This is a genomic window from Sulfurospirillum sp. E15m, from assembly GCF_059415145.1.
In genome coordinates this window covers 172,244-229,914 of record NZ_JCAHZS010000002.1, presented here as the reverse complement: position 1 = coordinate 229,914, position 57,671 = coordinate 172,244, and the positions used below count along the sequence as shown (strand labels likewise).

The following is a 57,671-nucleotide window of genomic DNA, read 5'->3' as shown; positions in this document are numbered from 1 at the left end:
TCCTTATGTCAATCGCTTTAATGAAGAACGCTCGTTAAACGTCTTAGTCATCTTTTTGGTCAGCGGAAGTATCTATTTTGGTACGCAAAAGCTTAAACAAGAGAGTATGGCTGAAGTATTGTCTTCTCTTTCGTTTGCCACATTACAACAAAATGATTATCTGAGCACGCTTTTTTTTAGCTCAAAAGAGGAGTTTTTTCACGCGCCCACAAAACAAATGGGCGCGTTGGAGCGACTGCTAGATGTTGCGTTATCTCTTAATCCTCTCTCAAAAGAGGTGGATTATACCGAGCTCAATCACTATGTCAAAAACCGTATCAAACGTAAATCGCTTATTTTTGTTATTGGAGATTTTTACGGCGACGTCAATTTGAGTGCGTTGGTGGGACGCAATGAAGTGTATGCCATTATGGTACGAGACCACTTTGAAGAATGTCCTAAATTACAAGGCGAGCATACGCTCATTGACCCCAATACAATGCGCCAAACGTCTTTCTCACTGAGTGGCACACAACTCAAAGCGTATGTAAAGCGTCTGGAAGAACACGATTCCAAGACCATCGCACATTTTAAAAAACATAAAATCAAACACACCAAACTTTATACGGACGAAGAGCCGTACGAGAAGCTGTTTGAGCTTTTTAGGGGCTAAGATGGAACAATTACGCGATATAAAAGGCTTAGTTGATATTACACTTTCACCGCTCTGGTTGATTGTCGGTGGTGTCATTTTGGTCTTACTTCTTGGCTTAACCCTCTATAAACTCTACCAATACTTCCAGCGTAAAAAGGCACACAGTATTCGAGAAAAAGCGCTGCTATCTTTAACACAAATGGAGTTTCATGATGCGAAAAAAGCGGCTTATCTTTTTACCCAAAATGGCTATCTTGCGTTGAAAGAGAATGCTTTACATGTAAAAACGTATGAAGCCATTGTGCATGATTTAGAAGCATACAAATACAAAAAAGAGGTTCCCGCATTAAGCGAGGCGATGATAGAGAGGATGAAAGCGTTTATCAGCGAGGTAAACCATGGCTAATTTTAGTTTTGAATACCCTTATGCCTTTGCACTTTTACTGGTTTTCTTTGCCTGTTTTCGCTGGTGCAAGATACGAAGTTCCATTTTAATTTTTCCCAATTTGCCTCTATTGGAGCAAGTAAAGCATAAAGGCGGTTATGTGCGCCCTATCAGCAAGTACATCGCTGTTTTTGCCCTTGTTACGGCACTGGCTTCTCCTATCATCAAAGATGAAACGATCATTCAGCACGGTAAAGGCTACGAACTGTCCTTGGTCTTAGACGTGAGCGGATCCATGCGAGAAAATCATAAAATGGATGTGGTCAAATCCATTGTACAAGAGTTTATAGAGGCACGCAAAGACGATAAATTAGCACTCAGTGTTTTTGGTGATTTTGCCTATGTCGCGGTTCCGCTCACTTTTGATAAACACAGTTTATTAGACCTGTTAAGCCGTTTGGATGCAGGAGTAGCAGGGATGCATCAAACCGCGTTGTATGAAGCATTGTATTTAAGCAGCAATATCTTTAAAACTTCCACGTCTAAAAATAAAATCGCCATTTTATTGACCGATGGTATGGATAACGCCAGCACTATTCCATTAGACGTTGCAATTCGTACGGCGCAAAAATACCATATCAAAGTCTATACGATAGGCGTTGGAGGTACAAACGATTATAATCCTGCCGTCTTACAAACCATCGCCAAAGAGACAGGTGGTATTTTCTTTGAAGCCAATTCGAAACAGCGTTTGGAGGAGATTTACCATCAAATCGATAGCTTGGAAAAAAGTGAAATTACCGCAGATAAATATATTAAAAAAGAGTACTTTTTTCAGTATTTTCTTCTCATAGCCCTTGTGTTCATGGGACTTTACATGATACTTTCGAACAAGGAGTAAGGTGTGGAATTTTTAACGCCAGAAGCACTTTGGGCATTGTGTGCATTACTGCCTTTAAGCTACTTTCTCACCCGTAAAAGCAGTAGCCTAGAATCGCTCTTTGCACCCGAGGTATTTTCAAAAATTAGTTTTTCACGCACCAGTCTTTCAAGGCGTTCTCGCAATGCACTGATGCTTTTAGCAATCAGTTGTGTTATCTTCGCTTTGGCGCGCCCTGTGCTCAAAGAAGGTGAAATCACCGTGGATAGCTCTTCGGTTGATATCGTCGTTGGGTTTGATCTCTCCTCTTCGATGTTCAGTGATGATGTCTATCCTAGCCGCTTCGCGCTCGCACAACAAAAATTCGATGACCTTTTAAACGTCTTTCCTGAAGCCAATGTTGCGGTGATTGGTTTTAGTTCACAAGGTTTTTTAGTCGCTCCCTTAAGTCGTGATTTTCACACCTTACGCTTTTTAGTGGAACACATGAATGCACATTCTATTTCACAAAAAGGAACCAACCTTCTCTCAGCACTTCAAAGCGCTGAAAATCTTATGAAAGAGAGCACGCACAAAGCATTGATTTTATTCACCGACGGTGGCGATAATGACACATTTGACCAAGAGATAGCCTACGCAAAAACGCATGGCATTAAAGTCTATGTTTATGCGATTGCCACGGAAAAAGGCGGGGCAATCAAAACCGATACAGGCATGCAGACCGATGAGAAAGGTAATGTCGTGATTACGCGTTTAAATGAACACATCAGGCAGCTAGCACTTCAAAGTGATGGAGCCTATCTTCGCTACTCGTTGCATCACGATGATATCAAAGCGATTGTAGAGGATATTCGCTCTAAATTTAAAAGTCGCTCACGTAAAGATGAGACGATTCATGCCTATCAAGAGCTTTTTTACTACCCATTAATACTTGGTATTCTTCTCTTTTTACTCAGCCTCATCTCGTTGCCACAAAGGAGAGCGCATGTTTAAGAGTATCATCATGCTTGTTTGTAGCATGGGCATTATGCATGCAGGATTGCTCGATTTTTGGAATGCCCATAAAGCCAAAGAAGCTTATACGCAAGGCGATTATGCTAAGGCAACCTCGCTGTATCAAAACTTAGATCAAACGCAAGATGCCGCTTCATACAATTTAGGCAACGCCTATTACAAAGAAAAAGCGTATGAAAAAGCTTTAGAGGCGTATCAACACGTCAAAGAGCCTTCGTTATTGCCTCAAACTCTTCACAACATTGGCAACGCTTATGCGCAGTTACACCAAAACGATAAAGCTATCGCGGCGTACGAATCAGCGCTCAAACTCAAAGAGGACAAAGATACGAGGTTTAATTTAGAGCTCTTAAAAAAACAGCAAAAAAACAAAGAGCAAAAACAGAATAATCCATCTAATAAAAATCAAAAAAACGACAGCGCACAAAAATCTTCGCTCAAAGACCAACCCAAAGATAATAACGCGTCGAATAACTCAAGTAACTCTGAGCCTCAACAAAATAAACCATCTCCCAATGAGCCAAAAAATAATGCTCAAGATGCCAATGCTTCGGCGCAACAACAGACACCGCAAAAGCCTGAAGAGAAGCCTTCTTCTGACAAAAAAAAGGCACAAAATGAAGCAGACAAAAAAGGCGGAGAAGTGCAAGCAGATGAACAAAATGCACCCATCAGTACCCATGAAGAGCGACAATGGGATAAAATGCTGAATCAAAGAGGGGTTAATACATTGATGTTACCGTTGAGCAATAAAGGAAAGAATGATGAAAATACAAAACCTTGGTAAAATAGCCCTTGTTATCGTATGTTTCTGCACAACTCTCTTAGCCGATGTTTCCATTCGCGTTGATAAGATGGCATTGTATCCTGGTGATACGGTGACATTTACACTCAGTGCACAAGGAAGCGATATTGTCTTACCAACCGTTAGCTCTATCGAAGGATTTCCTATTTTAGGAACATCCGATGCGAGTAGTATTCAAATCATCAATGGTGATACCACCAGACGTCTCTCACGCAGTTATGCATTTTCTCCGACCCATGATGTTACCATTCCATCCTTTACCATTAAAATAGCAGGTAAACCTTATACGACGGAACCTCAAAAGATTAGCGTTTTAACGCCAAAAGCAAGTAAAACAGGTGAGCCTTTTGTGTTGGAGCTTAAAACAGACAAAAAGAGTGCCTATGTGGGCGAGCCTGTTACATTGAGTATGATTTTCAAACAACACGTTGGAGCAAAAGCCGATAAAGTTGAAGTCAGCGAACTCTCTTTAAAAGATTTCTGGGTCAAAAAAGATGAGACCCTCCACCAAAGTGTTGAAGGTGAGTATATCACCAAACAATACGACTATGTTCTCTTTCCTAAAAAAGCAGGTTCCATAGACATTCCCGCCATCTTTTCACGTGTGGGGACCTCTGTAAAAGACCCTATGAGTTCTCAAATGGGCTTGGATAGCTTTTTCAATAATTCACTGTTAATGCAAGCTCAATTTACATGGCAGAAGATTTTTTCAAATTCAGTGCAATTAGAGGTGAAAGCGTTACCTGCAAATACCTACCTTTATGGTGATTTTTCCATCAAAGCCGATGTCGATAAAACAACTATTGAAGCCAATAAGCCCATTAATCTCATCCTTCATATTCAAGGACACGGTAATATTGATGATATCGCTTCTTTTAAACCCACCATCAACGATGTTGCGCTGTATGCCGATGCTCCAAAAGTAGAAGCTTCTTTAAGTAAAGGGGTGTATCAAGGAGAATTCAGCGAACACATCGCTCTAGTGTCCGATAAAGATTTTACGATTCCTCCTTTTGAGCTCTCGTATTTTGATGCTAAAACACACACTGTGGTGACAAAAAAGACCCAAGCAATACCCATTCATATCATCGGTTCAGTTGCTACGAGTGCACCAAAGTTGGAAAAGAATAAAAGCAATGAACCGGTGATGGAATCAGCCCCTTCTTCCAAAGAAAACACCTCTGTTTCATGGAAGTCTTATGCCAATATCATCTATGCAGTTGCAGGCATGATTGTGCTAGTCCTTTTGGGCAGATGGTTTATCATGAGACAAAAAATGCGTCCTGTTTCGCAAACGCAAGCTTTCATTGCAGCAATTGATAGCGCCAAGAGCGATAAAGCCTTGTTCGATGCCCTGCTTCCATATGCCAAAAAAGACCCCTTTATCGCTGAGTGTTTGGTCAAACTTGAAGCCAATCTTTACGGTGGAGCGCATCATATTATTGATAAAAAAGAACTCAAACGTTTTGTCGAAGAAAAGACCATTGCATAATAATGCTTTGGTCTTTTTAGAATGAAATTTTTTTACATGTAAAACCTTTTGATTCTAAAAAAGCTGGCTCATAGCTTCCTTTTGCTACACTTTTTCTCAATTTTTCTTAAGTGAATTCTATGAAAAAACAGCTCAATACGTTCACCCTCTCAGGTCTGATGATAGGCCCCATTTTAGGTTCTGGCATCATTCTTTTACCACCTATTGTTTATGACCTCACGGGTAATCTCTCCATCTTTGTTTGGCTTGTCGTTTTAGCGTTGGGATTTGCCTTTGCTTTGGTGCTTGGCAATTTAAGTATCAAATTTCCAGGGGATGAAGGGGTGATTAATGCCGTACAAGATGCCTTCAATACCAAACTTAAATACCTTACGTCTTACTATCTGATTAGCGCTGTTTGCTTTGGTCCAGTTGCAGTTTACTATGTAGGGGCGCACTTCATTCAACCACTTCTTAGTATAGACGTCAATGTCATTGCCTTAGGGATGTTGCTGTTTACTTTTTTTGCACTTCTGCGTCCCATTCATTTTCTAGGTACGCTCTCCCTAATCGTCACAACGCTCATTGGAATTATTTTAAGCCTTGGAAGCATCGCAATTTTATTGGGTCATGAGACCAGTATTTCGTTTCATACGCCTTTTGATGGCGTAATTATTGCAAGAGCTTTATTACTATCGTTTTGGGCGATTGTTGGTTGGGAAGTCGTTGGTAACTACTCGAAAGAAGTCAAAGACCCAACGCTTACAATACCCAAAGCCGTCAAAATAAGTGCCGTTATAATTTCGATTATCTATCTTCTAGTGATTTGTGCTATCCAATTTGCAGCGCTTGAGCCTTCCACAGCTATTACGGCACTTATCGCTCCTCTTTTTGGCTCTTCCAGTCCTTTGGTTATGGGAGTCTTGGCAACACTTTTGTGTCTTAGTACGGTTTTACTCTTTGTGGGTGGCGTATCAAGACTTATTGCAGGATTAACATCGAAATCTAAAGGAGTGCTCTTTCTTTTACAGAAACGACTTGGCAATGGTGCACCTATTTATGCGACGCTTTTTTTATGTACCATTAACGCTATTGTTTTAGGGCTGGTGTATGCGCATCTGTTTACCACAGAAGATTTAGTCGCACTTGCCGATGGCTTTTTTATCGCCAATGCAACGATAGCGCTTCTAGCAGCGTATAAACTTGCGACTACAAAAATCATCCGTTATACGGCACTTTTTTTGTCCATTATCTTTATTGGTATTCTTCTTACAACGCATTGGATTGTACTTGGTATTCTTATACTTTTAGCATGGAAAGTCTTGCGATAAATCCTTTACATGTAAAAGGATAAATATGAGGGTATGCACAATGCTAACCTCGCTCTAAATTAATTCGTCTTTAGTGTATAATAAGAAATGGGTAACTTAAAACAACGCGACCAATTGAGATGGTTTCAGCACATTTATAACAATGCGCACACAGGGATTTTTGTTGTCAATAAAGAACGCATTATCCTTGATGTCAGTCGTCATTTTTGTACGCTTTTTGGTTATTCAAAAGATGAATTATGCGGTCAATCAGAAGCGATGCTCCATATTAGTTTTCAATCCTTTCAAAATTTTTTTGATGTAGCCTTTAAACCTGCCCTTAGTGGTACACCCACTCGAATAGATTATCAATTTAAGCGAAAAGATGGAACTTTTTTTTGGTGTCACATCTCGGGCACTTTAGTTGAAAATCATGATGAAGTACTTTGGGGAATTAATGACATTACCGATAAAGTGATTCTGACCCAGCAGTTGCAAGAAAAAAGCCAATTACTTGTTGCCACACAAACATTACTCCATGTTGGCACTTGGGAGCTCGATTTGCAGACCAAAATTATTCGTGCATCCGATGAGTTTTATCACATTATGGGAATTCCCACTAAGAGTAAAATCACACTTGAAACATACTTAACATCATTACATCCAGAAGACCGACACATCATTTATGACTCTATTGACTATCTGCCTAAAGGCGTAAAAACAAAAGGAATCACGCTACGTGCTATTTTGCAAAGAGATGATTACTGTGAAATGCGTTATCTGTTTCAAAAAGGTGAAACAATCTTTGATGAGTATGGGAAAGCTATCAAACTCACAGGTGCAACTATTGACGTTACGGATCAAAAAGAGACAGAGATACTTTTAAAAAGCCAGAAAAAACGCTTAGAGCATCAAGCTTTTCATGACCCTTTAACAGGATTGCCTAACCGTTTTTTATTGCTTGATAGATTAGAGAAGATGATAGAAGTTGCCGAACGTAAAAAACAGAAAATAGCCATTTTATTTATTGATTTAGATGATTTTAAATTTATTAATGACTCATTAGGACACCATATCGGCGATAAATACTTAATTGAAATTGCCAATAAAATTAAATCTAAACTTCGTACAAGCGATACGATAGCACGCCTTGGCGGTGATGAATTTGTCATTTTGCTGGATGATATACAAAATGAAAATGATATTATTCATATCATACACAAAGATATTAGCCTCGAAAATCAAACATTAATATTGGCAGATAAAACTGTTTTTCCTCAAATGAGTATTGGTATTGCCCTCTTTCCCAATGATGGTCTTGATGCACAAACATTACTTAAAAATGCAGATGCAGCTATGTATAAAGCCAAACGAGATCAAAAACATTCTTACAGCTTTTATGATGCATCTTTAACCAAGCTCGCTTTTGAGAGAATGAATTTTGTCAAAGAGTTACGAGATGCCATTGAAAAAGATGAGTTGTTACTCTACTATCAACCACAAATAAATGCCAAAACAGAAACGTTAATAGGATTGGAAGCGCTTATACGATGGCAACATCCAACCAAAGGTTTTTTAACACCATATCAATTTTTACCGATGGTTGAAGAGTTGGGTCTTATGATAGAACTCAATGAGTGGGTTATCAAAAACGCGTTGAAACAAAGTGAGTGTTGGTTTAAAAACGGACAAAATTATGGGCAACTTTCTATTAATATGTCTATAAAACATCTCGAAAGTCCTACGTGCTATGACTTCATCAAAACACTTTTAACACAAATACATTGCCCTGTGAGCTCAATTACCTTGGAAATCACCGAAGGACATTTTATGCAACGCCCCGCAGAGGTCATTGAACAACTCAATCAACTCTGTACGTTAGGTTTTAGAATCGTCGTCGATGATTTTGGGACAGGATACTCATCTCTTTCGTATCTGAGCAAATTACCCATCAGTGGACTAAAAATTGATAAATCATTTATTGATAATATCCCTCATGCAAACGATGATGTTGCCATTACAAAAACCATTATTGAACTTGCTAAGAATTTACACTTAGAAGTCATCGCCGAAGGTGTCGAAAAAGAAGAACAAAAGCATTTCTTACTCAGACATGGTTGTTATGCAATACAAGGATATTTATACTCTAAACCACTATCGACAGAAGATACCGAAGCCTTTATGAATCGCCATTAATCGCTAAAATTGCGGAGATACTCTAAACTTTATCCGCCTAGAAAACATTCTTTTTTAGCCAAATTACAACCAAGACACTATATCATTACATGTAAACTAAAATGGAACAAAGAGAGCCAATGAAATTTAGCGATAGAATTCACAATGAAACCTTTAAACAGACCGCCAAACTCAAAACGTTACAGGTCAATTTGGGCAAAGTCTGCAATCTTGCGTGTCAGCATTGCCATGTCGAAGCTGGTCCCAAACGCACCGAAACCATGAGCCTTGAAGTGATGAAGACCATCTTAGAAGTCTTAAAAAAACACTCCTTTTCCACGCTGGATATTACAGGGGGTGCGCCTGAGATGAATGAGCATTTTGAATGGTTTGTAAGCGAAGCGTCTCACATCGTTAAGCATATTATTGTCAGAACCAACTTGGTCATTTTACAGGAAAAACCGTATACCCATTTAGCCCATTTTTACGCGCAACACCAGATCAATCTTGTTGCATCACTTCCTTGTTATACACAAGATAATGTCGATAAAATGCGGGGACGTGGTGTCTATGAAGACTCTATTGCTGTCATTAAACGCCTCAATGCACTTGGGTATGGAAGCGATGCACATCTTGTGCTTGATTTTGTCTACAATCCAGGCGGCGCTTTTTTACCAGGCGATCAAAAAGGGCTTGAAGCAGACTATAAACGTGTTTTAAAAGAAAGTGAAGGGATTGTCTTTAACCATCTTTTCACGATTACCAATGCCCCTATTGGGCGGTTTTATGCATCGCTAGAGCAGAACAATGAACATGAGCGTTACCAAACCCTGCTGGAGTCTCATTTCAATGCGGCAACGCTTGAAAACATGATGTGCCGTAGCCAAATCTCTGTGGGGTATGATGGGCAACTCTACGACTGCGATTTTAACCAAATGCTCGGATTAAACATCCAAGGAGCACGCTACATTGATGAACTGCTCCATGAAGATGAGCACAAACGCCCGATTGTTTTTTGTGAACACTGCTACGCATGTACAGCAGGTGCAGGGTCAAGCTGTTGTGGTGTCACGCTTTCATAATCTTTACATGTAAAGATTTTTGGGCTCAATCACTGCCTCGTTTGGCGCTTGATTGACCCCCTGTGTGATGCGTTTCCAATACGAACGTGATGCAGGACTCTCTTCCTTCCAAATCGTACAAAACTGACGTTTAAACGCTTCAAAATCATACTCCAAACAGATGGCATCAATGAAAAGATTTTCAAAACGTGTTCCATAAAGTGCTTTGGGTGCGGGCGTGGTGCTGATGCGCGTCACAAGCCCTGAGCCTAAGTCTTTAAAATTGGGTAAACCTGCCGCTCCATTGTTGATCAACACCCCATTTTTTAGTGCTAAAAGTGCGGCTTCACAGGTATGCGACGAGGCTAAAACACTGAAGTGATTGGTTTTAAACCATGCATTAAGCGCCCTTTGCCTCGCTTCTTTTCGCAAATTTTCCCTTGAGCACTTCCACCCTGCAAGCGATGTTTCATCTCCATGCGTGATGGCAACGGTGTGCTCACCTACCAAAACGCTTAAACAGGTTTTACGTTCTTGAAATTTCTTTTTATAAGAAGGTAAATGCGTATCGACCATTTCGCTTAAAATGGCATGAATTTCATGCGCCCACGCTTTGGTCTCTTCACTGACACACGTTGGATAAAAACACCCACATCCTGCACCACTTTTTACCTCACGTGAGAGTTCCATCTCAACATTGCCATTGAGTAAGACAAAGGGAGCAATCGCCTCTTCAATGCGCACAAAAAGCTCAATGCTTGCATCAAACCAGTGAATATCCCCATTAAAGACAACCAAAGCCTCTGGTTCAATCCTGCGCTTTAACGCCTCTAAAGCTTCACCATTACCGTACAATCCCCCAACAACATAGAGTGTATCGCAATGCTGTGTTGGGGTCACATCAAAGCTGAGCGCATAATCAAGGGGACACTGCATTGGTTACGCTCTGCTTGGTGTAAGGAATGATGGTGCAAGGTAAACGATGGTGCAAAGGATCAAGCCATAGAAATTAACCCCTAAAAGCATCGCAGAAGCACCGTGCCCTATCTTTAAAAAATCAGGTAAAACACCAAGAACCAGTAAAATACCCGCCAATATGCCACACCAAAAACTCAGATGAAAGCCTAGTGCCGTTGGTTTGACAAATCCGTGAAGCATAAACACGGGTGCGAGCCCTATAATCATCGTGCCACTAATGGTCGTTGCTTTTAAAATATCGCTTCCAAAAAACATCGGGATATTGCCAAAAATTGCAAACGCAACCATAGCGATCATGCCCACACTGATGGCTTTTACGCCAAGGGAATGCCCTGCTAATTCGGCCAAATCTTTGCCCACCAGTTTGGAAAGACTCGCAAACGTTGAATCCAGCGTTGAACCCGCCGCAATTACCATGATGACGGTCATCAACAGCATGGCTCCTACACCCATAGAGGTGGCTAAGGCGGCTGGAACATTGGAACTTGCGCCTAAGCCAATGAGTTTGGCATGAATACCCACAAAACTAAACAACACAATGGCTATAAAGCCTAAAATTCCAGCAACCACAAAGGCTTTTAACATCAATTTTTCTTCACAGATAAAGCCTCTATCGGTTAAAACAGGGTCATGAAACGGGTAGCTAAACAGTTGTAACGCAGCCACCAAGAGCAAATCCACGCCAGCATCCAGTTTCCAGTTACCTGTGCCCATCAATGTTGAAAAGCTATTTTGTGGCAAAATATCGCTCATCACCCATACCAATAAAGCAATAAAAATAACCGCTTGCGCCACATCCGTCATAATGGAGCCACGAAGTCCTCCACGCAGAGAATAGACCAACGTAATCAAGGTAAAAACAAGTGCGGCAAGAATAAACAACGTACTGCCATTTTTACCGTAATAGCCACCTACAACAGCAGTGTTGCTCCAGATTTCATTAAACAGTCGAATTAAAATCGCCGCACTAAAGGCAAAGGCTGCCCATTTTCCATAGTTCGTTGTTAAAAATTCGACCAATGTTTTGGCACCAAATTTGCGTCTAAGTCTGTAAATCGCAAACCCCGCCACAGGAATACATAACCAATAGGTCGCATACGCCACACCGCCGACAATGCCGTACTGTGCGCCTAAATTTGCCGCATTGGTGATGGACTTTGCAAAAATCCAACTGATAAAAATACTGCTGATCAGTAAAGGGGTCGAGACGCTTCGTCCTAAGGTGTCTTCACCTTTAAAGAAGCTGCCAATTGTTCTGGCTTTGGGAGAGAGCAGGTACATAATCACACCATAAAGTGCTAAAAATCCCCAAAAATAAAGGCCGTAATTTTCCATTCAAAATCCTCGATATGTATTTTCTAAACCTAGAAACTAGATAGAACACTGTTCAAAAATAGTGAAAAGAGTGTATAAAAAAGAAGCTATAAATTCCATAAAATTGAAGCAAATCCCTCAATAATGGTAGGGGATTACTCTTTTACATGTAAAAGAGTAGGAGGTGCTTTCGCCCCTCCTAAACAGATACCTTAATGATGTGCATGCGCATCAAAATAGATAATTTTTTGAGAATAGAACTTCTCTTTTTTCTCCATCAATGTCGCAAAATACTCTTCAGGAGTAATCTTTCTCATTTTCACCGCCGCTTTATAGGTCGGTGTTAAAGAGATCGGATCGACACCGTTACTGGTGAGTTCATTCGAGTGCCCTTCCCAATAGTGAAATGCCATCTGCATCACATTTTTTGGAACCACATCGGTCACTTCTACTTTAATGGCAATCGAACCATATCTGCTTTCAATCGCTACAAAATCGCCCTCTTCCACATCATACTCTGCCGCAGTTACTGGATTGATTTCCGCTGCAGGACCATGAAGGTCAGCTCCGCACTCAAGCGCAGGAGATTTTCGTGTCATGGTACCAACGGTATACTGGTACACTTTTCGAGTCGTTAAAAGCTCAATTGGATATTCTTTATCGGCTTTTTCATCCACGGAACCTGCCATATGAGGATAGCCTTCTGGAAGGTTAAGCTTTTCAGCCAACGCTTTTTGCGCTGCTGGTATTTTGCTTTTATCATCCACAAAGATAACCGGTGCAAAACGTGCCTTTTGGTCAGGTGTATAGAATTTTTTATCCATATACATTGAAGGCGTACCTGGATGCACGAGTGTTGGACAAGGCCAATGTAAACCATGCTCTTTTTCTAAGCGCTCATAACTCATACCACCATAACGTGCAGGATCAGCCAATCTCACCTCTTCCCAAATCTCTTCAGGATTTTTATAATCAAAGCCTTTTGCACCCAGACGTTTTGCAATTTCACAAATAATCTGCCAATCTTGTTTTACATTACCCACCGCATCAACGGCTTTATGATTACGTTGAACACGACGTTCTGCATTGGCATAACAGCCATCTTTTTCTGGACCACACACGGCTGGAAGCACCACGTCTGCTTTGAGTGCGGTTTCGGTTAAAAAGATATCTTGAACGACATAAAAATCAAGATGCGCTAACCCTTTTAGGAAGTGATTGGTGTTAGGTTCTGAAATCACTGGGTTTTCACCAATGGTATAGAACACTTTCACTTCGCCACTCATAATTGCATCGGGCACTTGCGTTTTATGCACGCCAATTTTATCATCCAGTTTACACTCCCACATTTTTTCAAAAAATGCACGTGCTTCTGGGTCTGTGACAGGTTTTAAATTCGGGAAAATATTAGGGAGTACAGCCATATCACACGCACCTTGAACATTTTGTTGTCCACGAAGCGGATAATCCCCAGAACCCAGTTCACCAATATTACCGGTACATAAAAAGAGGTTAGAAACATCAAAAACATTACCGACACCATGATTAAAGTGGGTTACACCCATACCATGTGTGAGTGCTGCTGGTTTGATTGTCGCATACAGATGCGCCGCTTTTTCAATCAACTCTTTTGGCACATTTGTCATCTTTGAAACATACTCAGGAGTGTACTCTTTGACAGTCTCTTTCACATAGTCAAAGCCCGTGGTATACTTCGCAATAAAGTCATTATCACACAAATTATTGGCGATAATATAGTTTAGCATGGCATTGATAATAGGAATGTTGTGTTCTGGAGGCAATTGAATATGAACATCCGCTTTTTGTGCCATTTCTGTAATAATAGGGTCAATCACAATGAGTTTTGCCCCACGATCTAGCGCTCTTTGAATATGCATCGCCGCAATGGGGTGACCATTTTCAGGATTCGAGCCAATCATTAAGATACAATTACTGTATAAACCAATTTCTGTAAAGCTGTTGGTTGCTGCACCGTTACCTATTGTTTTAGCCAAACCGGCTACTGTAGGTGCATGTCAAACGCGAGCACAGTGGTCTACGTTATTGTTTCCTATTGCAACTCTCATCAATTTTTGTGAGACATAATTTTCTTCCAATGTACAACGTGCAGAAAAGTTACCTGCGATAGAACGTTTGCCATATTTTTCAATGGATTCTTTAAATTTGGAAACAACCAAATCAAGCGCCTCATCCCATGAAGCCTCTACAAATTCTCCATCTCTGGAAAATTGTCCATCTTTTTTACGAATCAATGGGTTTTTTAACCTGTCATTCGCTCCTACATAATCCCAACCATAAAGTCCTTTAAGACACAATTGTGAGTCATTAACAGGATGGTCTTTTGTACCATTTGCACTCATGATCTTATTGTTTTCTACATGTAAATCAACATTACACCCAGTTCCACAATAAGGACATATAACACGTGATGTACTCATTTTCTTTCCTTTCATAAATTTATTTTTTTTTACGTGCGCTATCATCTTTCATTACATCTATTCCTCCTTTTTATTAATATGCAAAATGGACATATTAATAGTCAAAAGATTATGCATGAGGTACAAGTTTGTACCCCATGCAATCTTTCCTTATTGATGATGGTGATCTTCATAAATAATTTTTTGAGAATAAAATTTCTCTTTTTTCTCCATCAATGTCGCAAAATACTCTTCTGAAGTAATCTTTCTCATTTTCACCGCCGCTTTATAGGTTGGCGTAAAAGAAATGGCATCTAAACCATTGCTCGTAAACTCATTGGAGTGTGCTTCCCAGTAGTGAAATGCCATTTGCATAATGCCTTTAGGCACAATCTCAGTCACTTCCACTTTAATGGCAATCGAACCATAACGGCTTTCTACTGCAATAAAATCACCCGTATCAACATCGTACTCTGCCGCCGTTAGGGGATTAATCTCTGCTGTTGGACCAAAAACATCCGCACCACACTCCAACGCAGGTGATCTTCGTGTCATAGTACCTACGGTATAGTGATATACTTTACGCATTGTCAAAAGTTTGATAGGATACGATTCATCTGTTTTTTCATCTACGGAGCCAACCATATGCGGATACCCCTCAGGAAGTTTTAACTTCTCAGCCAATGCTTTTTGCGCTTCGGGTATTGCACTTTTTTCATCCACAAATGTCACAGGTGCAAAACGTGCTTTTTGGTCAGGTGTATAGAATTTTTTATCCATATACATGAGTGGTGTACCTGGATGCGTTAAAGTTGGACATGGCCAATGCAAGCCATTTTCTTTCTCCAACCTTTCATAACTCATACCGCCAAAACGAGCAGGATCAGAAATGCGCACCTCTTCCCAAATTTGCTCAACTGAGGTATACTCAAATCCTTTAGCTCCTAAACGCCTTGCGATTTCTGAAATAATCTGCCAATCTTGTTTGACGTTGCCTACGGCATTAACCGCTTTATGATTGCGTTGAATACGACGTTCTGCATTGGCATAACAACCATCTTTTTCTGCTCCACTAACGGCAGGTAAAACGACATCCGCTTTGAGTGCCGTTTCGGTTAAAAAGATGTCTTGTACAACGTAAAAATCAAGATGTGCCAACCCTTTTAAGAAGTGATTGGTATTGGGTTCTGAAATGACAGGATTTTCACCAATGGTATAAAAGACTTTAATTTTTCCATTCATAATGGCATCGGGAATTTGGGTTTTATGAATGCCTATTTTGTCATCCAGTTTGCATCCCCATAATTTTTCATAAAACGCTCTCGCCTCTGGGTCACTCACAGGTTTTAAATTCGGAAAAATATTAGGTAAAACTGCCATATCGCAGGCACCTTGGACATTTTGTTGTCCACGAAGAGGATGATCTCCAGCGCCTAAATACCCAATGTTTCCTGTGCATAAAAACAAGTTTGAGACATCATAGACATTGCCGACACCATGATTAAAGTGGGTCACGCCCATGCCGTGTGAAATTGCCGCTGGCTTGATAGTTGCATACAGATGTGCTGCTTTTTCAATCAACTCTTTTGGCACACCCGTCATAGCAGAAACATACGCAGGCGTATACTCTTTGACAGCCTCTTTGACATAATCAAACCCTGTGGTGTATTTCGCAATAAACTCATCATCGCACAAACCATTCGCAATAATATAATTGAGCATGGCATTCATAATAGGAATGTTATGCTCAGGCGGCAATTGTAAATGCACATCTGCTTTTTGGGCAAACTCTGTTTTGATAGGGTCAATGACAATAAGTTTAGCTCCACGGTCTAGCGCTCTTTGAATATGCATCGCCGCAATCGGGTGTCCACTAGCGGGGTTAGAACCAATCATCATGACACAATTACTGTATAAACCAATTTCAATAAAGCTATTCGTTGATGCACCGCTTCCAATGGTTCTTGCTAAGCCGGCAACGGTTGGACCATGGCATACACGCGCACAATGGTCTACATTGTTACTGCCAATAGCAACTCTCATAAATTTTTGCGACAAATAATTCTCTTCAAGTGTACAGCGCGCCGAAAAATTGCCAACAATAGAGTCAGGACCGTATTTTTCTTTTGCTTCTTTAAACTTGGAGACAACCAAATTAAGAGCCTCATCCCACGTTGCTTCCACTAATTCACCATCTTTTGAAAATTTTCCATCTTTTTTGCGAATCATAGGGGTTTTTAATCTATCGTTCGCACCTACATAATCCCAACCAAACATCCCTTTAGGGCACAACTGAGAATCATTAACAGGATGATTCTTTGTACCAACAGCGCTAATAATTTTATTGTCTTCCACATGCAAATCAATATTACATCCTGTCCCACAGTAAGGGCAGATAACACGTGATGTACTCATTTTTTTTCCTTTATTATGTTAGAGTTATACAAACTCTCAAGATTTAAAAAATCAAGCTTTTAAAACTATGTTCTACGGGATACATGTCATATGTTTTCCCCGTATATTCCATACTTTAACCACATTCTTAACACCGATATTTGTCTTACAAAAAACTCCTTTTTTTCACGCTATCAATGCCGATTCATTTTTTTACATGTAAAATCTAAACGTGCGAATTGAGCCTATATTTTTTATTTATCATCTCAATTCTTTGACGTTTTGTTGTATCAACGCCATAGTGATAAAACTGATCGTAAGCACCTCTATCCACATCATGTTGAGAGTGCGTTTTTGCACCCTCCTTCTCTACGAGTGGATGAATAGCCAAAAAAGAGATGAAAAGAGTTTTTTGCATCATATGATGATGACCTCTTTGCAGTCTCATTGCATTGTTTTCTTGCTCTAACATCGCAGTTTCTCACTTTTAGATTTTCATATTTAGCCCTCTTTTGAGGGCTAATTCCTTAATGAGCCTTGTTCATATCAGGCTTATGAGACATAAAACCGATGAGTCCAACAAAGAAAAGACCACCACAAATATTGCCTAATGTAACAGGTAAGAGATTTTTAATAAAAAAGTTTTCAACCGTTAGATTTTGAATTTTCTCAACCGATACATGTGTCAAATGTGAAAGAGCTTCCATATCGCCACCCACTTGAGCAAGATAATGTGCTTTTGCAAAAAGACCTTCAGTAATAATGAACATATTGGCTACGCAGTGTTCGTATCCTGAGGCAACAAATGCACCCACGATAAAACAAATCGCTAAGATTTTTCCAGCCGTATCCGATGCTGCTGTTGCCGCCCAAATAGCCATACACACAAACACGTTACAAAAAATACCACGAATGAAGGCTGCTTCAAAACCAAGAGATGTTTTACCAGCACCAAGTCCAACAAAGTGTTTTAAAATTTCACCATCATAATTTAATGGCAGATTAGATTTATAATACATGTAAGCAGTCAAAACGGCGCCTGCAAAGTTAAAAACCCATACAATAATCCAATACCAAGCCATTTTTGCGATGGGTAATTTATTGTCATACGTTGAAACACCGGATAAAACCGAACTGGTGAAGAGATGACCGCCAAAGAAGACTACCATCATCAAACCGACGGAAAAAGCGATACCACCGATAAAGTTTGCGATTCCAGGACCGGCTGCTTTTGCCACACCCACGGTGGAATGCGCCCAAAAAATATCGCCCAGAGCAATCGAACTGCCTGCCATAATAGATAAAAAGATGACGCTAATTAAGGGCATCATCGCCTTATGCTGTAATCCGCCAGATACGGATTGTGCTGTTTCTGCTGGTGATAACATTGTTCTTCCTTTAACTGATTTTTTGCTCATCAAAAATTGCATCGATCTCAAACATCTTCTCAAGCGCTTTTTGCGCTGTTACTTTTGCTTCTTCTGAGATAGAAGGATTGATTTCGAGTACTTTTTCAATATCTACATTAAGTCCTAAGAAGAGGACAACCTGACAAAATCCTTTTAAATAGCTTAAGAGAATAGGCATAGGCAAATTGTGTGTTGAATACATATACTCTCGTTGATCACTAATATCAATGACCTCAACACTTCCTATTTTTGTTCCTGTCATTGCATCTGCAACCACAATCACATCAGGAGCAAACTCTCTTAACTTATGAAATTCACTTTCAGGAGTATCTCCTCCATAAAACACTTTCCAGCCAATATTTTCTTTTTCAATCAAATATCCAAGGTACGTGGTGATACCATCATCGCCTCTTAGCGTATTACCAATCATGAGAATTGCTTTTTTCATAGACTTTTCCTTATTACGATATACCCTTCGCGTAATGTTAAAAAGAGTTCTTTCAAAAAGCACTCTGGCATAGAGGGATATAATTTCTGTGCGTGTTCAGGAAAAATCTCAATCTCAAAATATTTACTTAAATTTCCCAATTTGAATTGGGTGTAAGCATCACACTCTTTAAGCATTTTGGTGTAGTCGTCTTCTTCAATTTTCCCAACACATTCCACATAATCAACGGTTCCTATTCCATGCCCAACGGTCATAGAAAAGATTTTGACTTGCTCTAACTCTTTTGGCATTTGTTTTGATGAAGGGTCTATCTGCCTTTTGGTTAATCTGCACACTTCAATCATTGTATCTCCCTACCAATTCCTAGTTGCTTGCCAAATCCATGCGATCAGCATCATCGATCTCTTTGTATTTACGCATATGAGAGAGATAGATTTTATTGTGTAAGGTTTGCATACACTCTTGATACCGCTTATCTTCCTCTTCACGAGCTAAGCGTTCCATCACAATGCGTGTTTTAGCAGTATCCTTTACATCCGGAGATTCTTTGAGTGCTGATAGGTATTTATCAGAAAGTTTACGACCAAAGAGATACCCCATCAATACTTTTGATTCAGCTAAAATATCTCTTTCAAATAAGAGATTGCCAAGGAGTGAGTTTTCCACTTTAGGCGATTCATTTGAACCATCGGTATGCACTTTAAGCGATAATTTTTGATCTAAGATGCCTAAAGCTGTTGCTAATCCATGAAGAATGGTTGCAGGGTGCGGTGGGCATCCTGGGATATACACATCCACAGGAATCACTTTATCGATACCACCCCACACACTATAAGCATCATGGAATATTCCACCACTGCTACCACATGCACCAATGGCAACCACGACTTTTGGATCGGGGGTTGCTTCATAAGCTCGTAAAAGTGGATAGTACATTTGACGCGTTAAAGGACCTGTACACACTAAAATATCTGCGTGGCGTGGCGTAGCTACCAATTTAAAACCAAAACGTTCGGGGTCCCACATCGGTGTTATAGCCGCAAAAATTTCAATTTCACAGCCATTACATGATCCACAGTCCACACGATAAACACTAAAACTACCTTTAATGTTTTTTAGATGCTCTAACTTTGATTCAACAGAGTTTGCCAGTGCTATTTCTTCTGGTACAACATAGGTTTTACTCATTTTTTAGCCTTTCCAAAATATCGATTCATTTGCTCAACAACACTATTTTTTTTGCATTCTTGGCAGGTTCGGATGTAGCTTGTTTTCTCAGCCAATGTCTCTTCACTCCATCCGACTTTTTTAAGGCGCTCTAAATCATACGCGATAAGCTTTTTAGTCGTGAAAGGTTTATGGCATACTTCGCAGTACTCTAATTCAAGCTCCCCACGCTCCATTAAATCTTCTTTGTTAAATTTCACGGCTATTTCAAACTCTTTGGAAAGCATGACAGCATTGGTTGGGCACACCTCGTCACAACGACCACAAAAGATACATCGTGCGCAGTTAAATTCCCACACTAATTTCTTTTTTTGCTTATCGAGCTTGACATTAATAGCGTTTGATGGGCATGCAACGGCACACGCTGTACAGCCAATACACTTTTCATAATCATAAGCAGGTTTACCACGAAACCCCTCAGGAACATTGTAGGGTTCCAAAGGGTATCCGTAAGTAGCGCTACCATATTTTCGGGTCATATCTAATAATTTCATCTCATACTCCTACATAGTTTTCAAAGGAGAATTTTTCAAGGTCTGAGAATACTGTTTAAGATCTTGATGGGTAAGTACTTTAGATTTGTGACTTTTAACATCCACAATCGTTACACGTTCTGTACAGGAATAACATGGGTCTAACGAACAGACAATCAAAGCCGCATCAGCGATGGTGTTGCCACGGAATTGATAACGAAGGGATGGCCAGTTGTTATACGTAGCAGCACGACATCTCCAGCGGTACACTTTTTGAGCATTACCGTGCATAATCCAGTGCATGTTCTCACCTCTGGGCGCTTCATCATTACCAATCGCAAAAGCGCCTGGTTTAATCATAGTTTGAGCAGAGATAATTGTTTGACCGCCTGGCATCATTTCAAAACATTGGCGAATGATGGAAATTGACTCAAGTAATTCTTTATAACGCACCATTTCGCGAGAAAACACATCGCAACCGTATTCAACTGCGACATTAAATTCGATTTGGCTAAAGAAATCGTACGGATGGTCATAGCGTGAATCGCGTTTAAAACCGCTACCTCGAACATTAGGACCAACGGGTGAAAAATCGCGCGCAACGTTAGGGTCTAGAATACCCACACCCTTCCAACGTCCAATTTGCGCTTTATCATCCATGACCGCTTCCCAAACTTCTTTGAGTTGCTTTTCGATGATTTTTAAAAGGTCTAAACTCTTTTTAATCTCCACACCACTCATATCACGGCGAAGTCCACCCATGACAACGTTGCCATAAGTTTTACGACCACCCGTGACAAGCTGTGCAAGCTCCATCGAAAACTCACGAATTCTAAAGATATGCATAAACGCATTGACATTGCCTGTGACTTCACATGCAAGACCAATGTTCAAAAGATGTGAGTGAAGTCGTTCTATCTCCAAACAAATGACACGCATCGCTTGCGCACGAAGAGGAATATCTAAGCCAATCGCGCGTTCTGCCGCTTCAATACACGCAATCGCATGGGCATAACCACAAATACCGCACACACGTTCCGCTAAATACCCCATTTGGTCATAGTTCATTCTATTTTCAGCGAGTTTTTCCATGCCACGGTGTTGATAAAAGAGTCTATAATCCGCATCGATGATGGTGTCACCATCGCAATACAATCTAAAGTGACCGGGTTCATCACTCGTAATATGCAACGGTCCTAAAGGAATATCCACAACACCAGCACCTTCTGGTTCCATAAAGGCATAATCCGGTTCATCTTGATGATCCACAGGATCAGGGCGATACCTATAATCCATAGAATCTTTACGTAAAGGAAAAAGATTCTCTGGCCAATCATCGGCAACAACTAAACGTCTAGGGTCAGGTAATCCAATGGCACGTAAGCCAAATAAATCATACGCTTCACGCTCATACCAGACTGCCGCTGGCACTTTACATGTAACGGATGGAAAGGTTGGGTCACTGGCTGGGACATACGCTTTTACGGTAATCCAACATTTTTCATTTTGCACTATTTCATCTGCCGCAGTCAGCTTGCCACCTTCCATAGAAAGGACATAATAAAGCGCAAAATTGCCGTTAAGTTGTCGCTCATCATTTGGAATCATGGTTGAAAGCCAACCGCCCATATCATAATAAAGCGTACGCACAGCTTCTGGAAGATCATTTCTATCAACAGTAATCGTTACTTGATCTTCGGGTTGTCGTTCGATATTTTTTATGGTTATTTTTTGTTTTAATTGGTTAATAAAAATTTCACCTTTTAGCATGTTGTTCTCCTTATGCCACAAATATGATTTTGACTGCGCTGTTAAGTAAAGTAATCCATCCCTCAACAGAGAAAACGCCAAGGATAATAATCAGTGCAGCAAGACCAATAAGCGGTAAATTTGCACTCCATGCAACTTCACGTGAGAGAATTTTTACTTTACTTTCACCAAACGTTGCAAGGAAGAAGTGAGAAAAGTCTGCAATAAAAATAATGATCAAACCAATGATAAATAACACCACTGGTAAAACAAGCGCTGTATTAAACGACTCTTGAATAATCTTAAATTCACTCACGAAAATTGCAAAACCAGGTACACCGACCAACGAACAAATCGCAATACCAAACAAGATAGCCGTAATTGGTGCGATTTTAATCAATCCACCCATTTTGGTCATATCCCGTGTTCCATAGATTTGAACCATGTTTCCTGTGGTACAAAAGGCAAGAGCTTTGGTGACAGAGTGTGCTAAAGCATGAAACAATGCGGCAAAAACACCAATCATTCCACCCACACCCAAACCAAAAGCAATCACACCCATGTGTGCAATGGAGTGATACGCAAACATTCTCTTTACATCGTGTTGGCGAATCAAGAAAAGCGCTGCAATAAAAATAGTAATTAAACCACTCACAAGCATGACTACTTGAACGTAATGAAACCCAACCAAGGAGTTACCCACAATCGCGTAATAACGAATCAATCCTAAAATGGCACATTTAAGTAAAATACCTGAGAGCATCGCAGACGCAGGTGCTGGACCTTCAGAGTGAACGTCTGGTAGCCATGTATGGGTTGGAGCAAGACCTGCTTTGGTACCAAAACCAATGAGAGCAAAGACAAAAATGAGTTTCAAGATATCAGGATTAATCTCTTTGGCATGCGCCATCAAGGTTGTCCAAAGCATCATGCTGTGGCTATCTTTGATAACAGAAAAACCAGCACTGTAAAGTAAAACGGTTGCATAAAGCGCAAACGCTAGACCGATACTACAAATAACGATATATTTCCAACCACTTTCTGTTGATTTTTTACCTTTATGCAGAGCAACCATAAAAACAGAAGAAAGCGTCGTCGCTTCTATTGCTACCCACATTAAAACGATGTTATTTGCAAGAACAGAAAATGTCATTGTAAAAACAAAAAGATGAGAGAGTGCAAAAAAGAGTTTGGCATCTTTAGTGGTAATTTCACCCTTTTCAATTTCCCATTGCATGTATTTGACAGAATACAAATTGATTAATAAACCTGTCACACCAATCAAAGATAAAAAAACACCGCCTAAAGCATCAATAAAAAGCATATCATGAAATGCAAAATACGTTTTGCCGTTCATAACATACATCACAATATTGATAGCGACAAATGTAGAAGCCATTGATGCAATTACATGTAATGTACTGAGTGTCTTAAATTGTGCAGGCGCTAACCAAATAACGAGCGATGCCAAAAGAGGAACCGCTAGTAATAATATAAATAATTGTTGAATATCCATTTCCTTACCTACCCTTTCAATTCAGTTGCTTTGGAAACATCTAAAGAACCAAAATATTTATAAAATCTCTGAGCGAGCACTGACATAATAAGAACCGCAAAAATAGCGTCTGTTAAAATACCAAGCTCTGCAATTTCGGGTGAGTTATATGCCATTAATGCTAATGAGAGATGGATACCATTCTCAAACATACAATATGCAAGAATTTGTTTAATGGCTGAATTGCGTAGAATAAAACCAAAAATGCCAATCATAAAGATAGTAATAGAAGCAATCAAAGGAATACTCTCTTTAATCAATGAAAATTCCATGTACGTTGGATAAACCGACATTGCAATGGCAAGTGAAAAACTAATCGCAATAATAGGACTTACAAAAAAGCCTGTTACAGGTTCATCTTCACTCACAACACCCAACTTTTTGACAAGTCTGAGCATAATATAAGGAATCAAAAGCACCTTGGTAAAAAATGCGATAAATGCCCATGTGCAAAGTTGCTCAGCCAAATGCGTTGAAGAAAGAAGTAAAAAGATTGAAACCAACAGCGCTGTTTGAAGTGAATACACATAAATCGCTGCTTTGTAATTTCTGAGTCCAAAAATAATCAATGATGTTGTAATCATTGCTATGGATAAGATACTGAGTAAATCAATCATATTATGCTCCTACAACATATAAAGCAAGTGCTATAAAAGAGACACTAAATGCTGCAATGGCATTTCTTCTAAAGCTTGATAATAATTTATGTCTTGGTCCGAAGTTATCAATGAAAACAGCCGCAACGTAAAAAACACCTGCTTTAATAATAAAAACAATCAGAGCTAAAAAAGGATTCTCAAAACTCCAAGGCTCAAAGACTGTTAAGAACATACCAATCATCGCAAACTGTTTTAAGATAAGTCCCGCATGGGCTATACCAAAATCAGAACCACTGTATTCGCCTAAAACACCCTCTTGAAGCTCTTGTTCCGCTTCAGCTAAGTCGTAAGGATTTCTGCCACTTTCAACATACATCGCCCATAAAAAAGAGATGGAAGCCACGGCAAACGCTGGGATTTGATACCCAATCACACCGGTTCTGACCATATGTTGAATTTCAACAAGATTGCTGGTTTTTGCAAGCAGCATCACCACCAATAAACTTCCCATGATGACAGGTTCAACAAACACACCCAACATCTGTTCACGACTGCCGCCAACACCTGCATAAGGGTTACCTGAATCAATCGATGCCGCGCCAAAAATAAAACGAAGCATGGCACCTAAATAGATGACAACGAACACATCAGAGTAAGAACCTGCTAATGAATTGGTGCTGTACATAATGGGCATGGCTGCAAGCAGTGCTGCACCTGTTGCGAACAGTGTGTAAGGACCATAACGAAAGACCCAGTGTGAACACCTAGGGGTTGTACGACCTCGTTTGAACAACTTCACAATGTCACGATATGTTTGAAAAAAATCTGGCGCACCGCGACGTGATTGCAATCTCGCCCTTAAAACTCTTGCAATACCATCAAACAAAGGTGCTACAAGTACAATGGCTATGACCTGAATGATCATGTAAAATAGACTACTCATTTTAAACCTTTTATATCATTTGACTGATGGCGAGGAAAAGACACAATGTGCCTAGAATATATGCTGAATACATCCCTGTGCTGCCATTTTGCATACAAGAGACTTTTTTGGAAGCGTATTCAACAAAATCAAGCACAGGTTGATAAAAAATATTCCACCAAACATCTTGTGCATGATTGTGATAAATCACTGGTTTGAAATACCCTTGATCTTCAACCCTAGAGCCACTTTTAAAAAGCCAATCCATCATTTTTCTTAAATCACCCGTAAATGGAGATGCCGTGATTTGCATACGTGTACCGTATTTAAATCCACAAGCCCAAGGATCTGTTTCTCTTGAAGAAGTTTGTTTTGATTTGTAGAAAACAATAATTAAGAATGGCAGTGCGAGCGTTGCCATCATGACAATCGTAATCAATGGTGTGGATAAAATAGACCCCAAAGGCGAAGCAATACCAGTCATTCCTTCTTCAACAGGAAAGCTACCTGCAAAGGTTGATACAACTTTCATAATATTTTCAACAACGCTATTAGCACCTACACCAAAAGCAATACAACCAAGTGCTAAGACCATCATACCTGCGATCATAAAGAAAGGTGATTCATGTACATGGTCAAAAATTTCAAGTTTACGAGGCGTTCCGCCAAAAATAACACTATAAACTTTTACAAAACACATAACCGCTAGAGCACCGGTTAAGGCAAGGGCTAAAACACCTATAATAAAAATGGTACGAGGAGCGATACCAAGACCAAGTGCACCTTGAATCATGGATTGATAGGTTATCCATTCACTCACAAATCCATTTAATGGAGGAAGCGCTGTAATGGCGAGAGAGCCTATCAAAAAAGCTAAAGCAGTGTAAGGCATTTTTTTGGCCAATCCGCCCAAAATCTCCATATCTTTTGTATGTGTTGCATGTAACACACTGCCTGCACTTAAAAAGAGTAAGCCTTTAAATGTTGCATGATTTAAGATATGGTACATTCCCGCTAGAAAACCGACAGATGCAAGGGTTACAGAATGTATCGCCATGCCATAAACACCCGTTCCAAGACCAAGAAGGATAATACCAATATTTTCAACGGAGTGATACGCAAGCAACGCCTTGTAATCATGTTGCGCAAGAGCGTATAGAACGCCAAGTAATGCTGAAAGTGCGCCTATAACAATGATTAATAATCCCCACCAAGGCATCACAGGCAACCAAACACAAAATTTGATAATTCCAAAGAGTGCCACTTTAATCATAACCCCACTCATCAGTGCTGAGATATTAGAAGGAGCTTCAGGGTGTGCTTTTGGAAGCCATACATGAAAAGGAAACATGCCTGCTTTTGAACCAAAACCAACAAATGCAAGTAAAAACGTAATGCTTGCAATCAATGGAGTCATTTTAATAGACGTAAACGAACTAAATTCCAAAGAGCCTGATTGATACGCCATCATTAGAAATGCAGATAAGATGCACATACCACCAAAATGGGCAATTCCAAGATAGACCATAATGGCTTTCATTGATGATTTTGAATCATTAAAGCAGATAAGAAAGGCTGAGATAATCGTCATCAATTCCCAACAAATCATAAACCAAAAAACATCAGATGCACTAATAACCAACAACATAGAAAGTATGAAGAGATTAAATAAAGAAGCCATAACAGCAAGGCTGCCTTTTTTGGCATACCCATCCGCATAAGCTATCGCATATAAAGATGACGCAAATGCAATCAACGTAATGACAAACGAGAAAAAATTTCCAATAGGGTCTATTGAAAATGTAGGATTGTATAAAAGTGCAATATTGGTTGTGAAATGGTCACTTTCACTGATATGACTTAAAAAATAAAAAGCACCATAACCTGAAGCAATGGCAGAAAGCCCAAAGCCTATTTTAGATGCTATGTTATTTTGTTTATAGAGCAAAAGTGAAATAACACTTCCTAGCACGTATAATAAATATACATCTATCATCATTTATCCTTCATTAAGTATGTTGTATTAAATTCTGAACATAGGCTTCAACACTGTGATTCGCTTTTTTACCAATCACTTTTGTTTCCAAGTTTTTAGTATCGATGAACATTAAAGCACCTGTTGGGCAAACTTCTACACAGGATGGCCCTTCATCTCTTCCTTTACATAAATCACATTTAATAGCAACACTCTTAGCACCAACCTCAGACTCTAGACCTAAGTTATATTTTGGTTCCATCGTGTAATTGACAGAAGGCATAATTTCAGCTCCTGCACGAATAGCACCAAATGGACATGCGAGTGTACACATCTTACAGCCGATACAAATTTCTTCGTACAATTCAATGGAATTTTCACCGAAGCGCAAAGCACCCACTGGGCAGACATTTGCACAAGGGGCATCATCACATTGGCGACATTGATTTGGCATCGTACCACTGAGTGTTCGTGTGACTATAAGACGTGGTACTGCTAACTTTCCACGTTTATAGGAAGACTCATAACATGCCGCCATACACGTTGCACAACCAATACAAACACTTGGATTTGCAATAACAAATTTATTGACTCGTAACTCATTCATCTTTATCTCCTTACAGTTTTATATAATTCAGAGGGATGCATTTGTAGATATGTGGTTTCTCTCATTTTAATAAACTCACTTTCATCAACTTCTCTATTTATTTTCAAAATAGGTTCAACTGATTTCCTGATTGGATGTACATATTTACCTTTAAAACATACTGTTTTATCATAAACTTGATAATGTTTTTTGAGGTTAAAATTGACGATTTTATTATTATATTTAAAAAAATTGATACTAATAACTACATCATCAAGAGCATCTTTCATCCAATCTTCTTTCATTACTATCCTTTCATGAAATTTATGTCTTATAAATTAAAAAGTATGCTTATTTTTAATTTATAAATTTAATATTAAAAAATATATATACTTTTTAAATTTATGGAATAATAGTATCATCTTTGAAAAATAAAGAGTGTCAGCCATATGACACTTTTTAAAAATTATCAATAACATTATTTTATAGGGATTATTGAGGAAAAATATGTATAGCAGTGCATTAAAATAATTTTAAGGAATATTTCAAATAATTGACAAAATACGTCAGTAGGCATGCAGAAAGGTATGAAATATGTATATTGTATATAAAATTATTATTTTAAAAATTTATTAAATATCCACATATTTATTATTGAGATGCAAGTAGTATATAGACTATAAAGATATTGTAATATAAAAATATATATTACAATATTGACGAATAAATTAAATATAAATTCGAGACTTAAAAAAGAAATAATCCCATCATGTAAATCCTAAATATCCTAACAAAAATTATAGAAGTTATCTCACAAAAAATTAATGAAGGTGGAAAAACCACCTTCACAGTTTATCTTCTGACAGTTCGATAAAGTTCAGATGGATGCATGTACATATCTGTTGCATTACGAACAGCTAAGTACTCTTCTTCTGTAATTTTTCGAATTGCCGCAATGGTCATTTTAAGAGGATTCATTCCAGACAGTGGGTCTTTATCTTCCGCATTTGCTAACTCATTGCCATCAGCCTCTGCATAGTGAAACGTTGTAAAAATAGTTCCATGACGTAAATCAGGGTTAATTCTCACTTTCGCTGCAATTTTACCGCGCTTATTTTCCACAATTGCATAACAATCTTCTTGTAAATCTCTTGCATCTGCGATATCAGGGCTCACTTCAATCGCTGGTCCCATAAAATCTGCACCCATTTCCAATGGTTTACACTCTCGTGTCATCGTACCAGTATGATAGTGATAAACTTTACGTCCTGTTGTAAACAGACAAGGATAGAGTTCATTGACCTTTTCACTGAGTGCACCAGAACCCACGGGATAATCAGCTGGAATGCCCAGTGTTTCAATCAATTCTTTTTCAAGTGTGGCTCGCTGTGTCTTATCATCGGTATAAATGACCGGTGTTAGTCTAAATTTTCCATCCGGTAACATTGATTTTTTATCTTCGTACAAGACGGGAGTCCCAAGATGCGTTTCATCAGGACATGGCCAACTGATACCATCTTCTTTTTTAAGACGATAATAACTAGCTCCTCCAAAGAACCGAGGATTGAGTGCTTGCACCTCTTCCCATATCTCTTCTGCCTTGTAAAAATCAAATCCTTCTAAGCCGATTCTTTGCGCTATATTACAAATGACTTTCCAATCAGGCTCAATTCCAACACTGGGTTCAATAGCTTTAGAAACCATTTGAATACGTCGTGATGTATTGATAAATGTTCCCTCTTTTTCACCCCATGAAGCAGCTGGTAAAACAAGGTCCGCTTTTTGCGCTGTTTCTGTTAAAAAGATATCTTGAACAATCATCGTTTCTAAGTGAGCAACGGCTTCAATAAAGTGCTCTGTCCAAGGATCACTCATCACGGGGTTTTCGCCAAAGACATAAAGAAATTTAATGATGCCCTCTTCTATTTTATGTGGCACTTCTGTTAGTTTAAATCCAATATTTGAATTAATTTGGCAACCCCATATTTTTTCAATATGGCCTCTCACTTCAGCGCTTGTTACCATACCATTGGGAACCCAGTTTGGAAGTGCTCCCATATCACAAGCACCTTGTACATTGTTTTGTCCACGAAGTGGATTAACACCTGCCCCTTTTTTGCCTAGATTTCCTGTGAGAATAGCAAGATTTGAAAGAGAAAAAATATTGGAAGTTCCATCAATAAATTGTGTCATACCCATGGTATAACAAATAGCTGCTGCTCCAGCATTTGCGTACATTTCAGCCGCCTCAATAACAAGACTCGCAGGAATACCTGTTTCATTTTCAACACGTTCTGGTGTAAAATCAGCAACAGCGTATTTCACATAATCAAAACCAACAGAATAGTTTTCAACAAATTCTTTGTCAAAAAGGTTGTTTTCAATGATATGATGAATCATCGCATTTAAAAGAGGAATGTTATACCCAACAGGAATTTGAATGAAGATATCAGCTTTCTTAGCCATATCGGTCTCTTTAGGGTCAATCACAATCATTTTAGCACCACGTTCTAACCCTCGTAACATCTGCATTGCTATAATAGGATGACATTCACTGGTATTTGTGCCTATTAAAAAGAGAACGTCTGTATCTGTTGCGAACTCTGTAAGATCGTTCGTCATGGTGCCGTTTCCTAATGTTTTAGTCAAACCGACTACTGTAGGACCATGTCAAAGACGAGCGCAGTGATCTATATTATTTGAACCTTGCATACGAAAAAGTTTTTGAAAAGCATAATTGTCTTCATTGGTGCATCTAGCTGATGAAAACCCCATAATGCTATTAGCACCGTAGTTTTCAACAGAAGACTTCATACGAGAAGCAACAAAGTCATATGCCTCATCAAAACTAACCTCGACTAATTCGCCTTTCTTTGAAAAGACGCCGTCTTTTTTTCGCATAAGAGGCTTTGTTAATCTGCGTGGTGAATGCACATATTCCCAACCGTATAATCCCTTCAAACACAACTCGCCATCATTGACGTGATGATGTTTTGTTGGTTCAGCCTTGACGATTTTATTGTTTTCAACCAATAAATCTATATTGCAGCCAGTACCACAATATGGACACGTAGTTTGAAACTTTTTCATCTCTATCCTTTCTTAAAATATTCAATCTTAAATTTAATTATATGTCTTTTTTTTAATAATATAAATTTAATATTAAGAAATAAATATACTTTTAAATTTTATGGAAGAATGGTATCACAACTAAAAAATAAATACTGTCAGATAGATGACACTTTTCATTTTTTTTCAGAACACCTATTTTTAGGGATTTTATAGCATAAATCATAGATAAATACTCATTAATTTTACTTTCAGAAATCATACGATATGCTTTAGTAATTTTTAAAAAAAAAGGTTGAAAATGGAATCTAGCAGAATCAGAATAGATTCAATTGATCTTTCATCAATCCTCTCAAACGATGAATTCAAATCAATCCCGATTAAGAAATTTGTGAAAGGCAACATCGCTTATGACAATAAATTACTTACGTTATATGTTTTTAAAAGTGGAAAAGCTAAAGCTATTATTTATGAAAATGACGAAGAATTTATTTTATATTACCTCATTAAAGACAATATAATTATTCCTGAGGAGTCATGTGTTGTTGAATTTTTAGAAGACAGTGAAGTCTATTTAATTGACGCAGAAAAGTTCTCTCATTTTTTTAGAAACGAAAAATTTTCAACAGCGGTCATTTCATCTTTGAAACAGCGTGCAGTCATGGAAAGAAGAATTATTAAAAATCTTGTTTTCAAAAGTTGTAAAAATAAACTTGCTTCTTTTTTGCTTGAAGTTGCGATTGCACAAAATAATAATTTGGAGAATAATTCATCTATAACACTTAATCTATCCGTAAAAGAATTATCGACTTTTATTGGATCAAAACGTCAAACAGTGTCTACGGTATTTAATGAATTATTGAAAAAGAAGATATTAACCAAAAGAGATAATACACGCTACGCAATATCAAATCTAGCAAAACTCAAAGAATGGACATTGACAAATTAACGCAGAACAATTTACATGTAAAAAAAGTGAGCAAGCTTCTTGCTTACTCACTTCAAACACGTGATACTAAGAAGCAGGAATCGCCGCTTCAACTAATTTACAGAATTTCACCCCTTTGAGTCCTGCGATTTTTTGTGCAAAATCCTTCACTTCAGAAACTTTTCCTGTCACCATGATGGTTTCCAAGCAGTTTTCATGACTCACATGTACATGGGTGTTGCACATGATTTGAATTTTTGCATCGTGTTGAATCTCTAAGATTTTTTGAACAAGTTCATTTTGATGATGCGTGTAGATCATCGCAAGGACACCTATGACTTCACTGTTGTCATCTTGCCAATCATCCTTTACAATTTTTTCACGAATTAAATCACGGGTAAACTCGCTACGCGAAGCATACCCTTGAGCATCTACTTTTTTATCAAGTTCTTCTAAAAGCTTCTCAGGTAATGAAACGCTAAAACGAATAATTTTATCCATGTTTGATCCTTTTATTGCATTTGAATCTATTTTATTCATACTATTCTTTAAAAAGTTAAAGATAAAAATATTAATATTATTTTTGAAGTAATTTATATATCTGTCCGACACAAATTCCGCCATCATTGATAGCAATTTGTTGCGGGAAATAGAGCTTTTGTGTTGCTTGAGAGAGTATTTTTTCCATAAGCGTGCGATTTTGAAACACTCCACCTGAAAGCACTATTTTTAGGGGATAATGTCTTGTAATATCGCTTATAATATTTGCCATTGCATTCATAAATTTTGTTGCAATCACATGAGGTTCTCTATCCTGAAGCATTTCTGGGAAAATATGCAAATATTGCATAGTTTTATCGTCAAACTTGATGTCATAAGCTTCACTTATAGTAGAATCATACAGGCTTTCTAACCACAAACCGCTCTCACCGTCATAACTGACTTCATCATGCATACCACAAAGTACTGCAACAGCATCAAAAATTCTGCCCACGGAAGAACACCATGGAGCATTCACTTTTTTCATGTATATTTGTTTTAAACTGTGAAGCGTTTTTTCACTAAACAAAGTGAGTAAAAAAGAGTCTGCCTCGTCACCCATACTTTGCCATAGAAGGGATGCTAAAATTCGCTTGGTATCTTTAATACTAGCATCTCCGCCTAAAAGGAGAAAAGGCTCAAACGATGCTACTCTTTCATAACCTTCACGATCACACACGAAAAATTCTCCACCCCAGATAGTGCCATCTTCACCATAGCCTGTTCCATCCCACGCTATTCCTAGCACTTTTTCATCCAATTTGTGTTCACACATCGCTGAAAGAATATGTGCGTAATGGTGTTGAACTTGATGAAACGGTAAAGCTTGCCTTTTAGCCCATTGCGTTGAAGCATAATGAGGGTGCATATCGCCTACAATCACATCAATTTTTAAATTATAAAAGTGTGTAAAATCATCTATCATTTTTTCAAATAGCTTACACGTTGCAACATTGTCTAAATCACCAATATAAGGGCTAATAATCATTTGATGATTCAGATAAATGGCAATAGCATTTTTCTGATGAGCTCCTATGGCTAAAATCGTACGCTCATCGTTAAAATCAACTCGAAAGCTTTGGGGTGCTAGACCTCTGGAAGAGCGCATAATTAATGTCTCTTCACCGATAAATTGCATCACGCTATCATCACTTGAATGTACGATGTCTCGATTATAATCGAGATAATACTCAATGACATCACCTAATTTTCGTGTCAGTTCATCTGCGTCGCTGATAATAGGCTCTCCCGAACGATTGGCACTGGTTGCAACAATAGGGATAGATAAATGGTCAAACAACATTACATGTAAAGGCGTATAAGGTAAAAAAACCCCTAACCTATCGGTTTTTGGAGCCACCAATGGACTGATTTTGGAATGCTGTTTTTTGCGCTTCAATAAAACAATCGGACGCAATAGTGATGTAACACCCATTTCTTCATTTTGCGTCATTTCACATTCATTTTCAATCGCCCATTTATCTTTAAACATCACAGCAAAAGGTTTAGAGGGGCGATGCTTACGCTGGCGAAGCGACTTTACTGCTGCATCGTTAGTTGCATCGCATATGAGGTGAAATCCGCCCATACCTTTAAGAGCAACGATATGCCCTTTTAAAATCAGTTCTGCTAAATGCACAATGGCTTCATTGTTTGTAAATAATAGGTCGTTGTGAAGGTTACGAAGAAAAAGGGTAGGACCACATTTAGAACAACTGATAGGTTGCGCATGGTAACGACGATTCAGTGGATTTGTGTATTCGTTTTTACATGCATCGCACATCTCAAAAGGTTGCATAGAGGTGAAGGGACGATCATAAGGAACGGTTTTGATAATTGAGTAGCGAGGACCACAATTGGTACAATTGATAAAAAAGTAGTTATACCTACGATTTTTTGGGTCTCGTAGCTCGTTCAAACAATCATCGCACAACGACATGTCAGGCAAAACTAAAGACGATTTATTGTCACTAGCAACGCTGTGTACAATTTCAAAGGTGGTATCATTTTTACATGTAATACTCTTTTTATGCCATGTATCAATGCGAGCAAGAGGGGGTAATTCATCAAAAAGAGATTTTTCAAAAGAGGCTAACGCAAAAGATTCGCCTTCAATTTCAATATGCACACCAAGGGCGTTATTTAAAACAAAGCCACATAAATGATAACGTATAGCAAGAGTATAGATGAAGGGGCGAAAACCAACCCCCTGCACTATTCCTTCAATATCATACGAAAAGCGTTCTTTATCGATCAATAGGAAGTTCTTTATTGAAACAAATCGTATGATTTGGTTTGATATTTTTAATGACCAATTCACTCAAACGCTTATAGCCAAATAAAGAGCCTGCTAAAGCTATTTTTTCAGTGAGAAGATTTTCTTTATGCGCATCTGCCGTATCGGAGAGAAAATAAGCCAAGCTTTCCATTAAACCAAAGCTTAAAGTCGTATCATCTGTACCAGCGAGCTTATAACTCATTGCACTACGCATCAAGCGCACATAATCAAAATCTGAACTGAGTGCATCTTGTTTTTGAAGATAATAATCCATTCTTGGTCCTTTTTGACCACCAAAATCTTCAGCATTTTCAATTAATTGTTCTGCTGCATGGTCAAAATTATCACTTAATCCTAGAATTATAGCAACAATCTTCCATAAAGAATAGATACTTTGTGGTAAATGAGACGGGATGACACATGCAAGTGCTTTTGCATATATTTCTGGAAATTGTGCTTCAAAATTTTCGACCAAGCGAAGAGCAGACGGACTGCTTCGTTTGATTTCGGCAAAAAGCTCTTCAAAAGAAAGTGGTAGAGGAAATTCAACGAAATTAAGCATTCCATGCTCTTTTGAATAATGCATAATGCGATCAGAATGCGTTCGACTAAGATAAAAACAACTTGACGTTGTTTCAAAGAAGTGATGTTCTTGCATAATGGAAACAAATGCACCATGTGCTGGTTCTTCAAATTTATCAAGGCCTTGTTTCAATTGCTCTGAAGCATAGTCACTACCTTCAAGAATAACAATCTCACCATTTTCAAACACAGAAATCTGAAGAGGCGCTATAGCTGTTTCAGGCAAGGTCATTTTGTGCTCGGTATCAAATAAAGGCTTGGATGTTTTAAATAAAAAGAAAATACCCTGTTCAAAAAGAATTTTACTTAAATGATATAAGAAAAAATCATCTGACAACCGCATCGTAACGCGCGATGTTGGCAAGATACCTTTTTGAGCAAAAAAAGCATTCACTTTTAGACGAATGGCAGGTCGTTCAAGAGAGGCCAAGGCTTTAATCTCATTCTCTTTTATAACCACCATACGTTCAATAACCGATAAATCAGTCGCAATGATGTCAATTCCCTCTAAAGAAGGAAGAGAACTCAATAATTCAATTTGCCCAATCGTATAATGGCAATTTGATTTTTCTACCGTAATCGTTTTACCATCTTTAATTAACTCTGCAATCAATGCATAAAATTTTGCATATTCTTTAGCTTCATTGGCAGATGCAATATTTTCATTACCTTTAAATAAACTAACTTTTTTGGTACTCTTTTCTCTAAAAGGGCATTGATACAAAGGCGATTCTATGGAATCATGTAACGCCAAAATTTTAGGCGTAAAAATAACATCATGGGAACAAGATGGTAAAGTCTCATTTTGTGAAGGCATCGATTCTGCTACATAAACACTGGAAGATTTAAAGAAAATAGATAATGGTAAGGCGGTAGAAAGATAATCGGCAAAAGCGCCTAAGCGCTCTTCATCGGCTTGTGTATAGAGTGTAACAAGCGAATTTTCTTTAATAATTTTATGTGAAATACCAAAGTCTAATGCACTCTCTTTGAGAAGTTTTTCTAAGACACCATTTTGCGAAACATAATAAAATTCAAATGCTAAAATCATCGCTCCTCCAAACAGGACATATCTGCAATTTCTTGAATGGTGCAATCAGCAATTTTTTGATGACTAAATCCTAGTTCACCAAGATGTTTTAGTAAAACTTTTTCCATGACTTCGCTTCCTTTTAAAACAGCTGGAGTCATTTTCAATGTCGTTTCACTGACGACCTCTGGAATGATACCCACAATTTTAGTCGGAGGGCGGTCACCTACCAAATCCATCATACTGAGTGTTTGCAACATCTCAACTTCATGGACACTTCCTTGCCATGAAATAGAATTAGGAACATTTTCAAAATCAAAGAAATAGACATCACCGATTTCGCCATCGCTTGCATCAACGCAATCAAGAACAATGAGATAATCGTATTCAATGATAATAGGGATTAATCTTTCTGCTAGAGTGCCACCATCAATAAAGGTGAGCGTATGTTCAGATGAAGAAAACGCATATTTTTGTTCAACAAGGCGGCAAAGATGAACTCCGACGCCTTCGTCGGAGAACATAACATTGCCAATGCCTAAAATCAACACTTTCAAGCCAAAACTCGCTTAGTGTTTTTGGTCGTGTTTAATAAACTTATAACCACTGATAATCGCATCCATAGAACCCTCTTTACCCATAATAGAGTTAAAGATTGCCATATAGATATGAATTGGTAAGAATATTAAAATACCCCACATCGTAATATGATGAATTTCTCTTACCATTGCAAGACCGCCCATCATTGCTTCAATAGGACGCATATAGTCGTATAAGAACAGACCGATACCGCCACCTTGATACATATGAACATATAAAATAAGTCCTGTAATGCTAATTAAAAATACCATTGCATACAATCCCACATAAGCAATAAATTGAAGTGGGTTATATACACCTCTTAAATGTGGATGTTCTCCCATAAAGAGGTAGTATTTTAGTTGTTGAAACCATATTTTTGGACTGATAAAATCCAAAAAGGATACTCTTTCTTTCATACTTATTTTATCTATTAAAAAGAGATAAAGTTTAAAGAGTGTCACTGCAATTAGGACAAATCCAGCGATTTCATGCCACATTCTAAATTTTGCATTTAAGAAAAGCACAGGTTCATCTGATGCTTCAGGTACGATGAATACATAGGTCAAATAAAACCCTGTCACCGTCAATACAAAAATAGCGATTGCTCTAAGCCAGTGCGTCCAACGAAGCCCTGCTGAGAACTCAAATTCTACATTTCTTTTCATTGTTAGACTCCCTTTCGCTTTTAGCAAGATGCGCCGTTAACATTGACCTTATAACTGCTCATCTCATTGCCTTTTGTATCCATTACATGTACAGCACATGCTAAACATGGGTCATAAGAGTGGATGATTCTTACAATCTCAAGCGGTTGAGAAAGATCAGCGATTTTGAGACCAATTAATGATTCTTCATATGATCCTCTAACACCTTTGGCATCTTTTGGACTTGCATTCCATGTTGTTGGAACAACAGCTTGCCAGTTTTCGATAACACCATTTTTGATTTTAACCCAGTGACTAAGAACACCACGTGGTACGTTACCAATGTAGCGACCTTTGTACTCTTTGTTTTTATCAATTTTGTAACTGGTGTATGTTGAGTCATCAACTTTAAGGTTATTAATCAATGCCATAAATGCTTCTAAACCGTGGTCTGCAATAATTTTTGATTCAAGCATACGACATGCTGTACGGCCAAGTGTTGATGCCACTGCTGTAATAGGAAGTCCTGTATCTTTAAGGAATTGATTGACCGCAGCTTGGACACGTTTGTTACCAAGCGCATAGTTTACAACGATATTCGCCAATGGTCCTACTTGGTAAGGTTTGCCATCGTAACGTGGTGCTTTAACCCAAGTATATTTACCGTTTTCATCAATAACTTTTGTTGGAGCAAGAACGCCTTTATCATTAACGGTTTCAGCATCTTTGAAACCAGTATAGTTTGGCTCTTGTCTACCTTCATAAGGATGGTACGCTGCATTGTCTTTATACCAAGAGTGTGTTGCCTCTTCAGTAATTTTGCTCTCATCTAGTTGATCAACTTTGAAAGGTTTACCGGTAATAAGATTCACAACTTCCGCACCAGACATCATACCACTCTCAAAGAGGTACTCTTTTGCGTTCATTGGAAATTCTTTGTAGGTAAAGAGGTTAGCAACACCAAGTCCTGCAGTAACACTAGGTTCATTAGCATAGGCTTTACCTGCCATAACAAGGTCAGGATAATATGCACGATTGACAAATTCAGCAATCTCTTTGAATTTTGTCATATATTCACCTAAACGTGCTGGAGATTGGATATCCATAACACATGTAACACCACCAACGCTTAAGCTTTGTGGATGTGGTTGTTTTGCACCAAAAATTGCCATCATTTGAGCAGCTGTTCTTTGAATCTCAAGAGCTTTTAAGTAGTGAGAAACAGCAATGAGGTTTTGTTCTGGTGTTAATTTGTAAGTAGAGTGTCCCCAATACGCGTTAGCGAATGGTCCAAGGTGTCCTTTTTTAACGAATTCCGCTACTCTTTTTTGAGTCGCAACAAGGACGTCCGCACCACAGGCAATAGGAGCGTCTGTGTATTTAAATGCTTCTTCAGCAGCTTTATGTGGATCGGCTTTAAGAGCAGAAACAACGTCTACCCAGTCAAGTCCGTGAAGATGATAGAAATGAACAGGATGGTCATGTAAGAAAAGTGCCATGTTCATTAATGTTCTTACCAATTTAGCATTAAGTGGTGGCTCAATTCCTAGAGCATCTTCAACTGCCATAATACCAGCTTTATAGTGTGAGTATGTACAAACACCACAAATTCTTTGTGTCATAAAACCAGCATCTCTTGGGTCTCTTCCTTTTAAGATGGTTTCAATACCTCTCCATAGTGTTGAAGAAGAGTATGCTTCTTTGACAACGTTGTTATCATCCACAATAACTTCAACCCTTAAGTGACCTTCAATTCTTGTAATTGGATCGACTACGATTCTTTTACTCATTCTATTATCCTTCTATTATTCTTCAGTTTTTCCACTGCCCTTAACCGCAGCAATTGCTGCGTGAGCCGCAATACCTACTGCAGTAGCAGTGAGAAGTGCAACACCTACTTTATCAGCTGTTTTGTCTGCACCTTCGCCATATACTGTATGATAGAGTCTATCACCAAGAGGTTCTTCAAATGGTCCCATATTGTCCCAGAAACCTGGTTCTGAACAACCAATACAGCCGTGACCTGCTTGAACTGGCCAAGAAGTATGTTGGTTAAATCTCTCGCGTGAGCAGTTATTGAAGGTATAAGGACCTTTACAACCAACTTTGTAAAGACAGAAACCTTTTTTAGCACCTGCATCACCAAATTCTTGAACGAATTCGCCGGCATCAAAGTGACCACGTCTTTCACAAAGATCATGAATTCTAAGACCATAAGCCCATTTTGGACGATTGTAAGCATCTAATGCTGGAAGGGTTCCAAAAAGAATATAGTGTAGTACGTTACCCACAATATTTTTCTCACTTGGAGGACAGCCTGGAACATTAATAACTGGCTTATTCGTTACTTTGCTAAGAGGTTGAGCATTGGTTGGGTTTGGATATGCCGCTTGAATACCACCAAAGCTTGAACAAGAACCAATCGCAAAAATTGCAGCAGCAGCATCGGCTGCTTTTTGTGCACTTTTTTGACCTGTTTGTCCATGTGGTCCAACGGTTAAGAAGAACTCACTGCTACCTGCTGGAATACCGCCTTCAACCATTAAAATAAATTTACCTTTGTATTTCTCAATTGCACTCTCTAAGTTGTGCTCTGCTTGCCATCCACAAGCAGCCATCAATGTTTCATGATACTCCAATGAGATGTGATCAAAAATCAAACTATCAATGGTTGGAGCATCTGTTCTTAACAAACTCTCACTACAACCAGTACACTCTGCCATATGCAACCAAACGACTGGCAAACGATCTGTTAGTTCAGCAGCTTGAGCCATAAGTGGTGTAAATTCTGAAGGTAAAGACAACATAGCAGTAACACCTGCTGCCCACTTCATAAAATCTCTACGGCTGATACCATTTTCTTCCATCAGTGCCGTAATCGATTTTTCCTCCTTAATGCGGGGGAACTTCTCAAGATTGCTTAATCTCTCAGCAAGCCTTTCGTACAGTTTTGCGTGTTCCATCAGTTTCTCCTGTGTAAATTTTCCAAGATCAATTTAGATGGTCATTTAGGAAATAATTATTTACCTGAATGACTATTCATTTGGTATTAAATCAAAATATATTTCACAATATGCTACAACCGCACAACATTCAGTTTTATTTAATTTAAAATGGTAGAAATGTAACAAATAAAGAAGATAAAAAGTGTATTATATTAAAAATGGCTAAATTGTCACACCAAAAATAATGCAATTTACTGGGTTGTACACACCGAACAAACGTCAAAGCTTTTGACCACAAAATCGGCTTTGGTCAATGAATTTAGACCAAAAAGTGCTTTTTGTGTGACAGATAAATTTTCCGGTTCGCCATTTCCTAAATTCCAAACGGTTGGGGTGATAATATTGTAAGAAACAATGTTGCCTTGTTTCACACTAACATCATGAATCAAAGTGCCTCTTGGTGCTTCAACGATACCAATACCATGTGATGTTAAAGTATGAACATCTTTTTTGGGTGGAATGAATGAAGGTTCAGATAATGGTAAAGAGAACAAAAGATCGCGTGTTCGACTTAAAAGATGTGCGCATTCAACCACGCGCGCAACAACTCTTGTCAAAGCGGCATCTTTAAAACGACGGTGGAAATCACGTATAAGAGCTTCTTTGCCAACCATAAGTCGTGCTAAAGGCCCTACTTCAAAATAACTTTTTTTATACTGTGCACTTTTTGAGTATGTGTATCCAGTTTTGGCATCTTCAAAAAATGTATGGGCTAAACTTTCACTGACATAACGGACATCAGCACTTAAGACTGTTGTTTTTATCGCACGCAAGCTTCCCTCATAAAGAAAAGAGTCTCCAAGGGCTAAGAAACGATCAAAGCTACGTCCAGCTTGATCAAAGCCTAAAGACTGCATCGTTTCAATACCAAAATGCAAGGCAGAAGGCTCTGACATCACTTGCAAAGCTGAATCATACGTTAAAAATTCATCTAAGGACACGCCGTATAAATGCTCTTCACATATACTAATCACGTTGTCTAAGATATTACGGGCGAGAATGACATCGCTTTTAAGGGGATCACACGTTACGCCTCCTGGCATGACAAACGACCCATGAGGCCACTGCCCTGTAAAGATAGCTCCCATTTTAAGAATTTCCACGATTGCTTTTTGAATGTGAAACCATGTTTTATCTTTAAACGCGTTTCCAGAGTATGAAGCATCCAGCCCTCGTTTTAATTCAGGCACTATTGTAAAAAAATACCATTTAATATGATTGTGAATTTTTTCAGCGTTGAGTGCAATCTCTCGAATCATATGTGCTTTTTGGCTTACATGTAAAATTTCGCCAGCCGTTTGATAGCATGATTCTAAAGCTAAAACAGAGGCAATGGCATGAGAATGCGAGCAGATTCCACATACGCGTGGTGTTAAGGCTAAAGCATCTAATAATGGTCGTTTTTTAAGTATCTCTTCAATGCCGCGATAATTCACAAATTTCATTTTTGAAAACGTGATACGCTCATTCTCCCATTCCAGCTCTAATGTCGCTTCACCTTCAATACGCTCAACAATCTCTTTAGTTATCTTCATCAATCAGCTTCTTTTCAAGTCGTTCAATTTTAAAACTTTTGGCAATACCTGCTAATGTGTAGTAAGCCCGTTTACTAATACCAAAAGGGGTTTGAGGCAGTGACATGTTTTTTTGTGTTTCATACAAAGCACGTCTTGGAAAATCAAATTCGGTGCACCCAAGGCACGGCGAGCCTGCTCTGGTTTTTGAGCTAATCCCATTCCACAAAATTTTATTGCAATTTGCGTGTGTCACTGGGCCTAAGCAACCATGCTCATAATACAGACATCCCTCTTTTTCGCCTACTTGTTTGCTATCGACTTTCCACTCAAAGTATTCATTGCGAAGGCAACCATGATGCACTAAGTAGGCAAAAATTTCTTTGGGACGTAAAAATTCATCTAAAGCAACATGCCTCTTTTCATGCAGAGCAAAAAGCGTTTCAACAAGCCAGCGTGGATGAACAGGACATCCTGGGATATTAATGACCTTCGGTTGTTGCTGCCAATAACCGCCCTTTTCTTTGCCATTAAAAAGTGCTCCTGTAATTTTAGTACTGTCTTTCAGTCTAAAGACACCGCCAAAACTAGCACAACTTCCTGCACAAATGATATATTTAGCGCGAGAAGCAAGATTGTCTAAAACCTCTTTAAACGGATGAGAAAATTTCACTAAAATATCTTCATCCTTGCTCAGTGCTCCTTCTAAAATGAGAAAATCAAAAGGCGTATCCTTTTTTAGAATTGACTCAAAGGAGACATCACTGTAAAGCAGTGGATGGTACACCATCTCAAAAGAAGCAGAAAAGCTTTCCATATACGGATAATTCAAAAAAGAGTGGCTATTGCCATTACATGTAAGGCCTTGAAGCCAAACAATCGATGATTTTTTAGTTTTCACTGTTTTTAAGGGCATTATAGATATTAAGGGCAATATCATCAATATACTGGGTCAAGTCTTTGTCTAAAACACCCTCACCACTTAAAAAAACAAATCCGCCAAGATAACCCATAAAAAGTCCAAAAGCGGAAAAAAAGTCTTGATTGCGAAGCTCACCTCTGGCCACGCCTTCTTCAAAAAAAATCATTAGCTCTGTCACAAAGGCAGAAACACACAACATTCCTTCACAGCCTTCTTTGAAAACCTCTTTATTGGCAAGGTAAACACGTAAGAAGTAATTAATATGTTGGGGTTTATGTGATGCCATTTCAAAATAAACTGCAACAATTTTACGAATCTTTTCTTTTGTATCACAGTTTTCTTCATTCACTTTACGAATTTCATTTCCCAAAATATCCGATGAATATTTGATGATTTCTTTGGCTAATATCTCTTTGGATGAAAAATAATTATAAATATTTCCGACACTCATCCCCATCGCTTTGGCGATATCTGGGATTGTCGTCGCATAAAACCCTTGCGTTGAAAAAAGCAACAAAGCTGCGTCTAAAATCTTTTCACTTTTTTTAATTTTTTTGTCCACTGATTCTTCCCTTAAAAAAACACTCTTTTTTCATTGTACCATTTTTGTAAATATTTATTTAAAATCTTCGACTATAATGATGGGGTATAAACACTTAAGGAGTACAAATTGTTACTTATGAAACTTTCATCAGAAGAAAAGTTTGCTTTTTTACAACTCACACAATATATCGCCAAACTTGATGGAGAATATGGTCCAAAAGAGCGTGAAGTTATCGAAGAATACTGTACGGAGATGGGAATAGAGAACCACGATATCAACACAGAACAGTTTGATTTAGAAGAGAATTTAAAGACGTTTAAAACAACAAAAAGCCAAAAAATTGTTTTGCTTTCCCTGATGGTTTTGGTGCATATTGACGATGCATTTGGACTTTATGAGCATAAAGTTATCAACAAAATAGCCCAAGCTTTTTTTATTAGCGAGAAAGAGTTACACTTTTTTTCAATGTGGGGAAAAGCAGGTTCTGCACTGTATGAACAGGCACTTTTATTGACAAGTAACTAAAGAGTACTGGGTTTTCCCAGCACTCTTAATGTGTCGCTACTTAACGTATTTTTTTGCTTCGTTTCTCTTCGAGTAATTTACCTTTTAATATCTTCTTACCATCTTCAACGCCGGGTTGGTCATACGCATTGACATCCATCATTTGACCGACAATAGACGTTAAAAGTTCATAATAATAAATCAATTTACCAATATTTTCTTCATCTATATGTTGCACAGTAATCGTATCGACTGGAATGTCTTTTTTATCTAAGAGTGCTTCAATAGTAGAATCTGCTTGCATATTGATTAGGTCGCAAAAAGCAATCCCGTTCATCAAGTCTAAATCTTCAAGCTCTTTGAGGGTAATGGAAGGAATTTTAATCTTGTCGTCAAAATTTTCAATTTTAAGCACCGTGACGCTCTTATCGCGAAGGCCTTCAACAATAAGCTGTAAGAAAGAGTGTTGATCTTTTGGACCAATAAGCCCCACCGGTGTTAAACCGACGTTAAAGCTACTGTGGCGTTGTTTTTTACCTAAACTCTCACCCCAAAGTTGAACATACCAATCGGTAAAATAGTCCAAACTCTCTGAATAAGCAAACAACGTATTGATATTATAATTCATTGAATTTTTAGCGTAGTAGGTTGCTTTTTTCAGCAATGTCTCTTTAATATAACCGTCTTCAAAAAAACTTTGCTTAATGGCTTTAGCACCATCTAAAAGGCGTTGGACATCCACACCTGCTAATAAAAGCGGTGCCAGACCTGCTGCACTTAAAACAGAGTAACGACCACCTACATTTACAGGAATATGAAGGACAAATGAGTTGAGTGATTTAGCATGGGCTTCAAGTTTTGAACCATCATCGGTTACAAAGGTAAAGCGATAATCAAGGGCTATCTCTTTTTGTTTGAGAAGAGCCAAAATGTATTTATACACAGAAATCGTTTCAATCGTACTTCCTGATTTGCTGATGACAAAAAAATGTGCATTTTTAATGTCGATTCGATTGAGTGTTGAGCGAATCGATGCAGGATCGGTACTTTCAAAAAAATGAAGTCTTTTATCAAAATCACGAATCCCTTGCAAGGCTCTAAAAATTGCTTTAGGTCCTAGTGAACTACCACCAATACCAATAATAACGATGTCTTTAATCGCTTCATAGTCATTTTTTGATTTAAACGCTTCTAAATAATCTCCAAGATAACTAATATCTTGTTCTGGCAACGTATAATAACCAATGCTGTTTTGTTCCGCAACGATTTTATCAAAGATGCCCTCTTCGACTTTAATATTAAAATAAAGCGAGTTTTTCAAACTGTTCCTCCATCAGAATAAGTAAAGCGATATTACTACGAAGAATCTTAAAGAAAGCCAAACAAAATGGGATTTTTGTTATAGTATTAAGAATAATCAAAGTCCCTTAGGAGCGTTATGTTTTTACCTACAACCAAAGAAGAGATGCAAAAGTATGGATGGGAGCAATGCGATGTGATCTTAATCACATCCGATGCGTATATTGATAGCCCATATATGGGTGTTTCTGTTGTAGGGCGCGTCTTAGAAAAAGCGGGCTATAAAGTGGGCATTATTGCCCAACCTGATGTTAAAAGCGGTATCGACATTACACGCCTTGGTGAACCAAAGCTTTTTTGGGGTGTGAGCGGTGGAAGCGTGGATTCGATGGTGTCCAACTACACAGCTACCAAAAAATTTAGAAACAGCGATGATTATACCGCTGGTGGCATTAATAACAAGCGACCAGATCGTGCTAGCTTAGTGTATACCAACCTCATTCGCCAACATTTTAAAAACACCGTGCCTATAATGTTAGGTGGCATAGAAGCGAGTCTTAGACGTGTCAGCCATTATGATTTTTGGTCCAATAATATACGAAAACCGATTCTCTTTGATGCCAAAGCGGATTATTTACTTTACGGTATGAGTGACCACAGTGTCGTTGAATTTGCTAATGCGTTAAAACAAGGGATTGAACCTTTACATGTAAAAGGGCTGTGCTATATTGCTAAAGCGGCAAAAGAGACCTATATCCAGCTTCCAAGTCATCAAGAAGTCGTTGCGGATAAACTCAGATTTATGGATATGTTTAACGCATTTTATCACAACAATGACCCTATTTCTGCACGTGGACTGTGCCAACAAGTCGATTCGCGTTACCTCATCCAAAATCCTCCGGCACCTTACCTTACAACAGAAGAGATGGATGAAGTAAGTCGCTTGCCGTTTATGAGAGATGCGCATCCGTATTATAAAAAAGATGGTGCTATTAAAGCGCTTGAAACCATCAAATTTTCTATTAACACGCATCAAGGCTGTTATGGAGAGTGTAGTTTTTGTGCTATTAGTGTGCATCAAGGAAGAACCATTCGGTCTCGCTCAGAACAGTCTATTATTGACGAAGCTAAATTGTTTACAACCTATAAAGATTTTAAAGGCATCATTTCTGATTTGGGTGGGCCCACGGCAAATATGTACGGTTATGAATGCCATAAAAAAGTGACCAAAGGAACGTGTGAAGATAAGAGTTGCATGTTTCCCAAACTGTGTCGCGCGTTAAAGCCAACGCATAAAAAGCAGATTGATTTACTGCGTAAAATCAGAGCACTTCCTGGCATTAAAAAAGCGTTTGTCGCTTCGGGAATTCGGTATGACCTTATCAGTGAAGATAAAGCGTATGGATATGAATACCTCAAAGAAATCGTAGAGCACCACTTAAGCGGTCAAATGAAAATCGCACCGGAACATATTGATGATGAGATATTAGCACTTATGGGAAAACCCGGTAAAGACGCTTTGGTCGATTTTAAAGCGCTTTTTGACAAACTAAGTCGCGAATCAGGCAAAAAGCAGTTTCTAACCTATTATCTTATTGCCGCACACCCCGGTTGCGAAGAGCGTCATATGCATTCTCTTAAAAACTTTGCAAGCTCGGTTTTAAAAATCAATCCTGAACAAGCGCAGATTTTTACACCGACACCTTCAACCTATGCGACACTGATGTACTATACAGGCCTTCATCCTATCACACGTAAGCCTATTTTTGTCGAAAAAGATATGCACAAAAAAGAGCGACAAAAAGAGATTGTTGTGGCAAAAGAACGTAAATTCCACAGTGGTTTTGACAGTTAATTTAGCTATATTGAGGTAGAATAGATTATCGTTTAAAAACAAAGGTTTCTCATGGATACGCTTGTTTTTCAAAATGTCATTATTGCGATTGCGTTGGGGCTTTTAGTCGGATTACAACGTGAAATGCATCTTATCTATGCCAATCGGCAAAAAGATTTTGGAGGAGCAAGAACCTTTGCTCTGATTAGCCTCAGTGGCTACCTCTGTGCTTGGCTCAATCACTCAATTACATTTTTCTTACCCATAGCGACTATGGTTTTAGGTGCGTTTTTAATCAGTGCTTACGTGCTCAATCGAACCCCCAATGAAACGGGAATGACGACAGAGTTTTCTGCCTTCGCTATTTTTTTAATTGGTGCATTGCTTGCGTATGAAAGAGCCATGTTAGCGGTGTTTATTACGATTAGTATTTTATTTGTCTTAAATCTTAAAGAAAAAATACAAGCGTATGAGAAAATCATTGCCAAACAAGAGCTCAGTGCTGCCATTTTGTTTTTAACCATGAGTTTGGTCATTTTGCCAATGGTTCCCAATAAAACACTTGACCCTTGGGGTTATTTTAACCTTTATCAAATTGGGCTCATGGTGGTTTTAGTCGCGGGAATCTCATTTCTAGGCTATATTGCGGTTCGCATTGTTGGTATCAAACATGGCATTGGACTGATGGGGCTTTTTGGCGGCATCGTCTCTTCCACGGCAGTCACACTGAGTCTGAGCAGGCGGTCGCATGAAAGTCCACTTCTTACCAAAAATTTAGCCATCGGCATTAATCTTGCTTGTTCCATTATGCTCTTACGCCTCTTGATTGAAATGTATGTTCTCTACCCTGCCCTTGCCACACGTATTATTTTACCAACGCTCGGTGCTTCTTTGGTGGGGTATCTTTTCTTAGGCTATTTATACGTGACTTCGCGTAAAGAGACGATTGTGCAAACTACGGTGTTTAAAAATCCTTTTCGTTTGAGTGAAGCATTATTGCTTGGATTATTGTTTGGTGCAGTTTTAGCACTGATTCAATTCTTCCATACGCATTTTGGCAATTCAGGTGTTTATGTGGTCTCTTTTATCTCTGGACTTGCAGATACTGACGCTATTGCTTTATCACTGGCGGCACTGGCACACAATGAACTTGCACATGAAACGGCTTTACGGGCTTTGATACTTGCAATGTTTGCCAATTCATTTATCAAATTTGGTATCACACTATTTTTAGGTAATGCCTCACTTGCACGCTATGTTGGAATCTATCTGGCACTAAATATGATAACATTTGCAAGTCTCTATTTTTATTTTTAACATTAATAAGGTGATAGTATGAGTGTTTTAATGGAATTTAGTATGTTTCCTCTTGAAGGAAGCGGAAGCAAAAGTGCGTATGTTGCTAAAATCGTTGAGATGATTTCTCAAAGTGGATATGCTTACAAACTCACACCCATGAGCACGGTTGTTGAAACTCCTAGCATGCAAGAAGCATTGAGTCTTGTGGAAAATGCTTACAATTGTTTGGATGAGTGCGAGCGTGTGTATGCGTGCTTGAAGTTTGATATACGTAAAAACAGAGAAGATGGCATGCATCAAAAAATCGAATCCGTCCAGCAAAAACTCGACTGCTTAATTACTATCTAAAGAAAAGTCTGTTTCATCCGATTTTGTTTCAAATAGTGATTATAGAAGGGGGCTTACTATGGCAACTATTGGAGCAAGTAGTGCTAGCAATAATGCTTTTGGCTTTTCATTACAAACGAGTAGTGGTGATGTGATTAATCTTAGTATGTACGATACGCGAACAACCGATATTTCACAAGAAACGAATGGCAATACTCGCACAACCACACTCTCACTTTCGCACGCGTATGGCTACAATTTTCAGTATCAAGGTGATGGTATTGATGCGAATGATCAAAAAGAGATTGATGAGGCGATGAAAGCGATTCAACCGATGATGGATAAATACCTTCAAAGCGTTAAGGAGAGTGCAACGAATCAAGCGCAAATCACCAATTCTGCTTTTGACATCAGTTCAAAATTGCCAACAACAACCAATCCTAATACACAAAATTATATCAATGATTCGGTGCTTAAGACATTAGATAAAGTTCTCTCCAAAGCACAACATCAAAATGAAAAAACACTCAATGAAGCACAAAAACTCTTTGATGCTTTTTTGAAACAACATAAGGGATTTAATCTTTACATGTAAAGATTTAGCAACACTCCATTTCAGCTTGTTCCATCAAGGTGATTCCTTTTTCAAAATCATACTCTTCAAAAAGCGCACTCAGATAAAACACATGCGAACAGATATGGTATAAAATGTCTTTAGAATCTTTCTGCGCAAACACCTCTTTATAATTTTGAGGAATGAGTGTTTCAAAGCGTACCCACAGCTCATTTTTCGCTTCAGGATAGAGCGCGAAGAGTTCATACATCGCATCTAAAACGAGTATAGCATTTTCATAACAGTCAATATTGGCAAATGAAACATAACGATCACGTGCTTCGTGTGTCATAATTTTCCTTTCTAACATAAATCAATGCTCTATCTCACCATTTATAGGAGAGGAATAGATTTTGAAAACATTATGACGTAAAATGAAAACAAAGTATTTGACGAAAGATGCCTAAAATTTGATAAATTGCGTCAATTTTATACATTCGCGCAAAAAAGAACGTTTCAGATACACAGTATAATAAAGAGGATTCATTCTAAGGGGACTTTGTGGAACATGTTTCTGCTGTAACATTGCATTATATTTTAAACGTTTTAGAATCGCGTTATCAGATTAATACACACGCTCTTTTAGATGAACTTGACATTAACGCAGACATCTTTTTAGAAGAAAACAGTTACGTGCCAAGTGAGAAGGTCAAAACACTCTTTTATAAAGCAGCCACACTTTGCCAAGACCCTTGCCTCGCTCTCAATCTAGGAGCTACCTCTTCTTCTGAGTCTTTAGGGTTGCTTGGTTACATGCTTTCAAACAGTGCGACCATTGAACAGATGCTCAAAAAACTCTGCAATTTTTCAATTCTCATCGGCAAAAATCTTCAATTTTCACTTAGCAACGAAGGGGCTGTATCGAAACTGCTTTTTACCATCAGCGATAATCCGTTGATTCCTATACCGCGTCATCAAGTTGAAATACACTTAAGTGCCATTATCACCCTCATGCGCCAACTGTGCGGCAAAAATATTGTTCCAAAGCGTGCTGATTTTCAGTATGACCTAGTTACGATTCGAGAGCCTTACACACAGCTTTTTGGTGAGAATTTACACTTTAATGCGTATGAAAATGCTCTTTTTATTTCAGAAAATGACTTAGCCATTCCTTTAAAAAACGCATATCCTGGGTTATTAAAATACTTTGAATCCCAAGCACAAAAGATTGTCGAAAATTTCTACGATACCAGTTGGAACAGCAAAGTCAGCAAATTAATATTACTTCGATTAGGCAATGAAGCTGTTGATATTGATACGCTTGCCAAAAGCCTTCATCTCACAACCAGAACCTTGCAAACCTACCTTAAGCAAGAAGGCTTTAGCTACTCAAAACTCATCGAAAATGTAAGGAAGAAATTGGCACTCTATTATTTGCACAATTACTCAATAGACATTGGCACTATCGCTTTATACTTAGGCTACAATGATTTAAGTAGTTTTACACGCAGTTTTAAACAGTGGAACAATCTCTCACCACAGCAGTACCGAAATAACCTACCCTTTAATACAGGACATGCGGCTATCCAATAAAGCGATTTTCACCTGCAAGCTATCTTCGCCCTTTAAAGGCTTAAATATCCTTGCACTCTCAATACACACCATCTTTTGATAGTCATCTTCTTGCATATCGCGTAATGTTTCAGAACCCTCTTTCCATGGATTCCAAATCACAACATCGCTGTGATTGGTATGCGAAATCAGTACCGTTCGCTCAGGCTCAATCAGCCGTGTTTGAGCTTCTGGTTTCGTATAGATGCGGTCAATCGCACCGTTTACATGTAAAACGTCATCGGCACTTACACACAATTTTCCCGCTTGCAAAGCATCCTGATACGAATCTTCAAGTCCTGAGATAAGGACATCGCGGATGCTTTTACATGTAAAGTATGAATGCAAGGCGCCTGTGGTTTCTTGATGTGATTTTACATGTAACGCTATGTTTACCGTTTGCCATAAATTCATCTCTAAACGTGCATGAAACGCATGAGGCCATATTTCGCGTGTCGCGTCTGAATCGTTGAGTTCAAACACCAGATAAACGCCTTTTTCGCTCTCCTGAAACGTTTGCAGCGTCCACTCCATAATGCGAGCAAAACCGTGAGAGGGAACACCCCTGCGAGCAAACCACGGCCAACAGATGGGAATGCCTCCACGAAAAGGCTTCCCTTTTTCAAACGTTGAAAGAGCGGAAAACCATAAAAGCGGTTCACCATTTTTAGGCTGAAAGTGGATAAGCTGTGCGCCTTGGCGTAAAATAATCGCATCAAACAAAGGGTGATTAACGTGAAAAAACAGTTCGTTCATGAAAGTCTCTGTACTGGGATGAGGATGGTTAGTGGAAACTCTCTACCAGTTTTCCAACCAGTAAATTCCACCCATCTACCAGTACAAAAATCAGCAGTTTAAATGGCAACGAAATCATAACAGGTGGAAGCATCATCATACCCATACTCATCAAAACGGAACTGACGACCATGTCAATAACGAGAAATGGCAGATACAGTAAAAAACCTATCTCAAAAGAGGTTTTAAGCTCACTGATCATAAACGCTGGAATGGCAACGGTTAAAGGAACATCTTCTATATTTTTTGGATTTTCAAGATGGCGAATGCGAAAGAAAAGCGCTAAATCTTTTTCTCTGGTATTGCGAATCATGAACGCTTTAAACGGAGCCGCACCTTTTTCAAAGGCTTCTTGATACCCCATTTTTTCTTCCAAATAAGGCTTCACGGCAACATCATAAGACTCTTTTGCCACAGGTTCCATAATAAAAAAGGTTAATATCATCGCCAAAGAGACCAAAATTTGGGAAGGTGGCATTTGCTGTGTACCAAGGGCTTGTCGTAAAAAAGAGAAAACAATGGTCAAACGAAGGAAGCTGGTCATCACAAAAATGAGGGATGGCGCTAAAACCAAGATGGTTAAAACAACCATAAGATTGAGGCTGGTGACGAGCTGCTGAGGCGAGCTAGGCGCGCTTAAAGAGAGGTTTACCGTTGGGATGGTGTCGGCACCAAAGGCAAGCGGTGTCATACAAACCAATAGTAAAAGGAAGATTCTCTTAAAGCTTTTCAAATGTTGTCCTCGTAATGTATTGCATGATTTTAGTTGTTTTTGCGTTAAAAACGTTTTAATCTTTAAACAATTTTTCGTTAAAATAAAAACAATCTAACGCTTAGGAAACACTTCTTATGAATATTTCAATCGCAATTATGGCGGCAGGTCTTGGCACGCGCATGAAATCCCCTCTTCCAAAAGTTCTCCATACCATCAGTGGTTTTGAGATGCTTTATCACATTATTAAAGAGGCGCAAAAAATCAGCGACGATATTCATGTCATTTTGTACCATCAAGCAGACCTTGTTCAAGAAAAGATGAATCGTTATTTTGACAATATCCACTATATCATACAAGACCATCAAAACTTCCCAGGTACGGGTGGAGCGATTAAAAGTGTCACTCCCAAATACGACCACCTTTTAGTGTTAAGCGGTGACATGCCTCTTTTAGAAGCGCCTGATATGCAAAATTTTACATATATTGATGCCGATGTTGTCATGAGCAGTTTTACATGTAAAGAGCCTTTTGGCTACGGTAGGGTCATTATGGACGATGAACATAACGTGGAAAAAATCGTTGAAGAAAAAGATGCCAACGAAGATGAAAAGTGTGTCAATGCCGTTAATGCAGGCGTTTACTTCTTTAAAACAGCATTTTTACACGAATACTTACCAAAGCTCTCCAACAACAATAACCAAAAAGAGTACTATCTAACGGATTTAGTCGGACTTGCCTATGCCAACGATAAAAAAGTCAAAGCGCTTTTCGTCGATGAAGAGACTTTTATGGGCGTTAATTCCAAATACCATCTCTCTTTAGCAGAAGAGCTGATGCAAAATCGTATCAAACGTCGTTTTATGGAACAAGGTGTCATTATGCGCCTTCCAAGTACCATCTACATTGAAGCCGATGTTCAAATGTTTGGCGAATGTATTCTTGAAAATGGTGTCACCCTTCTTAAAGGCACTGTTTTAGAAAATGCACACATCAAAGCGCATTCCGTGATTGAAAAAAGTACCATTAAAAACTCCGATATTGGACCAATGGCACGTATCCGCCCTGATTCGATGATTGAAGGTACACACATCGGTAACTTTGTCGAAGTTAAAAAATCAACCCTCAAAGGCGTCAAAGCAGGTCACTTAAGTTATCTAGGTGATGCGGTGATTGATGAGGGAACCAATATCGGGTGTGGAACCATTACATGTAATTATGACGGCAAACGAAAATACCAAACCATCATCGGTAAAAATGTCTTTGTCGGTAGCGATACACAGCTTGTTGCCCCTGTGAGCATTAGCGATGACGTCATCATTGCTTCAGGAACCACCATCACAAAAGATATCCCCAAAGGCGCTTTAGCCATCAACCGAGCACCGCTCAAAATCGTTGAGGGGTTCTTTTACAAATTTTTTGGGAAAAAAGATGCATAACACCACTTTGCTTGCTGGCAAAAAAATCTTGCTTGGCGTGACGGGAAGTATTGCAATTTATAAAGCGTTAGAGCTGATTCGCCTGTTTGTTAAAGCGGGCGCTGAAGTCAAAGTGGTGATGAGCGAAGATGCCAAACGCTTTATCACGCCACTCACCTTTGAGGCGATTAGCCAAAACAAAGTGTTGCATAGCGATACTGAATCATGGAGCGAAGGACTCAGTCACATTCATACCGGAAAATGGGCCGATATTTTTCTGATCGCTCCTGCATCGGCAAATACTATCAATAAATTAGCCCACGGTATCGCTGATAATCTTTTAACCCAATGCGCCATTGCCTTTAATAAGCCTCTTTTGATTGCGCCTTCGGCCAATACCAACATGATGCTCAATTCCATCACACAAGAGAGTTTGCATACACTCGATGCTCTGGGCTACACGATTATTCAACCCCAATCAAAACTACTCGCATGTAACGATGAAGGTGTGGGAGCATTGGCGGATGTAGAAGATATTTTTTACATCTGTGCGCGCGTTTTATTGGAAGAGCCTTTTTGGTCGAACCGTGATGTCATCATCACCGGTGGCGGTACGATGGAAAAAATTGATGACGTCAGATGCCTCACCAATTTTTCGAGTGGGAAACAAGCCTCAGCACTTGCGCTGTGCCTTTATCTCAAAGGTGCTAATGTGACTCTTATCAGCAGTGCAGAAACGCCGCATTTACCTGAGCTCAATGTTTTACATGTAAAAAGTTCGCACGACCTGCAAATAGCGCTTTTGACACAAATGCAACACCACCAAAGTGTAGAAAAAACACCATATCTATTCATGGCAGCCGCAGTAAGCGATTATGTCCCTTTGCAAACGCATAATGGAAAATTAAAAAAAGAAGAACTTGGTGAACACTACACGTTAGAGCTAAAACAAAACGTTGATATTCTTGCCTCACTGGAGAAAAAAGAGTTCAAAGTTATTGGCTTTAAAGCCGAACTGGATGAAGAACATGCACTTAGTAATGCACAAAACATGCTTAAGAAGAAGCATCTTGATGCCGTGTGTTTGAATATTTTAAAAGAAGAGAACAGTTTTGGCAGCCTTCGTAATGAAGTCCATTTTCTTACAGCAACCAACAGCTTGCTCTTTCCGCTTTCAAGTAAATTTGAGATTGCAGAGCACATCGTCAATCAGTGTCAGTTTCTATGATATCCACCCTTCAAAAACTCTCAGGCATTTCGCAAGATATTGCACATACCAGCAGTTCTAGTATCAATTTCAATGCCAACTTACCGGTGAGTATCGAAGTGCTTCGAAAAATAGACCCGCTTCGGTATCGCCTAAAAATTGGACGCAAAGAGCTGGTCACCAAAAGTCAAAAAAGTCTTGAAGAAGGGCAAAAATACTGGGCAAATTTTTCGGAAACAAAAGGGGGAATTTTAACGATTTCACATTTGTGGAGACAACCTGAACTGTTTGTTTCTGAAACGTTTTTCATGCCCCAAGCTTTTGAAAGTTTTATACAAAAAAATGGTTTTAGCTACGATAGTTTCAAAGCATTTTTAATCAATCATCTCGCTGAGACCACGACATCAAAAGAGCTTTTCATCACTTACAGTTATATGCTTTTAGCCCTTTCAAAAATGATTATTCATCTTCCTTTTTTACAGGATGGGAAAAAACTGTTGGTTCAATTTCAACAAGAAGCAACTGAGAAGTTTTTATTTTATATCGCACTGGAACATTTAGGTCCTATGAAAGGTTATATCCTTAATAATGAGCTTTTTTTAGAGGTTATGTATGACAAAAGTTTTGCTTATTTACAAAAAGAGCAAGCAAAATTGGGTATGATTACGCATTTGTCGCTTCAAAAAGAGATTAAACCTCTTTTTGATAAAAGTGATGTGATGCTTGATATTAAAGGATAAACACGTATGGTGATGGTTTTAGTGATACTCTTAGGATTGTGCATTGGCTCATTTTTAAATGTTGCTATTCTACGCATACCTAAAAAAGAGAGCATTCATCTACCCGCCTCGCATTGTCCTTCGTGTATGCATCCATTAAAATGGTATCACAATATTCCCGTACTCTCATGGCTGATGCTTCGTGGTAAATGCGCTTTTTGCCAGAGTGCTATTTCCATGCAGTACCCTTTGATTGAGCTTTTGAGCGCTCTTTTATTTGCCGTAGCGTATTTGCGTCTTGGTAATCTGAGCCAAGCGCTTCTATTGGGTTGGGTTTTTGCGTTATTGTTAGCCCTTAGCCTCATTGACCTTCGCTATAAAGCTGTTCCTGATATACTCAGTTTACCTGCACTTTTTCTTGCCTTTTGCACCCATCAACCATTAGCGTCACTGCAAAATGGTCTGTTATTTATGGGTGGTTTTACCCTCCTTCGGTTTTGTGTCTCAGCACTAACCAAAAGAGAGGCTATGGGAGAAGCAGATAGTATTATCGCGGGTATCATTGGAGCCATATTGGGAATTAAATTGGGTTTTATTGCCATCTATTGTGCCGCACTTTTGGCATTGGTTGGATTTATCGTTGTGAAAAAACGCAAGTATGAATTGCCTTTTATCCCTTTTTTAGCACTGGGGCTTTTTATCACATGGTTTTTTGATCAACACATTTTACATGTAATGGAATATATCTATGAATAGAGTTAGTCACTATCTGTTAAAACATTTTTTAGAGCTTTTTAGTTCACTTTTTTTCATTCTCTTTTTTATCACCTCTGTTGTCTTTTTTATCAAGATTACGGCGCTAACGGCTATTATTAAAATGGACTTCTTGGAGTTAGGAACACTGTATATCTATCTGTTGCCTAAAACATTGGTGTACACTCTGCCCATTACATTTTTTATCGCTTTATGCATCACGCTTTTTAATTTATCCAAAGAAAATGAGACCATTGTTTTGTTTACGCTCGGCTATAATCCTAAAAAGATAGCTCAACTTTTTCTCACTCTCTCAACGTTGCTCTCAGCACTTTTGATTATCGACATTCTTATTTTAGTGCCTATTTCAAAACAACTCAATACCAATTTTATTGAGTATAAAAAAGCCGAAGCTAAATTTAACATCAAAGCGAATGAATTTGGTCAAAAATTTTCCAATTGGCTTGTCTATATTGAACAAAACAGTAACCACAAATCTTACAGTGGCGTTACGTTGTATCAACCACCTGCTGCAAAAGAGACCGAAAAACTAATTGTCGCACACAATGCCGTCATCGACAATGACGAAGGCATTTTACGCCTCAATCTGGAGCAAGGTAAGATTTTTGAGTTTGCAAAAGATGAAATTGACCAAACCGATTTTGAGACAATGCATATTAACTCTCAGCCTAAAACGGCTATTGGAGCAATGCAAAGTGTTAAAGAGTATTGGAAGGGTGTGTATGTTGATACAAAACGCTCATACGACCTTGCTTTTTTCCTTCTAATCGCTCTTTTTCCTATGGCTTCGACCTTCATAGCACTTAGCATTGGCATCGTCACATACCGTTATAATAAAGGAAGCATTTATGTGGAAATGTTTGCAACCATTGCCATCTATTTAATCCTCGCACAATTCCTTTCAACATGGCATCCACAAAGCGCACCGCTGGTAGTCTTTTTAATGACATTTTTAGTGGCATACCGCATTTATCAAAAACGTATACGAGCCGTATTTTAAGTACTATGCGTGTTAAAATCACACTCAGTTATGATGGAAGCTCGTTTAATGGCTTCCAGATTCAAAAGCATGAACATACCGGCAATCAAAGCGTTGCAGGGAAGATTACACAGGCTCTCCACCGTGTTAATATCCACTCGCCCCTTGTAGGAAGTGGTCGCACCGATACGGGTGTACAT

54 protein-coding genes (2 of these 54 running past the window's edge) are annotated in these 57,671 nt (G+C 38.7%); 22 read left to right on the top strand and 32 right to left on the bottom strand.

What is annotated here, in order from left to right:
* The 9 genes from AC5SLP_RS05270 to arsS form a co-directional block, all read left to right on the top strand.
* A protein-coding gene (locus AC5SLP_RS05270) for a DUF58 domain-containing protein (RefSeq protein ID WP_495254100.1) crosses the window boundary here: on the top strand, positions 1-652 show its 3' portion. 179 nt of this gene lie to the left of the window's left edge; 652 of the gene's 831 nt are visible here — the last part of the coding sequence; its start codon lies beyond the left edge, outside the window; it ends in the stop codon at positions 650-652.
* A gap of 1 nt (position 653) precedes the next feature.
* Complete coding sequence (locus tag AC5SLP_RS05265) at positions 654-1,040, top strand: hypothetical protein (RefSeq protein WP_495254099.1); 387 nt, start codon at positions 654-656, stop codon at positions 1,038-1,040.
* The gene (locus AC5SLP_RS05260) at positions 1,033-1,920 is read left to right on the top strand and encodes a vWA domain-containing protein (RefSeq protein WP_495254098.1); all 888 of its coding nucleotides are present in this window, start codon (positions 1,033-1,035) and stop codon (positions 1,918-1,920) included. The genes AC5SLP_RS05265 and AC5SLP_RS05260 overlap by 8 nt, the downstream gene beginning before the upstream one ends.
* A gap of 3 nt (positions 1,921-1,923) precedes the next feature.
* The gene (locus tag AC5SLP_RS05255) at positions 1,924-2,892 is read left to right on the top strand and encodes a vWA domain-containing protein (protein ID WP_495254097.1); all 969 of its coding nucleotides are present in this window, start codon (positions 1,924-1,926) and stop codon (positions 2,890-2,892) included.
* The gene (locus AC5SLP_RS05250; protein ID WP_495254096.1) at positions 2,885-3,700 is read left to right on the top strand and encodes a tetratricopeptide repeat protein; all 816 of its coding nucleotides are present in this window, start codon (positions 2,885-2,887) and stop codon (positions 3,698-3,700) included. Before AC5SLP_RS05255 ends, AC5SLP_RS05250 begins: the two co-directional genes overlap by 8 nt.
* A complete protein-coding gene (locus AC5SLP_RS05245; protein ID WP_495254095.1) occupies positions 3,678-5,210 on the top strand; it encodes a BatD family protein in 1,533 nt (510 codons plus the stop codon). The genes AC5SLP_RS05250 and AC5SLP_RS05245 overlap by 23 nt, the downstream gene beginning before the upstream one ends.
* Before the next feature lie 119 nt (positions 5,211-5,329).
* A complete protein-coding gene (locus AC5SLP_RS05240) occupies positions 5,330-6,520 on the top strand; it encodes an APC family permease (RefSeq protein ID WP_495254094.1) in 1,191 nt (396 codons plus the stop codon).
* Between the two features lie 87 nt (positions 6,521-6,607).
* The gene (locus AC5SLP_RS05235; protein WP_495254093.1) at positions 6,608-8,695 is read left to right on the top strand and encodes an EAL domain-containing protein; all 2,088 of its coding nucleotides are present in this window, start codon (positions 6,608-6,610) and stop codon (positions 8,693-8,695) included.
* Between the two features lie 119 nt (positions 8,696-8,814).
* On the top strand, positions 8,815-9,756 hold the full coding sequence (gene arsS, locus AC5SLP_RS05230; RefSeq protein ID WP_495254092.1) for an arsenosugar biosynthesis radical SAM (seleno)protein ArsS: 942 nt from the start codon (positions 8,815-8,817) through the stop codon (positions 9,754-9,756).
* Between the two features lie 3 nt (positions 9,757-9,759).
* On the opposite strand, the gene AC5SLP_RS05225 is transcribed toward arsS, so the two are convergent.
* The 18 genes from AC5SLP_RS05225 to fdhF (AC5SLP_RS05140) form a co-directional block, all read right to left on the bottom strand.
* Positions 9,760-10,671 carry a hypothetical protein gene (locus tag AC5SLP_RS05225; protein ID WP_495254091.1) on the bottom strand — a complete coding sequence of 304 codons (912 nt, stop codon included), beginning with the start codon at positions 10,669-10,671 and terminating at the stop codon, positions 9,760-9,762.
* A gap of 3 nt (positions 10,672-10,674) precedes the next feature.
* On the bottom strand, positions 10,675-12,048 hold the full coding sequence (locus AC5SLP_RS05220) for a sodium:solute symporter (RefSeq protein ID WP_495254090.1): 1,374 nt from the start codon (positions 12,046-12,048) through the stop codon (positions 10,675-10,677).
* A gap of 191 nt (positions 12,049-12,239) precedes the next feature.
* Positions 12,240-14,486: a molybdopterin oxidoreductase family protein gene (locus AC5SLP_RS05215; RefSeq protein WP_495254089.1), complete on the bottom strand. Its 2,247-nt coding sequence runs from the start codon at positions 14,484-14,486 to the stop codon at positions 12,240-12,242.
* A 150-nt stretch (positions 14,487-14,636) separates the two neighbouring features.
* Positions 14,637-16,880 (bottom strand): formate dehydrogenase subunit alpha, encoded by a 2,244-nt coding sequence (gene fdhF, locus AC5SLP_RS05210; RefSeq protein WP_495254088.1) that lies wholly within the window; start codon positions 16,878-16,880, stop codon positions 14,637-14,639.
* 205 nt (positions 16,881-17,085) lie between these two features.
* On the bottom strand, positions 17,086-17,331 hold the full coding sequence (locus AC5SLP_RS05205; RefSeq protein WP_495254087.1) for a hypothetical protein: 246 nt from the start codon (positions 17,329-17,331) through the stop codon (positions 17,086-17,088).
* A gap of 55 nt (positions 17,332-17,386) precedes the next feature.
* Positions 17,387-18,247, bottom strand: a complete 861-nt coding sequence (locus tag AC5SLP_RS05200; RefSeq protein ID WP_495254086.1) for a formate/nitrite transporter family protein — start codon at positions 18,245-18,247, stop codon at positions 17,387-17,389.
* Between the two features lie 10 nt (positions 18,248-18,257).
* Positions 18,258-18,716, bottom strand: coding sequence for a hydrogenase maturation protease (locus tag AC5SLP_RS05195; RefSeq protein ID WP_495254085.1), 459 nt, complete (start codon positions 18,714-18,716; stop codon positions 18,258-18,260).
* Positions 18,713-19,060, bottom strand: coding sequence for a formate hydrogenlyase maturation HycH family protein (locus AC5SLP_RS05190; protein ID WP_495254084.1), 348 nt, complete (start codon positions 19,058-19,060; stop codon positions 18,713-18,715). Before AC5SLP_RS05190 ends, AC5SLP_RS05195 begins: the two co-directional genes overlap by 4 nt.
* Before the next feature lie 19 nt (positions 19,061-19,079).
* Positions 19,080-19,904: an NADH-quinone oxidoreductase subunit B family protein gene (locus AC5SLP_RS05185; protein WP_495254083.1), complete on the bottom strand. Its 825-nt coding sequence runs from the start codon at positions 19,902-19,904 to the stop codon at positions 19,080-19,082.
* Entirely contained in the window at positions 19,901-20,437 is a 537-nt protein-coding gene (locus AC5SLP_RS05180; protein WP_495254082.1) for a formate hydrogenlyase complex iron-sulfur subunit, read from the bottom strand. The genes AC5SLP_RS05185 and AC5SLP_RS05180 overlap by 4 nt, the downstream gene beginning before the upstream one ends.
* Before the next feature lie 9 nt (positions 20,438-20,446).
* Positions 20,447-22,186, bottom strand: a complete 1,740-nt coding sequence (locus AC5SLP_RS05175) for an NADH-quinone oxidoreductase subunit D-related protein (protein ID WP_495254081.1) — start codon at positions 22,184-22,186, stop codon at positions 20,447-20,449.
* A 10-nt stretch (positions 22,187-22,196) separates the two neighbouring features.
* Positions 22,197-23,681: a hydrogenase 4 subunit F gene (locus AC5SLP_RS05170; protein ID WP_495254080.1), complete on the bottom strand. Its 1,485-nt coding sequence runs from the start codon at positions 23,679-23,681 to the stop codon at positions 22,197-22,199.
* A gap of 8 nt (positions 23,682-23,689) precedes the next feature.
* A complete protein-coding gene (gene hyfE / locus AC5SLP_RS05165) occupies positions 23,690-24,337 on the bottom strand; it encodes a hydrogenase 4 membrane subunit (protein ID WP_495254079.1) in 648 nt (215 codons plus the stop codon).
* 1 nt (position 24,338) lies between these two features.
* Complete coding sequence (locus tag AC5SLP_RS05160) at positions 24,339-25,262, bottom strand: respiratory chain complex I subunit 1 family protein (protein ID WP_495254078.1); 924 nt, start codon at positions 25,260-25,262, stop codon at positions 24,339-24,341.
* A gap of 10 nt (positions 25,263-25,272) precedes the next feature.
* Positions 25,273-27,237: a proton-conducting transporter transmembrane domain-containing protein gene (locus AC5SLP_RS05155; protein WP_495254077.1), complete on the bottom strand. Its 1,965-nt coding sequence runs from the start codon at positions 27,235-27,237 to the stop codon at positions 25,273-25,275.
* A gap of 13 nt (positions 27,238-27,250) precedes the next feature.
* Positions 27,251-27,823: a 4Fe-4S dicluster domain-containing protein gene (locus tag AC5SLP_RS05150; RefSeq protein WP_495254076.1), complete on the bottom strand. Its 573-nt coding sequence runs from the start codon at positions 27,821-27,823 to the stop codon at positions 27,251-27,253.
* A gap of 2 nt (positions 27,824-27,825) precedes the next feature.
* A complete protein-coding gene (locus AC5SLP_RS05145) occupies positions 27,826-28,107 on the bottom strand; it encodes a hypothetical protein (RefSeq protein ID WP_495254075.1) in 282 nt (93 codons plus the stop codon).
* Positions 28,108-28,654: 547 nt separating this feature from the next.
* On the bottom strand, positions 28,655-30,892 hold the full coding sequence (fdhF, locus tag AC5SLP_RS05140) for a formate dehydrogenase subunit alpha (protein WP_495254074.1): 2,238 nt from the start codon (positions 30,890-30,892) through the stop codon (positions 28,655-28,657).
* Positions 30,893-31,172: 280 nt separating this feature from the next.
* Between fdhF (AC5SLP_RS05140) and AC5SLP_RS05135 the strand changes: the two genes are divergently transcribed.
* Positions 31,173-31,820: a Crp/Fnr family transcriptional regulator gene (locus AC5SLP_RS05135; protein WP_495254073.1), complete on the top strand. Its 648-nt coding sequence runs from the start codon at positions 31,173-31,175 to the stop codon at positions 31,818-31,820.
* A 66-nt stretch (positions 31,821-31,886) separates the two neighbouring features.
* Here AC5SLP_RS05135 and nikR read toward each other — a convergent pair whose 3' ends face one another.
* From nikR to AC5SLP_RS05085, 10 genes are all read right to left on the bottom strand, one after another.
* Positions 31,887-32,300, bottom strand: coding sequence for a nickel-responsive transcriptional regulator NikR (gene nikR, locus AC5SLP_RS05130; protein ID WP_495254072.1), 414 nt, complete (start codon positions 32,298-32,300; stop codon positions 31,887-31,889).
* Between the two features lie 76 nt (positions 32,301-32,376).
* Positions 32,377-34,596: a carbamoyltransferase HypF gene (hypF, locus tag AC5SLP_RS05125; protein WP_495254071.1), complete on the bottom strand. Its 2,220-nt coding sequence runs from the start codon at positions 34,594-34,596 to the stop codon at positions 32,377-32,379.
* Positions 34,586-36,250 carry a hypothetical protein gene (locus AC5SLP_RS05120; protein WP_495254070.1) on the bottom strand — a complete coding sequence of 555 codons (1,665 nt, stop codon included), beginning with the start codon at positions 36,248-36,250 and terminating at the stop codon, positions 34,586-34,588. The genes hypF and AC5SLP_RS05120 overlap by 11 nt, the downstream gene beginning before the upstream one ends.
* Entirely contained in the window at positions 36,247-36,786 is a 540-nt protein-coding gene (locus tag AC5SLP_RS05115; protein WP_495254069.1) for a HyaD/HybD family hydrogenase maturation endopeptidase, read from the bottom strand. The genes AC5SLP_RS05120 and AC5SLP_RS05115 overlap by 4 nt, the downstream gene beginning before the upstream one ends.
* 12 nt (positions 36,787-36,798) lie before the next feature.
* Complete coding sequence (gene cybH, locus AC5SLP_RS05110) at positions 36,799-37,476, bottom strand: Ni/Fe-hydrogenase, b-type cytochrome subunit (RefSeq protein WP_495254068.1); 678 nt, start codon at positions 37,474-37,476, stop codon at positions 36,799-36,801.
* Between the two features lie 20 nt (positions 37,477-37,496).
* Positions 37,497-39,245, bottom strand: coding sequence for a nickel-dependent hydrogenase large subunit (locus AC5SLP_RS05105; RefSeq protein ID WP_495254067.1), 1,749 nt, complete (start codon positions 39,243-39,245; stop codon positions 37,497-37,499).
* Between the two features lie 15 nt (positions 39,246-39,260).
* Entirely contained in the window at positions 39,261-40,418 is a 1,158-nt protein-coding gene (locus AC5SLP_RS05100; protein WP_495254066.1) for a hydrogenase small subunit, read from the bottom strand.
* 233 nt (positions 40,419-40,651) lie between these two features.
* Complete coding sequence (locus AC5SLP_RS05095; RefSeq protein ID WP_495254065.1) at positions 40,652-41,995, bottom strand: nickel-dependent hydrogenase large subunit; 1,344 nt, start codon at positions 41,993-41,995, stop codon at positions 40,652-40,654.
* Positions 41,982-42,875: an NADH-quinone oxidoreductase subunit B family protein gene (locus AC5SLP_RS05090; protein ID WP_495254064.1), complete on the bottom strand. Its 894-nt coding sequence runs from the start codon at positions 42,873-42,875 to the stop codon at positions 41,982-41,984. Before AC5SLP_RS05090 ends, AC5SLP_RS05095 begins: the two co-directional genes overlap by 14 nt.
* Positions 42,865-43,458 carry a TetR/AcrR family transcriptional regulator gene (locus tag AC5SLP_RS05085; RefSeq protein WP_495254063.1) on the bottom strand — a complete coding sequence of 198 codons (594 nt, stop codon included), beginning with the start codon at positions 43,456-43,458 and terminating at the stop codon, positions 42,865-42,867. Before AC5SLP_RS05085 ends, AC5SLP_RS05090 begins: the two co-directional genes overlap by 11 nt.
* 117 nt (positions 43,459-43,575) lie before the next feature.
* On the opposite strand from AC5SLP_RS05085, the gene AC5SLP_RS05080 reads away from it, so the two are divergent.
* The gene (locus tag AC5SLP_RS05080) at positions 43,576-43,965 is read left to right on the top strand and encodes a tellurite resistance TerB family protein (RefSeq protein ID WP_495254146.1); all 390 of its coding nucleotides are present in this window, start codon (positions 43,576-43,578) and stop codon (positions 43,963-43,965) included.
* Between the two features lie 40 nt (positions 43,966-44,005).
* Here the strand turns inward: AC5SLP_RS05080 and AC5SLP_RS05075 are convergent, their stop codons facing one another.
* The gene (locus tag AC5SLP_RS05075; protein WP_495254062.1) at positions 44,006-45,265 is read right to left on the bottom strand and encodes a glucose-6-phosphate isomerase; all 1,260 of its coding nucleotides are present in this window, start codon (positions 45,263-45,265) and stop codon (positions 44,006-44,008) included.
* Positions 45,266-45,382: 117 nt separating this feature from the next.
* Here AC5SLP_RS05075 and AC5SLP_RS05070 point away from each other — a divergent pair, with 117 nt between their 5' ends.
* Genes AC5SLP_RS05070 through AC5SLP_RS05055 form a run of 4 tightly spaced genes read left to right on the top strand, consistent with a single transcriptional unit; the run spans position 45,383 to position 49,298 of the window.
* The gene (locus tag AC5SLP_RS05070) at positions 45,383-47,098 is read left to right on the top strand and encodes a YgiQ family radical SAM protein (protein WP_495254061.1); all 1,716 of its coding nucleotides are present in this window, start codon (positions 45,383-45,385) and stop codon (positions 47,096-47,098) included.
* A gap of 51 nt (positions 47,099-47,149) precedes the next feature.
* Positions 47,150-48,394 (top strand): MgtC/SapB family protein, encoded by a 1,245-nt coding sequence (locus AC5SLP_RS05065; RefSeq protein ID WP_495254060.1) that lies wholly within the window; start codon positions 47,150-47,152, stop codon positions 48,392-48,394.
* 18 nt (positions 48,395-48,412) lie between these two features.
* A complete protein-coding gene (locus tag AC5SLP_RS05060) occupies positions 48,413-48,724 on the top strand; it encodes an MTH1187 family thiamine-binding protein (RefSeq protein ID WP_495254059.1) in 312 nt (103 codons plus the stop codon).
* Positions 48,725-48,782: 58 nt separating this feature from the next.
* Positions 48,783-49,298 (top strand): hypothetical protein, encoded by a 516-nt coding sequence (locus tag AC5SLP_RS05055; RefSeq protein WP_495254058.1) that lies wholly within the window; start codon positions 48,783-48,785, stop codon positions 49,296-49,298.
* A 4-nt stretch (positions 49,299-49,302) separates the two neighbouring features.
* Here AC5SLP_RS05055 and cowN read toward each other — a convergent pair whose 3' ends face one another.
* Positions 49,303-49,608 carry a N(2)-fixation sustaining protein CowN gene (gene cowN, locus AC5SLP_RS05050; protein ID WP_495254057.1) on the bottom strand — a complete coding sequence of 102 codons (306 nt, stop codon included), beginning with the start codon at positions 49,606-49,608 and terminating at the stop codon, positions 49,303-49,305.
* Between the two features lie 209 nt (positions 49,609-49,817).
* Between cowN and AC5SLP_RS05045 the strand changes: the two genes are divergently transcribed.
* Positions 49,818-50,849: an AraC family transcriptional regulator gene (locus AC5SLP_RS05045; RefSeq protein ID WP_495254056.1), complete on the top strand. Its 1,032-nt coding sequence runs from the start codon at positions 49,818-49,820 to the stop codon at positions 50,847-50,849.
* On the opposite strand, the gene AC5SLP_RS05040 is transcribed toward AC5SLP_RS05045, so the two are convergent.
* Together AC5SLP_RS05040 and fliP are read right to left on the bottom strand one after the other, a co-directional pair.
* Complete coding sequence (locus tag AC5SLP_RS05040; protein WP_495254055.1) at positions 50,814-51,623, bottom strand: D-hexose-6-phosphate mutarotase; 810 nt, start codon at positions 51,621-51,623, stop codon at positions 50,814-50,816. The two genes, AC5SLP_RS05045 and AC5SLP_RS05040, sit on opposite strands and share 36 nt — an antisense overlap.
* 28 nt (positions 51,624-51,651) lie before the next feature.
* Complete coding sequence (gene fliP, locus AC5SLP_RS05035) at positions 51,652-52,353, bottom strand: flagellar type III secretion system pore protein FliP (protein WP_495254145.1); 702 nt, start codon at positions 52,351-52,353, stop codon at positions 51,652-51,654.
* A gap of 158 nt (positions 52,354-52,511) precedes the next feature.
* Here fliP and glmU point away from each other — a divergent pair, with 158 nt between their 5' ends.
* The 6 genes in view from glmU to truA are tightly spaced (at most 6 nt apart) and all read left to right on the top strand, a layout consistent with a single transcriptional unit that may run on beyond the window.
* Complete coding sequence (gene glmU / locus AC5SLP_RS05030; protein WP_495254054.1) at positions 52,512-53,813, top strand: bifunctional UDP-N-acetylglucosamine diphosphorylase/glucosamine-1-phosphate N-acetyltransferase GlmU; 1,302 nt, start codon at positions 52,512-52,514, stop codon at positions 53,811-53,813.
* Positions 53,806-55,020 carry a bifunctional phosphopantothenoylcysteine decarboxylase/phosphopantothenate--cysteine ligase CoaBC gene (gene coaBC, locus AC5SLP_RS05025; RefSeq protein WP_495254053.1) on the top strand — a complete coding sequence of 405 codons (1,215 nt, stop codon included), beginning with the start codon at positions 53,806-53,808 and terminating at the stop codon, positions 55,018-55,020. The genes glmU and coaBC overlap by 8 nt, the downstream gene beginning before the upstream one ends.
* The gene (locus AC5SLP_RS05020; protein WP_495254052.1) at positions 55,017-55,739 is read left to right on the top strand and encodes a hypothetical protein; all 723 of its coding nucleotides are present in this window, start codon (positions 55,017-55,019) and stop codon (positions 55,737-55,739) included. The genes coaBC and AC5SLP_RS05020 overlap by 4 nt, the downstream gene beginning before the upstream one ends.
* Positions 55,740-55,745: 6 nt before the next feature.
* Complete coding sequence (locus AC5SLP_RS05015; protein WP_495254051.1) at positions 55,746-56,474, top strand: prepilin peptidase; 729 nt, start codon at positions 55,746-55,748, stop codon at positions 56,472-56,474.
* A complete protein-coding gene (locus AC5SLP_RS05010; protein WP_495254050.1) occupies positions 56,467-57,492 on the top strand; it encodes an LptF/LptG family permease in 1,026 nt (341 codons plus the stop codon). The genes AC5SLP_RS05015 and AC5SLP_RS05010 overlap by 8 nt, the downstream gene beginning before the upstream one ends.
* A 5-nt stretch (positions 57,493-57,497) precedes the next feature.
* A protein-coding gene (gene truA, locus AC5SLP_RS05005; RefSeq protein ID WP_495254049.1) for a tRNA pseudouridine(38-40) synthase TruA crosses the window boundary here: on the top strand, positions 57,498-57,671 show its start. 561 nt of this gene lie beyond the right edge of the window; the window shows 174 of its 735 coding nt (coding positions 1-174); it begins with the start codon at positions 57,498-57,500; its stop codon lies beyond the right edge, outside the window.

What these genes read in the sequence shown, in the direction of transcription:
- AC5SLP_RS05265 (WP_495254099.1), top strand. Translation starts at nt 654, where the DNA reads ATGGAACAATTACGCGATATAAAAGGCTTAGTTGATATTACACTTTCA.
- AC5SLP_RS05260 (WP_495254098.1), top strand. Translation starts at nt 1,033, where the DNA reads ATGGCTAATTTTAGTTTTGAATACCCTTATGCCTTTGCACTTTTACTG.
- AC5SLP_RS05250 (WP_495254096.1), top strand. Translation starts at nt 2,885, where the DNA reads ATGTTTAAGAGTATCATCATGCTTGTTTGTAGCATGGGCATTATGCAT.
- AC5SLP_RS05245 (WP_495254095.1), top strand. Translation starts at nt 3,678, where the DNA reads ATGAAAATACAAAACCTTGGTAAAATAGCCCTTGTTATCGTATGTTTC.
- AC5SLP_RS05240 (WP_495254094.1), top strand. Translation starts at nt 5,330, where the DNA reads ATGAAAAAACAGCTCAATACGTTCACCCTCTCAGGTCTGATGATAGGC.
- AC5SLP_RS05235 (WP_495254093.1), top strand. Translation starts at nt 6,608, where the DNA reads ATGGGTAACTTAAAACAACGCGACCAATTGAGATGGTTTCAGCACATT.
- arsS (WP_495254092.1), top strand. Translation starts at nt 8,815, where the DNA reads ATGAAATTTAGCGATAGAATTCACAATGAAACCTTTAAACAGACCGCC.
- AC5SLP_RS05225 (WP_495254091.1), bottom strand. Translation starts at nt 10,671, where the DNA reads ATGCAGTGTCCCCTTGATTATGCGCTCAGCTTTGATGTGACCCCAACA.
- AC5SLP_RS05220 (WP_495254090.1), bottom strand. Translation starts at nt 12,048, where the DNA reads ATGGAAAATTACGGCCTTTATTTTTGGGGATTTTTAGCACTTTATGGT.
- fdhF (WP_495254088.1), bottom strand. Translation starts at nt 16,880, where the DNA reads ATGAGTACATCACGTGTTATCTGCCCTTACTGTGGGACAGGATGTAAT.
- AC5SLP_RS05205 (WP_495254087.1), bottom strand. Translation starts at nt 17,331, where the DNA reads ATGTTAGAGCAAGAAAACAATGCAATGAGACTGCAAAGAGGTCATCAT.
- AC5SLP_RS05200 (WP_495254086.1), bottom strand. Translation starts at nt 18,247, where the DNA reads ATGTTATCACCAGCAGAAACAGCACAATCCGTATCTGGCGGATTACAG.
- AC5SLP_RS05195 (WP_495254085.1), bottom strand. Translation starts at nt 18,716, where the DNA reads ATGAAAAAAGCAATTCTCATGATTGGTAATACGCTAAGAGGCGATGAT.
- AC5SLP_RS05190 (WP_495254084.1), bottom strand. Translation starts at nt 19,060, where the DNA reads ATGATTGAAGTGTGCAGATTAACCAAAAGGCAGATAGACCCTTCATCA.
- AC5SLP_RS05185 (WP_495254083.1), bottom strand. Translation starts at nt 19,904, where the DNA reads ATGAGTAAAACCTATGTTGTACCAGAAGAAATAGCACTGGCAAACTCT.
- AC5SLP_RS05180 (WP_495254082.1), bottom strand. Translation starts at nt 20,437, where the DNA reads ATGAAATTATTAGATATGACCCGAAAATATGGTAGCGCTACTTACGGA.
- AC5SLP_RS05175 (WP_495254081.1), bottom strand. Translation starts at nt 22,186, where the DNA reads ATGCTAAAAGGTGAAATTTTTATTAACCAATTAAAACAAAAAATAACC.
- AC5SLP_RS05170 (WP_495254080.1), bottom strand. Translation starts at nt 23,681, where the DNA reads ATGGATATTCAACAATTATTTATATTATTACTAGCGGTTCCTCTTTTG.
- hyfE (WP_495254079.1), bottom strand. Translation starts at nt 24,337, where the DNA reads ATGATTGATTTACTCAGTATCTTATCCATAGCAATGATTACAACATCA.
- AC5SLP_RS05160 (WP_495254078.1), bottom strand. Translation starts at nt 25,262, where the DNA reads ATGAGTAGTCTATTTTACATGATCATTCAGGTCATAGCCATTGTACTT.
- AC5SLP_RS05155 (WP_495254077.1), bottom strand. Translation starts at nt 27,237, where the DNA reads ATGATAGATGTATATTTATTATACGTGCTAGGAAGTGTTATTTCACTT.
- AC5SLP_RS05150 (WP_495254076.1), bottom strand. Translation starts at nt 27,823, where the DNA reads ATGAATGAGTTACGAGTCAATAAATTTGTTATTGCAAATCCAAGTGTT.
- AC5SLP_RS05145 (WP_495254075.1), bottom strand. Translation starts at nt 28,107, where the DNA reads ATGAAAGAAGATTGGATGAAAGATGCTCTTGATGATGTAGTTATTAGT.
- AC5SLP_RS05135 (WP_495254073.1), top strand. Translation starts at nt 31,173, where the DNA reads ATGGAATCTAGCAGAATCAGAATAGATTCAATTGATCTTTCATCAATC.
- nikR (WP_495254072.1), bottom strand. Translation starts at nt 32,300, where the DNA reads ATGGATAAAATTATTCGTTTTAGCGTTTCATTACCTGAGAAGCTTTTA.
- AC5SLP_RS05120 (WP_495254070.1), bottom strand. Translation starts at nt 36,250, where the DNA reads ATGATTTTAGCATTTGAATTTTATTATGTTTCGCAAAATGGTGTCTTA.
- cybH (WP_495254068.1), bottom strand. Translation starts at nt 37,476, where the DNA reads ATGAAAAGAAATGTAGAATTTGAGTTCTCAGCAGGGCTTCGTTGGACG.
- AC5SLP_RS05105 (WP_495254067.1), bottom strand. Translation starts at nt 39,245, where the DNA reads ATGAGTAAAAGAATCGTAGTCGATCCAATTACAAGAATTGAAGGTCAC.
- AC5SLP_RS05100 (WP_495254066.1), bottom strand. Translation starts at nt 40,418, where the DNA reads ATGGAACACGCAAAACTGTACGAAAGGCTTGCTGAGAGATTAAGCAAT.
- AC5SLP_RS05095 (WP_495254065.1), bottom strand. Translation starts at nt 41,995, where the DNA reads ATGAAGATAACTAAAGAGATTGTTGAGCGTATTGAAGGTGAAGCGACA.
- AC5SLP_RS05080 (WP_495254146.1), top strand. Translation starts at nt 43,576, where the DNA reads ATGAAACTTTCATCAGAAGAAAAGTTTGCTTTTTTACAACTCACACAA.
- AC5SLP_RS05070 (WP_495254061.1), top strand. Translation starts at nt 45,383, where the DNA reads ATGTTTTTACCTACAACCAAAGAAGAGATGCAAAAGTATGGATGGGAG.
- AC5SLP_RS05065 (WP_495254060.1), top strand. Translation starts at nt 47,150, where the DNA reads ATGGATACGCTTGTTTTTCAAAATGTCATTATTGCGATTGCGTTGGGG.
- AC5SLP_RS05060 (WP_495254059.1), top strand. Translation starts at nt 48,413, where the DNA reads ATGAGTGTTTTAATGGAATTTAGTATGTTTCCTCTTGAAGGAAGCGGA.
- AC5SLP_RS05055 (WP_495254058.1), top strand. Translation starts at nt 48,783, where the DNA reads ATGGCAACTATTGGAGCAAGTAGTGCTAGCAATAATGCTTTTGGCTTT.
- cowN (WP_495254057.1), bottom strand. Translation starts at nt 49,608, where the DNA reads ATGACACACGAAGCACGTGATCGTTATGTTTCATTTGCCAATATTGAC.
- AC5SLP_RS05040 (WP_495254055.1), bottom strand. Translation starts at nt 51,623, where the DNA reads ATGAACGAACTGTTTTTTCACGTTAATCACCCTTTGTTTGATGCGATT.
- fliP (WP_495254145.1), bottom strand. Translation starts at nt 52,353, where the DNA reads ATGACACCGCTTGCCTTTGGTGCCGACACCATCCCAACGGTAAACCTC.
- glmU (WP_495254054.1), top strand. Translation starts at nt 52,512, where the DNA reads ATGAATATTTCAATCGCAATTATGGCGGCAGGTCTTGGCACGCGCATG.
- coaBC (WP_495254053.1), top strand. Translation starts at nt 53,806, where the DNA reads ATGCATAACACCACTTTGCTTGCTGGCAAAAAAATCTTGCTTGGCGTG.
- AC5SLP_RS05020 (WP_495254052.1), top strand. Translation starts at nt 55,017, where the DNA reads ATGATATCCACCCTTCAAAAACTCTCAGGCATTTCGCAAGATATTGCA.
- AC5SLP_RS05015 (WP_495254051.1), top strand. Translation starts at nt 55,746, where the DNA reads ATGGTGATGGTTTTAGTGATACTCTTAGGATTGTGCATTGGCTCATTT.
- AC5SLP_RS05010 (WP_495254050.1), top strand. Translation starts at nt 56,467, where the DNA reads ATGAATAGAGTTAGTCACTATCTGTTAAAACATTTTTTAGAGCTTTTT.